The organism is Sorangium sp. So ce394 (assembly GCF_051474665.1).
Classification (GTDB): Bacteria; Myxococcota_A; Polyangia; order Polyangiales; family Polyangiaceae; genus Sorangium; species Sorangium cellulosum_D.
Genome location: NZ_CP150339.1, coordinates 5,519,461 through 5,577,131, shown reverse-complemented (window position 1 = coordinate 5,577,131; position 57,671 = coordinate 5,519,461). Strand labels below are relative to the sequence as shown.

Sequence of the window (57,671 nt, the reverse complement as noted above, 5' to 3'; positions counted from 1 at the left end):
GCTGCGCTTGCTCGTACGAGGCCGCGCACGCTTCTCCCACGCCCTGAGCGCGGGCGCGCGAGCCCGCGAGGAGCGTGACGGCTGCGACGAAGGCGACGAGGAGGCCCCGTGTCATCGCGGCGTAGGCTACACGCTTCCGTCCTTCACAGACACTCACGCTTGATCCGCCGGATGCCGTCGCCGTCCAGGTAGTAGGGGGGCTCGCAGCGCGATCGCGGCCGCGCGCTGCGCGCGGGGGCCGCGGCGCGCACCCCCGCGGCGCGCTCCGTGGCGGCCGCGCGCGCGACCGACGCGGCCTTCGCGGAGGCGCTCGCGGACGCCGCGGGTGCCGCTGCGGACGCGCTCGTGGCGGGCGCGGCTGCTGTGGCCCCTGGCGCGGCCCCAGAGGCCCCTGGCGCGGCTGCTGCGGCCCTCGGCTCGGCTCCAGAGCCCTCGGCGGCCCCAGATCCCTCGACGGCCCCAGAGCCCTCCGCGACCCCAGCGCCCTCGACGGCCCCAGAGCCCTCCGGCGCCGGCGCCGACGCGATGGCCGGCGCCGAGACCCTCGCCGGCGCCGAGGGCTCGCCCACGCCGGCGCGCTCGTCGGGCGCGGCCTCCGGCCGCGCGCCACAGCCCCTGCCGGCGACCACCGCGAGCAGGAGCGCGGCGGCCCCGAACGCCAGCGTCGAGGCGCGGACGAGCTGCGCGCTCACCCGCCGCGCCGGCCCCGCCGCCGCGATCGGCGTCGCCAGCGCGGACGCCGCAGGCCGCGCCATGTCCTCGACCGTCCTCGTCATCGTCGCGACCGTCACCGAGACCCGCGCCGCGCGCGCGCGCTGCCCCGCCGGCAGCGCCGGGCGCGTGTCGATCTCCCGCAGCGGCGCCCCCTGCACGGCGGCGGGGCTCGACGGCGCCGGAGCCGCGCTCCGCTGCGTCCAGGCCGCGCTCCGCTGCGACGTCTCGATCGCGGCGAGGCTCTTCGCCCGCGCCTCGAGCAACGTCCCCGCCGTCGCCTCGACCCACGCCCCGACCGCGCGCGGGCTCGCCGGCGAAAGCGCCTCCTCCAGCGCGGCCGCCATCTCCAGCGCGGTCGCGTAGCGCCGCTCGGGGTCCTTCTCGAGCCCGCGGAGCACCACCTCGTCGAGCGCCTTCGGCACCTCGCCGTACGCGCTCGGCGGCTGGACCACGCCCTCGAGGATCCGCCCGTAGATCTCCGCGTCGCACTCCCCGGTGAACAGCCGCCGCCCCGTGAGCACCTCCCACAGGACCACCGAGGCCGCGTAGATGTCGGCGCGCCGGTTCACGGGCGCGCCGCGGAGCTGCTCCGGCGCCATGTAGCTGAGCTTGCCCTTGAGCTGCCCGACGCGGCTCACCTGGCTCCGCACCGCCGCGCGCGCGATGCCGAAGTCGAGCACGCGCGCGATGCCGTCCTCGCCGACCAGGATGTTCTGCGGCGACACGTCACGGTGGACGATCTGGAGCGGGGCGCCATCCTCGTCGGTCGCCTCGTGCGCCGCGTGCAGGCCCGCCAGCGCGCCGGCGACGATGGCCGAGCCGACCGGCTGCGGCACCTTCTGCCCTTGCCTGCCGGCCTCGCGCAGCAGGCTCGAGAGCGACTCGCCCGCGATGTACTCCATGACCACGAAGAGCTCGTCGTCGGCCTGGACGCTGTCGAGCGTGGTGACGACGTTCGGGTGGCGGATGCGCACCGCCAGCCGCGCCTCGTCGAGCAGCATCGACGAGAACTCGGGATCCCTCGCGAACTGCGGGTGCAGGCGCTTGATCGCGACGGTGCGCGCGAAGCCGTGGGCGCCGACGAGCCGACCGAAGTGGACGGACGCCATCCCCCCGGAGGCGATCACGCCGTGGAGCGTGTATCGATCGAGGGTCCTCCGCTCGCGCTCCTGAGCCGCTTCCATCGTCGCTCTGTTTTACAACATCTCGGCAGCGTTGCTGGACGGTAACATGCGCCCGCACGGCCGGCGGACCGGCGGCGAGGGGGCGCCGGGCACCGCCGCGGATAACGCGCGGCGCTGCCCGGCGCGACGGATCCGCGCTCGGCCGAGGTGGGGTCGATGGAGGTGCAACGGAGTGCGTCCACAGTGTCAACGCACGGTTGACACGGATCGGCCCGACGGCGCGGCGGCGGGTCGGGCGCGCGGCGGCCTGCGGCTACAGGGGGACCTCGATCACGCTCTCGCAGGTGAAATCGACGCTCAGCTGCGCCGCCGCGTCCGCCTGGACCGTCGTGCACGTGTCGACGCAGAGGACGATCTGCGTCGGGCTCGCGGGCTCGTCGTAGCGCCAGGCGGCCTCGGTCGCGCAGCTCTGATCGTACGCGAGCTCCGTGGCCGCGTTCGCGCCGTCCGTGTAGACCACGCGGACCTTCTCCTTGTCGAAGCTGCTCCCGTCGGGCGGGAGCGGGATCGCCATCGTGCACGACACCGCGGCGCTGCGGATCCGCTCGATCGCCGCCTTGAACGCGGCCGTGGTCTGCGAGGGATCGCCGGTGTCGATGAGGACGGCGCCCTCCGTGCCGCCCGCGGCCGCGATCTCGTGCAGATCGTCGAGCGTATCGGGCGCGCCTTCGATGGGCGGGTTCTCGACGCCGATGACGTACGTCGGGACGTTGTCCGCGAAGGCCGCCTGGGCGTCGGCCACGACGGCGTCGATCGTGTCGGAGGCCTCGTCGCAGCCCTGCGGGTAGCCGTCCGTCACGAGCACGATCGCGTATTTCCCGGGGTTCTGCTGGCGCTGCGCCTCGATGAACGCGCTCGTGCCGCGCATCACCCACGCGGTCGGCGTGCCGCCGCGCCAGTCGCTCGAGGTCATCGGCTCGATCTGGTCGAGCGCCGCGCCGAACGCCGGCGAGGGCAGCGGCGTGAGCGGCACGTCCGGCGTCGCGTAGATCTCGGCCGAGCACTTGTCGTCCTGGGCGGGGAAGAACGCGAGCGACGCCGTGAGCCCTTCGGAGCTGGGGTCCGCGAAGAACTGCTTGGTCGCCGCGACCACGGGATCCCACTTGAGCGACTTGTCGTGCCACTTCTTGTCGCCCTTGCCCATGCTGCCCGACACGTCGAACGCGAAGGCCAGGTACACCGGCTGGAGCGACGCCGCCGCCGTCTGGGTCGCGCACGCACCGCCGCCCGCGGGGCTGCCGTTGCCCGCGCCGCTCGATCCGGGGCCGGGCTCGCCGCCGATGTCGAACGAGCCCCCTTCCCCGCCGGAGCTCCCGCCGGAGCTCGCCCCTGCGCCCTCTCCCACATCGCTCGGGCTGCTGCCGCACCCGAGCCCGACCGCAGCCACGCTCAGCACCGCCATGGCAACTGGAAGCAATTTCATACGTCGTCGGCTCCTTGCACCACCGCGTCCCGCCCTCGCGCCGCAGGCATCGAGTCACCGGGATGGCGCGTGGTCCCGGAACTCCGAAGCACGTCGGGTGCCAGGGCGCGCGAGTCTGTGCCGTCGTGAGGTGCGCTGTGCGCGAACGTCGTTATCTCGGACCGGCGCACCGTGTCACGACGTCCTTCAACGAGGCGCCGGCCGGGTCCAGCGCGACGGTGTACGGCGGGGTGAACGCGCTCCCCTGCCCCATGTCCTTCCGGGTGGTGTCCGACAGGCCGAGATAGGCATTCCCGCTCGCCACGATCTGCGCGGTCGGCTCGCCGTCGTAGAAGATGTGCGGATCCTTCACCCCGTCGAAGGTGTTGTTCTCGATCCGGAGCCGGGCCTCGAGGCCGCCCCCGATGGCGTAGTTGTTGCCGGCCGCCGAGTAGTAGTTGTTGAAGACGTGGACCTCGCCGAAGCGGACGCGCGGCATGCGCTCGATCACGCCGTCGGCCCACCAGTTGTGGTGGAACGTGACGCGGAGCCTCCCCGTGTCCTCGTCGCTGTTGTTGTCGCTGTGGCCGACCAGGTTCGAGAAGCGGTGCGCGGGATCCGGCGCGTTGCTCGTGTAGTGGAACTTGCACCACGAGACGGTCACGAGGTCGGAGCCGTGGACGACGTCGAGGTTGCCGTCCAGCGCGTCCCAGATCTCCACGTGATCCACCCAGACGTGGTGGGCGAAGTGGATCTGGATCCCGTCGTCGGCCGTCGAGCTGGCGTCGATCTTGAGGTTCTGGACGATGACGTTCTGGATCGGCGCGTCGATCGACTTCCCCCGGATCTGGAGCCGGCCCCGGAGGGTGGCGTCGGGGCCCGCGCCGATCAGCGTCTTGTTCGACGCCACGTCGATGTCCACGCCGCTGACGTCGATGTCGCCGGAGATCTGGATGATCAGCGGCTCGGGGCTCTCGGCGTACGCGACGAGCTGCTCGGTCGTTGTCGCCGTGACGGTCATCCCGCCGAGGCCGCCCGTCGTGGTGGCCACGCCGTGGCCGCTCACGCCCGCCCACCCGATCGGCGCGCTGACCGGGCAGCCGTCGACCATGCCGCCGCCGGAGCCCGCGCTCGCGCCGGGGCCCGAGCCGCCCGCGCCCTGGCCGCCGCCCCCGCCCGCACCCTCGCCGCCCGCGCCGCTGGTCGCGCCTCCCCCGCTGTCCGTGGTCCCGCTGCTGCTCGCGGTGCCGCCGCCGGTCGTGCCGCCGCTGCTCGTCGCGCCGCCGCTCGCCGTCGACGACGGCCCGCTGGTCCCGGCCCCGGACGACGTCGCGCCGGCCGCGTCGCCGTCGTCCCCCGACGCCGCGCAGCCTCCCGCGCCAGAGAGCGCGACGAGGGCCGCCGCAAAGGGGGTGAAACGATTCGACCTCTCATGCCGCATGATTGCCTCCTGAAAGCGTGAAGAAAGACCGTTGCAGCCGCCCCCGCTCGGGCCTCCTCAGGGCTCACTCGACCTCGAAGGCGCCGAGGTCGGGCGCGGCGCCGGCGTACGGGAGCGCGGGGCCCTCGGTCGAGCCCGCGTCGACGAGCTGGCTCGTCGGGGCGAGCCGCAGGAAATCGGTCGCTGCCAGGCTGCCGTCGGGGTTGCGGGGGGCCTTGGCCAGCGCGCGATCGAGGCTGAGGAAGTCGGCGTCGGTGGCGCCCTCGAACGCGTTCGAGACCGCGGTGCCGACCGGCTCGTCGCTGGATTTCCTCGCGTGCGAGATGTTGTTGATGAACGTGTGGAACCCGCCCTCGCCGAACGCGTAGTTCATGGAGCCGTTCAGCCACCCCGTGCAGTTCTTCACCGTGATGTTGCCGACGTTGTTGTTCTCGTCGAAGCCGCGGACCTTGTTGCCGAACGCGACGGAGCGCGTGATCACGTGGTCGGACGCGAGGCCGTTGCTCCCGCCCATCTTGAAGCCGTTGCCGTTGCCCATGTACGGGACCGGAGGCGGCGTGCTCATGTACCCGCCTTCCTTGTAGCCGTTGTCGAACGCCCAGCACTGGTCCAGAAGCACCGGCTTGAGCGGCTTGCCGTTGCGGTTGAACATGTCCCAGCCGTCGTCCGAGTTGTTCCAGGCGCGGCAGCCGTGGAACTCGTTCCCCTCGCCGACGTTCAGCTTCGGGGCGAAGCCGTCCGCGTCGCCGCCGTCGGGCGGGTCGAAGTTGCTGTACGAGTCGCAGTTGACGATCTTGTTGTGCGACGGCCACTCCTCCTCCGGGGTCTCCAGCTCGCCCAGCCGGCCGCCGAGCTGGAGGCCCGAGTCCCGGTTGTGGTGGAAGACGCAGCGCTCGACGACGTTGTGGTGCCCCGAGATGAAGAGGCCGTTGTCGCCGGCGTTGGCGATCTCGATCCCCTGGATATGCCAGTAGCTGCCGTGCAGCTCGACGCCGCGCGGGCTGGCCGGGTCGCCCTTCTTGTAGTACTGGTCCTTGAACTCGAGCACGGGCTCCTCGCCGGGATAGGCGAACAGGCGCTTCCTCTGCTCCGGCGTCCCGTCGTTCCCGTGAGCGATCTCCACGGTCGGGATGTAGAGGTACTCGCCCCCGCGCAGGTAGATGGTCTGGCCCGGCCGCACCAGGGTGATCGCCTTGTAGAGCGTGGTGGGCGCGTCGATGGTCCCGGGGTTGTCCTCCGCGCCGTCGGGGGCGACGTAGAGGTCGTCCTCCGAGGGCGGCGAATCCATGCCGCCTGCGCCCGCCGAGGTGCTGGCGCCGGAGGAGACGGACGTGGCCCCGCCCTGCGCTCCGGCGCTGGCCGTGGTCGAGCCGCCACCCGGTCCTGCGGTGGTGGACGCCTGGCCGCCCCCCGAGCTCACCGTGCCGGCGCCCGTGCCCCCGGTCCCGCCGGAGGATCCATCGGGCTGGCCGGCGGGATCGTCGGCGTCGCTGCAAGAGGCTGTCGATGCGAGCAGGAAACCGGCGCCGAGCGCGGCGAAGATGAAAGAACGCATTCCGATGTCTCCATGGCTAGGGGAATGCCGCTTGGCCAAGCCCGTTCCTGGTCCCTGAGAACAAGAAATTGAACCACAGAGGCACAGAGGGCACAGAGGAAAGAGAGATAGAGAGAGAAAGAAAGAGAGAGAACTTTCAGCTCTCTTCTCTTCCCTCTGTGTCCTCTGCGCCTCTGCGGTTCCTTCTCATCCCGTCAGGAACGGACCAAGGCGGCGCGGCGCCAGCCGGCACGGGGCGAGGGCGGGCGCCCTCGGGCGCTCACTGCACGGGCGCGACGTAGGCGATCAGGGTGCCCATGTTCTTGATGAAGCTCTCCACGGTGATGCCCGTCGGCGCCTCCACGGGCGGGTACCCCGCCGGCGCCTTGCTCGGCTCGTAGGGCGAGGTGTCGTTCAGGTCACCGACGTGCGTCGTGGCGTAGGTGTCTTCGAGATAAGGCTCCGCGGTGCCCGGGCCGATGGGGGGGTTGGTGATGTACGTGAGCTTGACCGGCCAGTAGCCCTCTTGGTTGAGCTCGCTGACGACCTTCTGCGCGTCCGCCTCGGTCACCGGCGTGGTCGTCATCGTGCGGCCGACGTAGAGATCGACGAGCGACACCTCGCGCAGCGAGAAGTACTTCGGCAGCTCCGCCGGCTCGTCGGTCTTCAGGGGCGAGCCCGCCGTCAGCTCCTCGGGCGATTTGGCCTTCAGCTCGTCGTAGCGCTTGCGCATGGCAACGACGTCGAGCTTGCGCGCCTGCCCGTAGTGGCCAATCGGCTTCTCGGGGTCCTTGTCGAAGTAATACTCGCCGTTGACGACGTTCGAGCCGCGCCGGTGGACGTACAGCGGAACGTCGGTCCCGATCTCGATGTACGTGGGGTGCGTGCGATCGGGGAAGAGCTCGATGAGCTCCGGCGTGAGCTTGACCTTGTCCAGCCAGTCCAGCGCCTCGGGCACGCGGGCGATGTACTTCTCGTCACCGGTCAGCTCGTAGAAATTGAGGAGCTGCTGGATGTTGTTGGCCGTCGTGTGCGTGGTCAGCGCCGTGGGCTCGTACGTGCGCGCGCCCACCGGCTCGCCCTCGAGCGTGAACTGCAGACCCCACGCGGGCTGCGGCGCGGGCTGCTGCATGGCGACGAAGTTGCCCATGGCGCGCTCGATGTTGTCGAGCAGCTCAGGCTGGCCGAGCGCCATGCGGCACATGATCAGGAACTTGATGTTCTCCCCGGCCACGTCGTCGTTGAAGGTGACGAGGCTGGTGTAGTCGGGCTTGCCCTCCTCCTTGCTCATCAGCGGGAAGCGCTGCGGCCAGCCGCCCCCGGGGTACTGGGCCGTGGTGACGAAGCCGATCGCCTTCTCGAGCGGCCCGCGGAACCGCTCGTCCTTCTTCTCGAGGTACATGCGCAGGAGGAGCTGCGAGGCCACGGCGGTGCCGGCGTCGTCGAACGTCGCGTTGCCGTAGTAGTGGTGGAACTCCTCGAGCCGCCATCCGTTCTGGCCGATGGTCTCGTACCAGTCCTTGAGCGACTCCTCGCCCGCGAAGTCGTAGATGTAGTTCCAGCCGCCGGCCTCGTGCTGGGCCTCGACCAGGGCCAGGGCCACCTGCTCGGCGGCCTTGTAGAAGAGCTCGTCGCCGGTCGCGTGGTAGGCGTCCAGGTAGGCGTGACCCATCGACGGCGTGCCGGGCGGCTGCACCCACAGCATGGTGCGGAACGCCTCCATCTCGCCCCAGCTCTGGGAGAGATCGGGGAGGTAGCTCCACACGTAACCGCCCTTGTACGCGACCTTCTCGCTCATGAAGGTGGCCGCGCGCTTCATCGCCTCGTAGTACGGCACCATCTCGGGCGGCACCTCCGGACCGGGGCCCGGGCCGGGACCGGGACCGGGCTCCGGGCCGCTGTCCTCGCCGCAGGCGGCCAGGACGACGGGCAATAGCATCGACATCGCGAACGTTCTACGTTTCATAGGCTCCTCGGTCGCACGGGCCCGCTTCGTCGGTCGCGGGGCCCGTCGATAAGACATTCATTGTGGATGGTGAACTCGAGACGCTGGCCGGCCCCTGCGCTCAGGGCATGTAGTCCTCGCGGGCCGGCGTGAACACGTCGAGCACGACGCTCGGCTCGAACGCCCAGGCCTGGTGCTCGACGCCCCCGCGGACCACGAAGCTGTCCCCGGCGCGCACCTCGAACTCCTCGTCCGCGCACGAGAACTTGAGGTGTCCGGAGATGACGTAGACCAGCTGATCGTGCGGGTGGCTGTGGCGCGCGCCAGCCCAGCCGATCTCCATGTGGTGCTCGACGAGCATCATGTTCGCGTTGTGGGCCAGGATGCGGCGCTTGAGCCCAGGCTCGGGCGTGAAGAACACGACCTCGCGGCTGCGTACGCGCATGAGGCTCGGGACATCTCTCTTTTGAAGGCTGCTCATGGTTCTTCTTCTTCCTCGATACGACTAGGCCCGCGCGCCGCCCTTGAGATCGGCCCGCGCGGCGCTCACCACCGACATGAACTCGCGCGCGCGCTCGGTGAGGACCTCGTCCTTGCCCGCGGCGAGCGCCGCGGCGTCGACGAGCTCGCCGCCGACCCCGAGCGCCACGGCGCCGGCCTCGATGAAGTCCCGGGCGGTCGTCAGGTTGACCCCGCCGGTCGGCAACATCTTCACGTCCGGCAGCGGCGCGCGCAGGGCGCGCAGGTACTTCGCGCCGCCCATCGCCGAGCACGGGAACACCTTCACCGCGTCGGCGCCGGCGTTCCACGCGGTGATCACCTCGGTCGGCGTGAGGCCCCCGGGGAAGACCGCCTTGCCGAGGTCGTGCGCCGCGCGGATGACCTCCAGGTTGAGCCCCGGGCTCACGATGAACTCGGCGCCGGCCTCGATGCACCCGCGGGCGGCGTCCGCGGTGAGCACGGTGCCCGCGCCGACGAGGACGTGGCGCCCCATGCGGGAGGCGATCTCGTGCATGACCGACAGCGCGTCGGGGACGGTCATCGTGATCTCGATGACCTCGATGCCGCCCGCGCGGAGCGCGCGAGCGGCCCGCACGGCGAGCTCTCCGCTCGGCGCGCGCACGACGGGGACGATGCCGATCTCCTCGATGCGGCGGACGACTTGCTCTCTGTTCATCGTTTGACCCTCGTCATCGTTCAATCCTCGCGCCGCCGCCGCCCATGGCCCGCCGCACCTCGGCGAGCGACGCCATCGAGGTGTCCCCCGGGGTCGACATCGCCAGCGCCCCGTGCGCCACGCCGCACTCGAGCGCCCACTGCGGGCCCTGATCGGCCAGGAGGCCGTAGATGATCCCCGAGGCGAACGAGTCGCCGCCGCCCACGCGGTCCAGGATCTCGATGTCCCGCTGGGCGACCTCGTAGAACTCGCCCTTGTAGTACAGGATGCCGCCCCAGCCGTTCACGCTCGCGGTCTTGGCCGTCCGGAGGCTCGTGGCGACGACCGAGATGTTGGGGTACGCCGCGACGACCTCGGAGATCATCCGGCGGAACCCGTTCGTGTCGAGCTGGCTGTAGCTCGTGTCCACGCCGGAGATCTCGAATCCGAGGCCGGCGACGAAGTCCTCCTCGTTCCCGAACACGCAGTCGACGTAGGGCATGAGCGCGCGGTTGACCTCGCGCGCCCTCTCCTGGCCGCCGAAGTTCTTCCACAGCGAGGGCCGGTAGTTGAGGTCGTAGGAGATCCGCACGTCGTGCTCGCGCGCGACCTCCATGGCCTCGCGCGCCACGCCGCCGGCCGCCTCGGACAGGGCGCAGAAGATGCCGCCCGTGTGGAACCAGCGCGCGCCGCGCTCGCCGAAGATTGTCTTCCACGGGAGGTCGCCCGGCTTCAGCTTGGACGCGGCGCTGTGGCCGCGGTCCGAGCAACCGGCGGCGGCCCGGGGCCCGAAGCCGCGCTCGGTGAAGTTGAGGCCGTTGCGCACCTCCCGGCCCACGCCGTCGTAATCGACCCAGCGCAGGAACGACGTGTCGACCCCGCCCTGGAGCATCAGATCCTCGATGAGCCGGCCGACCGCGTTGTCCGCGAGCGACGTGACGATGGCGGTGCGGAGCCCGAAGCAGCGCCGGAGCCCGCGCGCCACGTTGTACTCTCCCCCGCCCTCTCCGACGTCGAACGTCCGCGTCGTGTGGACGCGGCGCTCGCCCGGGTCGAGACGCAGCATCACCTCACCGAGGCTCACCTGATCCCACGCACAACCTTTTGCACTGCGAATCTGCATCTTCCCGCTCCTCAACGGCCCATCCAGCCGCCGTCGACGACCAGCACGTGGCCGTGGATGTATTTGCTCGCGTCCGCGCTCAGGAACAGCGCCGCTCCCGCGATGTCGCTGGCCTCACCCCAGCGCCCCGCAGGGATGCGCTCGAGGATCTGGCGGCTGCGCGTCTCGTCGGCCCTGAGCGCGGCCGTGTTGTCCGTCGCGATGTAGCCAGGGGCGATCGCGTTCACGTTGACGCCCTTCGCCGCCCACTCGTTCGCGAGCGCCTTGGTCAGCTGCGCGATCCCGCCCTTGGACGCCGCGTACGCCGGCACCAGGATCCCGCCCTGGAAGGCGAGCAGCGACGCGATGTTGATGATCTTGCCCGTCCCTTGCTCGAGCATCTCCTTGCCGGCGAACCGCGACAGGCGGAACGCGCACGTCAGATTGACCTCGAGCAGCAGGTCCCAGTCCTCGTCGGAGTACTCGACGGCCGGCGCCCTCCGGATGAGCCCGGCGTTGTTCACCAGGATGTCGATGCGACCGAGCTCGGCCTTCGTCCTCCGGATGAGCTCCGGGTGCGCCGCGCGATCCGACAGATCGGCGGCGATCCCGATGGCGCGCCGTCCCAGCTTCTGGACCGCCGCCATCGTCTCCTCACCCGGCCCGTCCTTGCCGTGGATGGCGACGTCGGCCCCGGCGGCCGCGAGCGCGGTCGCGATGGCGGCGCCGATGCCGCGCTCCGAGCCGGTCACGAGCGCGACCTTGCCGTCCAAGCGAAAGGGATTGTTCGTTGTCATTGTGCTGCACTGCCTCCGCCCAGCTTCGCGGCCTCGAGCCGCGGCACGAGCACGTGAATGATGGCGAGCGCGAGGAGGTACGCGGACGCGGCCATGATGAAGAGGATCGAATAGCTCCCGGTGAGCTGCAGGACGTGGCCGGCGATCTGCGCGATGAGCATGCCGCCGATGGCGCCGGCCATGCCGCCGAGCCCGACGGCCGACCCGACGGCCTGCGACGGGAACATGTCGGTGGTGAGCGTGAACAGGTTCGCCGAGAAGCCCTGGTGCGCGGCGGTGGCGAGGCCGAGCAGGAGCACGGCCACCCACAGCGAGTCGGTGCGCGTCGCGAGGAAGACGGGCGCGACGCCGAGCGCGCACACGAGCATCGCGGTCTTGCGCGCCGCGTTCGCGGTCCAGCCGCGGCGCATGAGCATCGAGGAGAACCAGCCGCCGGCGATGCTGCCCACGTCGGAGAGCAGGTAGATCGTGACGAGCGGCGGTCCGATCTGGAGCAGGTTCAGCCCGTGCTTGCGGTTGAGGAAGTCGGGGACCCAGAAGAGGTAAAGCCACCAGAACGGGTCGGTCATGAACTTGCCGATCGCGAACGCCCACGTCTGGCGGTGCGGGACGAGGGTGAGCCAGCCGATCTTGCCCGGCGACGGCGACGGCTCGCTCGTGATGTAGGCCCGCTCCGCCGGCGAGACGCGCGGGTTCTGCGCGAGGGGGGAGTAGAGGATCAGCCACGCGACGATCCAGAGCGCCCCGATCGCGCCGGTCAGCGCGAAGGCGGCGCGCCAGCCCCAGGTCACCGCGATCCACGGCACCACGAGGGGGCACACGATCGCGCCGATGTTGGTGCCGGAGTTGAACAGCCCGGTCGCGAGCGCGCGCTCCTTCTTCGGGAACCACTCGGCGATCGTCTTGAGGGCGCCCGGGAACATCCCGGCCTCGCCGATGCCGAGGGCGAACCGGGCCGCCGAGAGCCCGCCGGCGCTGCCGACGAGCGCGTGCGCCGCCGCCGCCAGGCTCCAGAACCCGACGGCGAACGAGAAGCCGCGCCGCGTCCCGATGCGGTCCATGAGGCGGCCCATCGTCAGCATCCCGATCGCGTAGGCGGCCTGGAACGACGTGACGATGTTGCCGTAATCGATGTCGTTGTAGCCGAGCTCCTTCTGGAGCGTCGTCTTGAGGACGCCCAGCACCTGGCGATCGACGTAGTTGATGGTCGCGGCGGTGAACAGGAGGGCGCAGATCACCCAGCGGTAGCGCCCGACGCCGGCGAGGGCGCCGGACGCCGCCCCGTCGCCTCCGCGCGGCTCGCCCGCCGCGTCCAGCGGCGGAGCGCTGGTCGCGACATCAGGTTTCATGACCATGTTCACCTCCCCATGTCCTTGCGAGCGGTCGGCAGCTCATGACTTGGAGTTCCTCTCTTTTTGGTTTGTTAAGAGCCATGACGATGGCTTCGGTCTCTCACGGCGCGAGCGGGCGGAGGACGCGACATCTGCGTCAGAACGCCGGGCTCGCCTTGAAGATCCACTCGACGTTCAGGCCGAAGAAGTGCTCCCACGTGCGCTTGCTGAACACGTCGTCCTGCGGATAAAGGGCCTTCGCGCCCTCGTCGCGCCGGGTCACGAGCCAGATGAAGCGGAACTGCGGGCGCTTGAAGTCGCCCTTGCCCGCCGCGTTCAGGAACGGCACGAGGCCGAAGCGCACGAGGCTCGCGCTGTGGTGGCTCGCTCCGGGGTGCGCGCCCGGCGCCGCGGGGTCGGCCGGCGGCGGGACCCTCCCGCGCCGCTGGGCCTGGTACGAGCCCTCGACGGCGATGCCTCCCCAGTCGCGGATGTAGTAGTGCGGCCGCACGACGAAGATGCCCTCGTCCAGATCGGCGAAATCGAACGGCTCGCTGGCGTTGCGGAACGAGCGCACGTACCCCGAGGCCATCAGGCCGAGCTTCCCCGTCTCGTAGTTGCCGCTCATGGTGAACATGAGCTCGTGCGCGCCGGACGCGGTGCCGTCCGGCGCGGGCTGCGTGGGGGAGCCGAACTCGCCGTGGGCCGCGAGGTCGCCCGCGTAGCGGAGGAACAGGTGCAGGTGCCCGTTGTCCACGCCGGTGAACGGGCTGATCTGCGCGCCGATGACGTACCCGGAGTCGCGCGGCAGCCGCTCGTACACGCCGGCCTCCGCCGTCTCGCGCGTGCCCGACGGCAGCTGGTGCAGCTCGCCGTAGAGGATGCCCTTGACCCCGCCCTTCTCCCCGATCGGGACGGTGTGGCTCGCCTTGAAGCTGGTGATGAGCCGCTGGCGGTCGAGGAGGTTGACGTTGGCCGTGCCGGGCTGGTTGAGCGCCGGCGCGCGCTCCACCGTCTGCAGGTAATACGGCGTGAGCGGCCGGTTGACGCCGGCGTGCGCCGCGAAGTACGTGCGCTTCGAGGGCAGGTCGTAGCGGACGCCCCCGCCCAGCGTGTTCAGCCAGTCGAGCGGCCAGAAATCGAGCAGCTCGGAGTTGTCACCGCGGTAGAGGCGCGAGCCGATCCACACGGACAGCCCCTTGACGCCGAGGTCGCGCTCCTCGACGAAGGCGTTGCGCACGGACATGTTGACGTTCCACGGCCGCGCGTTGTTGTAATGGAGGACCGGGGCGTCCACGACGAGGCGGACGGCGGCCCGCGTGGTGGCGCCGGTGGACTCCCAGTAGTCTTGCCGCTCCAGGTCCAGCTGGATGAACGTGGACTCGTCGAGGCGCGATCCTCTCAAGACGATGTCGGCGTCGCGCCCCGGCCCGAGCTCGGCGTCCGTGGCCGCGACGGCGCGGCTGACGGCGCCGAAGTAAAACCCGCTCTCCACCGGCGGCGGCGGCGTCGACGGCTCTTCTTTCTGCACGGGCTGCTGGGAGGGGGCGACGGCCGCGGCCGCGGCCCCGGGCTCGACGCTCGCCGCGTCGACGGCCGGGGCGGCCTCCTTTTCGGCCTCTCCGGCGGGCGGCGCCGTCCCCTCGGGCGCCTGGTCCGGCGTCGTCGGAGGGGGCGCCGGCTGCGCGCTCGCGACGGATGGGGCCGCGCAGAGGGCCGCGCCGAGCAGGGCACAGGCGAGGTCGCGGGCGCGCGCCCCGCCGGTCGAGCGCGCGGCGCGCCGCGGATCGCGGCGAATGTCTAGCCCAGGGTGGCGATGAGGATTGACGATGGACTTCAAGGGGGGCGCCGATCTCGTGAATGGTTGTGGACTGCGCCAGCGCGCGCAGCGGGGCTGTCATCGAGGCGAGCGAGCCCCGACAGCGCGTCCTCTGGCTCGCTCAGCGTCTGGTGCGCTCGCGGCGTCTCCAGCGTCGTCACTCGATTGCAATCGACGAGCCAAGTACGCCCAGAGTCCTCGCGGCGCCTTGAGCCGCGCGGGACGGCCGCGATCTGGCGCGCTCCCCCGGAGACGCCGTAAACCCCAGGTTGACATGTCGACAGCCGTGGTTGACGCGGTCGTCGACGGACGATGACGCGCGGATGCCTGCGGGCGCGGCGAGCGCCCGATGAGCGGATGCAATGAAGTTGCGAAGAGTCAGAGAAGTGGAGGAGCGGAGCGCGCGAGGGAGGCTGGCTCTGGTACATGCGCTACGGAGCGGCGCTCGCATACGACAGGTTGAGCGCCGCGGCCCTCGCGCCCGACGTCTTCATCTCGCGCGCGCCTTCCGGAGGCGCGGGGCGGGTCAGCAGGGCGAGCGCGCGGTAGGCGAGGAGGGCCCCGAGCAGGTAACAGAGCGCGATGATGAAGGCGGTCATCTTGGCCATATCGATGCATCCCGAAGGGTCTTCGGTGAGGACGAAGCGGTGCGGGCGCGGCGCTGCGAGGCGTCGCGGGGTCGATCGCAGCCCGCGGCGGGCAGACGCCGGCGTCGGCCGCGCGCAGCCGAGCGGCGCCGGGCCAATGGCACACCGTGCTGAACCGGTTTTGCAACGGTCGCGCCAGCGCGCGGCCGGCGTAGATCCCGAGTGGGCCGTGCCGGCGCCGCCGGGGCGCTGTCAACCCGGAGTTGACCGGGGTGACAACCGTTGTTGCGCGCCGCGCGCGGCGCCGTCGCGCGCCGCCCCCATGGATCGGGGCGCGGCGCCGCGCGGATCGGGCGTTCGCCTCGGGCGATGGCCGCCGGCCCCTCCCCGCTGCCCAGCGCGCGGGGCGCTCCGTCGCCGCCGCCCGCGCACCGGACGTCCCGCACGCGCCGGCGCAGCGCGGGTGGTCATGTCTTGCGTTGCCTGGGGCTCTGGGGTAAGGGGGCGGCAATGAGTGGTCCCGAACTCGGCCGCCTCATCGACGAGGTCGATCGCACGGTGGACGTCCAGTTCGCCGCCGTCGGCGATCTCGATGAGCTGAACCGCCTGTATGCCAGCCTGCTCGGGCGCCGCGGCTCGCTCAATGCGCTGATGAAGCAGCTGCCCGGGGCGGCGCCCGAGGAGCGCAAGGCGCTCGGCCAGCGCCTCAACGCGGTCAAGGGCCGCGTGGAGCGCGCCCGCGAGGAGGCGACCGCCCGGATCAAGCGGACCGCGCGCGATCGCGAGCTCTCCGCGTCGCCCCTCGATATCACCCTGCCCGGCCGCTGGCGCGCGCCCGGCCGGCCGCACCCCATCATGCGGACCCTCGACGAGATCGTGGATATCTTCGTCGGGCTCGGGTTCGACGTCGCCGAGGGGCCGCAGATCGAGCTCGCGCGCTACAACTTCGATCTCCTCGGGTTCCCGGCGGATCACCCGGCCATGGACATGCACGACACGTTCTACGTGGCCGGCGATCCGGGCCAGAACGTGCTCCTCCGCACGCACACGAGCCCGGTGCAGGTGCGCGAGATGCTCTCCCACCCTCCGCCGGTCATGATCGTCGCGCCGGGCGTCGTCTACAGGCGCGACGACGACGCCAGCCACAGCCCCATGTTCGTGCAGATCGAGGGGCTCGTCGTCGACCGCGACGTCTCCCTCGGCGACCTCAAGGGCCTGCTCGAGGTCTACAGCCGCCGGATGTTCGGCGAGAACACGCGGACGCGCTTCCGGCCGAGCTACTTCCCCTTCACCGAGCCCAGCGCCGAGCTCGATGTCTCCTGCCTCGTCTGTTTCGGCGCGAACCGCGCCTGTCCGCAGTGCAAGGGCACCGGCTGGCTGGAGGTGCTCGGGTGCGGCATGGTCCACCCGACGGTGCTCCGGAACGTCGGAATCGACCCGGAGCTCTACACGGGGCTGGCGTTCGGCATCGGCGTGGATCGCACGGCCAACATGAAGTTCGCCGTCGACGACATCCGCGCCTTCTACGAGAACGACGTCCGCTTCCTCGGAAGCCTCTAGGCGACTCCCCTCGCGCCGGAGCCCGACTCCCCATGTTGATATCGTACAAGTGGCTTCAAGAGATCCTCGGCGCCGATCCCGGCGTCGACGCGGTGACGTCGGCGCTCGGCCGCGGCGGGCTCGAGGTCGATCGCGTGACGCACGTCGGCGCCGCGCTGCGCCCGGTGGTCCTCGCGCGCGTCGAGGCGACGCGGCCCCACCCGAGCAAGAAGGGCCTCACGCTGGTCCGCGTGGACGCCGGCGGCGCCGGCGGCGGCGGCGAGGTGGTGTGCGGCGCGCAGAACATCCCGGCCCCCGGCGGCGGCGCGCTCGTCTGTTATGCGCCGGTGGGGGCGCAGGTCCTCGACCGCAGCGGCGCGCTCGTCACGCTGACCGAGAAGGCGGTCGCCGGCGTCTCGTCGGCCGGCATGCTCTGCGCCGAGGACGAGCTCGGCCTCGGGTCGAGCCACGAGGGCCTGCTCACCATCGAGGGCGGGCGCCCGGGGCAGTCGCTGCTCGACTGGGAGCCGCGCCTCGAGGACTGGATCATCGAGCTCAGCGTCACCCCCAACCGGCCCGACGCGCTGGGCCACCTGGGCGTGGCCCGGGACGTGGCCGCGGTGCTCGGCGTCCCCTTCCAGCCGCCGGCGGTCGCGCGGCCGCAGGCGAGCGGCGGCGGGGCGCGCGCGAGCGTCGAGGTGCGCGACAAGGAGCGTTGCCCCCGGTATGCCGGCCAGGTGATCGAGGGCGTCAGCGTCGGTCCCTCGCCGCTCTGGGCGCGGGTGCGCCTCGGCCGCCTCGGGGTCCGGCCGATCACGAACGTCGTCGACGCGACGAACCTGGTGATGCTCGAGCGGGGGCAGCCGCTCCACGCCTTCGATCTCGACGCGCTGCGGCTGCCGGTCGAGATCCGGAGGGCGCGGCAGGGCGAGGCGTTCGTCGCGCTCGACGGGCAGAAGCTGTCCCTGAACGAGGACGACCTCGTGATCGCCGACGCGGACCGCGTCGTGGCGCTCGCCGGCGTGATCGGCGGCGCGGACAGCGGCGTCACCGCGACGACGCGCCGGGTGTTCCTCGAGTCGGCCTACTTCGAGCCGCGCGGGATCCGCAGGTCGGCGCGGCGGTACGGCTTCCACACCGAGGCGTCGCATCGCTTCGAGCGCGAGGTGGACCTCTCGGGGGTGCCGCTGTCGCGCGATCGGGGGACCGCGCTCATCTGCGAGCTCGCCGGCGCCGAGGCGGCGGGCGAGCCGATCGACGCGTACGTCGCGCCCCGCGCCCCGCGCCGTCTGACGCTGCGGCTGCCGCGGTACAAGCGTATCATCGGCGCCGAGGCCCCGCCGCGGACGCGCGAGATCCTGGAGACGCTCGGGGTCTCGACCGTGGAGCAGCAGGCGGATCGGCTGCTCGTCGAGGTGCCGGCGCACCGGCCCGACATCGTGGAGGAGATCGACCTCATCGAGGAGGTCGCGCGCGTCGCCGGCTACGACCAGATCCCGAGCAGCCTCCCGCGCGTGGGCGCGGCGCCCGCGGGCGCCCGGGGCGATTACCGCCTCCGGCGCCGGGTGCGCCAGATCTGCACCGGGATCGGCCTGCACGAGGCGGTGACGTACTCGTTCCTGTCGCCGCAGGAGCTGAAGGCGTCGCGCTTCGAGGTCGAGCCGCTCCTCCGGCTGCTGAACCCGCTCTCCGAGGAGAAGTCGGTGATGCGGCCGTCGCTGGTCCCGGGGCTGCTCACGGTCGCGCAGCGCTCGCAGCGGTACAACGTGCCGCGGGTGCGGCTGTTCGAGGTGAGCCAGGTGTTCCTGCCGCGCCAGGGCGAGGCGCGCGGCGCGGGTGGCACGGTGGGTACGGACGGCGCGGGCCAGAAGGCGCGGGTCGAGCGGCCGCCGGTGGACGAGCCGACGCGGCTGACGGTCCTGCTCGCGGGGCCGCGCGACAGCTACCTCACGCGGCCCGAGGACGTCGACTTCTACGACGGCAAGGGCGTGGTCGAGGCGGTGCTGGCGGAGCTCGCGGGCAGCGTGGCGCCGGAGTTCGACCTCGAGGGCGAGCCGCCGCCGTGGGCGCACCCGCGCAAGGGAGCGCGCGTCACGCTCGACGGCCGCGCCGTGGGGTACGTGGCGGAGCTCCACCCGGACGTGCGCGACGCGCTGGAGATCACGACCGGGGCGGTGGTGGCGGAGCTCGATCTCGCGGCGGTGGCGGCGGCCTACCGCGCGCCGGCGGCCGCGAAGCCGAGCCGGTTCCCGGCGATGCGGCACGACGTGGCGCTGCTCTTGCCGCTCGACGTGCCGGCGGGCCAGGTGCTGGAGCTGCTGCGGACGACGGCCGGGGAGCGCTGCGAGAAGGTCGAGCTGTTCGACCGGTACCGCGGCGGCGAGCTCCCGCCGGGGACGCACTCGCTCGGGTTCGCGCTGTGGTTCAGGTCGCCGGAGCGGACGCTGACCGACGAGGAGGTCGATCGGTGGACGAAGGCCGCGGTGGACGCGGCGAAGGCGCGGTTCGGGGCGCAGCAGCGCTGAGGCGGGCGGGCGGCGGCCGGCGGTGAGCGGCGCGCTCGCCCGCAGGTGTCGGTTGCCGTCGCGCACCTGCCGGGCTGGCAGCAACCGTGCCTCCCGAGCGCCGGGTCCGGACATTCGAGCTCTGGACCATCGGCGTTCCCGCGGCCGCTCTCGCGCCCTGGACCCGCGCGCGCGTGGCAAGCGTTGCCCTCATGGCAAAGATTGCCATCGCCGCCGGGCAGAGGCGCGGCAAGAATTGCCATCGCGCCGGCCCCGTGCCCCGGACACGCCGAGGCGATACGCCCGACGCCGCCGCGCGTGAGTACGAGCGACGCGGCGGCTCGGCGCGCCACACGAACACGATCGCGGCCGCTCGCGGCGGAGCCAAGGCGGCATGTGGCTTGCTGCTGGCCACGTGCTGGAGGCGTCGCGCGTGGACCGCAGGGTGGTTCCTCGATATCTAGGTATCCATCGTTCGCTCGCGAGTCACGTACGGCCGGCGGCCTTGGGGACCCCGGAGCGAGCTGCCGTGCTGCTGGGAGACGAAACAGCGAGGGTACGATGTGGGCATTGATGCGGAGACGGAGCATGGAGCGGAACCGGAGCGTCATCTCGCGCCCTCCGCGGGGCGGCTGGGCGCCTCGTCACGTCGTGGCGATCGTGTTCGTGATGGCGCTGATCGCCGCCGCGGGTGCATGCCTTCAGGGCGCGGTCGCTTGCGGTGGCGGCTTTTGCCCGATCGACCTTCAATGCGTCGTGCCCGAGAGAGGCAGACCCCAGTGCGTCGTCCCCGGCTACGACCATATCTGTGGCAACGGGATTCCCGAGGACAACGAGGTTTGCGACGACGGGAACACGGACGATCTCGACGGATGCAGCGCCGACTGCATGTCCGACGAGACCTGCGGCAACGACGTCGTCGATGAGGTGCAGGGCGAGGTCTGCGACGACGGCAACAACCGGGGCAACGACGGGTGCAGCGCCGACTGCACGTCCGACGAGCGCTGCGGCAACGGCATCTTCGACGCGAGCCGCGGGGAGACCTGCGACTGCGGCTCTGACGAAATCAAGTCGACCGACCCGCTGTGCCGCGAAGGCCAAAACTCGGACTTTCGCGGGTATTGCAGGCGCGACTGCAAGTTGCACTGCGGCGACGGGGAGCTGGCGCAGGATGAAGCCTGCGATCCCGGCCTGCCGATCACGACGTCCTGCGTCAACCTGCGCTACGATTTCGGCCGTCCGGGGTGCACCAGCTCCTGCGATGACCTGTCCGTCGGTTCGTGCGGAAGCTGGAACTGGCGTCAGCACGATCTTCTTACGTCGGGGCCGCTGAACGGCGTGTGGGAGAGCGGGCCGCAGGACGTCTTTGCCGTGGGGAGCCTCGGCACGATCCTGCACTACAACGGTCAGGACTGGCGGGCCATGCCGTCGCCCACGTCTGACACGCTGAACGGCGTGTGGGGGAGCGGGCCGCAGGATGTCTTCGCCGTGGGCTATAATGCGATCCTGCACTATGACGGTCAGGAATGGCAGACCATGACCTGGCCCAAGTCAGGCCCGACCACGCTCGAGAGCGTGTGGGGGAGCGGGCCGCAGGATGTCTTCGCCGTGGGTGACAACGGCACGATCCTGCGCTACGACGGCCAAAGGTGGGAACGCATGGCCTCGCCCAACTCGGAGTTTTTTTATGACGTGTGGGGGAGCGGGCCGCAGGATGTCTTCGCCGTGGGTAGCGCCAGGACGATCCTGCACTATGATGGCGAGCGCTGGCGGCCCATGAACTCGCTTGCCCCGGAGTGGGCCACGCTAAGGGGCGTGTGGGGGAGCGGGCCGCAGGATGTCTTTGCCGCGGGTGACGGCAGCACGATCCTGCGCTACGACGGCCGGGAATGGCAGAACATGACCTTGCCTACACGGGTGGAGACGTTCCATGACGTGTGGGGGAGCGGGCCGAAGAACGTCTTTGCCGTGGGTCTTCTGGGCAATCTTCTGCACTACGACGGCGAGGGCTGGCAGCTCATGCCCTTGCCGATCGCGGTGGAACAGCTGAATGGCGTGTGGGGGAGCGGGCCGCGGGATGTCTTCGTCGTGGGCGACAGCGGCGCCATCCTGAACTACAACGGCCAGAGCTGGCAGCCCATGACGTCGCCCACCTCGGCGTCGCTGTACAGCGTGTGGGGGAGCGATCCACGGGAAGCCTTCGCCGTGGGTGCGAACGGCACGATCCTGCACTACGACGGCGAGGGCTGGCAGGCCATGATCTCGCAAGCTCCGGGAACGCTGTATGGAGTATGGGGGAGCGATCCACGGAATGTCTTTGCCGTGGGTCCGAGCGGCACGATCCTGCACTACGACGGCCAGGGCTGGCAAGCCATGCCCCTGCCCGAGCCGGCGCGATCGCTGTCTGGTGTGTGGGGGACCGGGCCGCAGGATGTTTTTGCCGTGGGCGAGGCCGGCGCCATCCTGCACTACGACGGCGATGGCTGGCAGGACATGCCCCGGCCCGAATCGTTGCCGTCGCTGCGTGGCGTGTGGGGGACCGGGCCGCGGGATGTCTTCGCCGTGGGTGAGAAGGGCATGGATGAGAAGGGCACGATCCTCCACTACGACGGCCTGGACTGGCAGCACATGGAGCCGCCCCCATCGGACGTGTTGAACAACCTGTGGGGGACCGGGCCGCGGGATGTCTATGCCGTGGGTTACAAAGGCACGATCCTTCACTACGACGGCCAGGGCTGGCAGAAAATGGACTCGACCACGCTGGTCGATCTGTACAGCGTGTGGGGGACCGGGCCGAGGAATGTCTATGCCGTGGGTGCGTTCGGCACGCTCCTGCACTACGACGGCATCTCCTGGATCAAGCTCAATTCGACGACAGACCGCCCTCTTTACGCGATATGGGGCGCTGGGAGCTCGTCCTTTGTCGTCGGCGAGGACGGCGCCATCTACCGTCACAGCCGGACGGCGCCGCCGCTGTAGCCGCCCCGCCTCGAGCCCGCGGAGCGCTCCAGCGCAGCGCGCCGCACCCCGAAACCATGCCAGGAGCGCCCTCCGCACCGCCCATCTGCGCCGACCTCGCCGCCGCGGAACGACCGCCGCGACGTGACGAGGCCGTCCCCCACCCCGCCGAGGCGCGGCTCCGGCTACTTCAACTTCTCGTCGATCTTCCCCACGGTCCGCTGGATGAGGTGCTCCTGCTCGCGCTTGCTCTGCAGCATCGCCTCCGCCGCCGCCTTCGCCTTCCGCTCCTCCTCGGTGGCCTTCGCCTCGGCCTTTCGCGCCTCGACCTCGGACTGCTGCGCCGTGTCCCGCGCCGCCCGCGCCTCGCCCGCCGCCACGCGGGCCCGCTCGGCCTCGGCCTTAGCGCGGTCCCGGGCCTCCTCCGCCTCGCGCTGCATCGCCTCGGCCCGCCTCCGCTCGGCCTCGCTCTCCTGCCGCGCCCTCTCGGCCGCGCTCCGCTCCGCCTCCTCGCTCGCGAGCGCCTTCTTCAGCGTCTCCTCGGTCCTGCGGATCGCGTCGAGCTGCGCCGTGATCACCCCGTTCTGCCGGGTCAGCTTCACGATCCCCGCCCCCGCCGCGACCACCAGGAACGACAGCACCGCGATCGTCCCGGAGACGAGCCGGCGCCTCCGGCGCCGGGTCTCGTCCGCGAGCCGGAGCACCGCCTCCAGGAACAGCCGCTCCCGCTCCGGCAGCGCGCCCCGGTACCGCTCGCGAAAGCCGCGCGCCTCCTTCGCGACGTTGCCGCGCCAGAGCGTGTCCGCGGCGCGGCCGCTCGCGTCCCACAGCCTCGCCGCCGCGCGCAGCCGGTCCAGGAACACGGCGTCTTCCTGGCTCTCGTCGAGCCAGCGCTTGAGCGTCGGCCACCGCTCGATCAGCGACTCGTGCACGAGCTCCACCGTGCTGCCCGCGCGGTCGCTCCCCTTCTCGATCGCCACGAGCCGCCCGTCGGCCAGCTGCCCCACGACCCGCTCGATCTCGCCCGCGTCCCCGGGCAGCTCGCACAGCTCGCCCAGGCTCGCCACGGCGCGCGTCCGCTCCGGCGTCACCAGCCGCTCCAGGACCGCCCGCGCGAGCTTCGCCTGGCGCTCGCTCATCCCGGCCAGCAGCGTGTCGGCGTGGCTCGCCAGCGCGCCCGCCACCCCGCCGAGCGCCTCGTAGCTCGACCGCGTCAGCAGCCGCCGCCCCCGATCGCGCATCTCCCAGAGCCTCGCCGCCGTGAACTGGAGCAGCGGCAGCGCCCCGCGCGTCGTCGAGAGCGCGTCGAGGATGCCCTCGACCATCGCCGGGTCCTCGATCTCGTGCCGAACCGCCTCGATCGGCCTCACCAGCGCCTCGCGCAGCCCCTCGCGCCCCATCGGCCGGAGGAACACGAGGCCCCGGGTCATCGCCGCCATGAAGTGCTCGTGCTCGGCCATCCGCTCGAGGAAATCCGACCGCACCGACAGGACGACCCGCAGCGGGGAGGACGCGTCGTCGGCGATGCCCTCCAGGCACGCGAGGAACGCCGCGCGCTCGTCGGCCGGGGCGCCGAGCGTGACGAGCTCCTCGAACTGATCGACGAACAGCAAGAGGCGCCGCTGCGCCCGGGCCGCCCACCCGCGCAGCGCGGCGCCGAGCAGGCCAGGCTCGGCGCGCAGCCGTGGTGCCAGGGCCGCGCGCGTCCCCGCGGCGGTGTCGAAAGCGAGCGCCTGCACGTCGGTGCTCAGGGTCACGACAGGGCTGCCGAGGAGCTCCGCGAGCGCCCCCAGCGGCTCGCGCCCCGGTCGCAGGACCAGCGCCTCCCAGCCCTCGCCGGAGCGCTTGAGCGCCGGGATCACCCCGGCCCGCACCAGCGACGACTTCCCCGCCCCCGACGCGCCCGCGATCGCGAGCAGCGGCTGGCTGCGCAGGCGCGCGACGACGCCCGCGAGGTCCTGCGCGCGGCCGAAGAAGCGGTCGGCGTCGGCCTCCTGGAAGGACGAGAGGCCGGCGAACGGGCTCTCGTCGCTGCCCAGATGGATCTCCCGGCGCCCGGGCAGGAGGGGCAAGAGCTCGACGAGGAGCTCCTCGGCGGAGGCGTACCGCTCGGCCTTGCGCTTGCGCAGGCAGCGGTCGATGATCGCGCCGAGCGCGCCGACCTCCGGGTGGCGCGCGCTGACCTCGGGCATCGGCTCGTCGAGCCGCGGCACCGCGATGAGGTCCGGCATCCTGCACGGCGCGAGGGGATGAGCGCCGAGCACGAGCTCGTACAGCATGATGCCCACGGCCCAGACGTCGCTCGACGGGTCGACCTCCCGCCCTTCCCACTGCTCGGGGGACATGTACGGCAGCGTGCCGACGGCCGCTCCCGGGTGCGTCAGGCGCACGTCGTCGACGGCGGGGCGCTCGACGACCAGGCTCGCCTCGTCGTCGCGCAGCTTGGCGATGCCGAAATCGACCACCTTGATCGCGCCCGAGGCGTCCAGCATGACGTTCTCCGGCTTGAGATCGCGATGGACGATGCCGGACGCGTGCGCGCTCGCGAGCGCGCGCACGACGGGGACCATCATCTCGACGGCCAGGCCGGGCGGGACCGGCATCGTGGACGCCCGGCTGGGGGCGTCGGCGGGCTTGCGCTGCTTCATCCACGCGCGGAAGCTCTGCCCCTCGATGTACTCGAGCACCATGTACGGGAATCCGTCGTGCTCGTTCACCTCGTGGATCGTCACGATATGCTCGTGCTTGCAGCGCGCGGTGGCCTGCGCTTCGGCGAGGAAGCGTTGGACTCCGGTGCTGCTCAGCTTCGTGAGGAGCTTGATCGCGACGAGGCGAGCGAGCCGGAGGTCGCGCGCCAGGAAGACGACGCCCATGCCTCCCCGGCCGAGCTCGCGCAGGAGCTCGTAATGGCCGATGCGGGCGCCGGCGGACGGCGGCGACTTGCCTGGCTCGCGCGACGACGGCGGGTCGACCGTCGAGCGCATCGTCTGGGTCCTGATCATCTCGCGAGCGCCCGCGACCACGGCCGGGAGCATAGTACCGTTCCGGCGCGCGGCAGCATCCCTTTCACACGACGGCGCACGACCGCGCCCCTCCCACACGGCCTCCTGGGAGCTCACCCGGCTCCGAGCGGATCAGGCCGCCGACGGCACGTCCGGGCGCCGGCTTGCTGGGCAGGAGACCACGTGCGATCGTCGCCTCTCCTCGACTTGCGCTCGACGCGTCGATCGCGATATGCGCGCAACGTGCCCGGCGAGCCCGGGCGCGCGCCGATCGGGCGCGGGAGCGCAGGTCCCACGGACGCGCCGGAGGGGAGGCGCTCGGCTTCATGATGACGACCCGCAAGCAACCCGCTCGATTCGTGCTCTCGACAGCGCAGCTCCTCTTGCCCATCGCCGTCGTGACCCTGTGCGCTGGGCCCGCGCGCGCCGAGGAGGCGCCGCCAGCGCCATGGCACGAGGGGGTCTCCGAGGAGCGAAAGCAGCGGGCGCAGGCGCTCTTCGAGGAGGCGCGCGAGCTGCACCGGCGCGCGATGCTCGCCGAGGCGCGGGCCAAGTACGAGGAGGCGCTCGCTGCCTGGGAGCAGCCCGAGCTCCGGCTCTACCTCGGGCGCTTGTTGAAGCTCATGGGCCTGCCCCTCCTGGCCCACGAGAACCTGCGCCTCGCCCTGCGCTGGGGGCCCGGCTCGCTCGACGCCGAGAAAGAGCAGGAGGCGCGCGCGGCGATGCGAGCGCTCGCCGAGCGGGAGCTCGCCGCCATCCGGATCCGCTGCGACGAGCCGGGCGCCGTCGTGCTGATGGACGGCCAGCCCTGGTTCGTCGGCCCCGGCGTCGAGCGCCGGATGGTCATGCCGGGAGAGCACGTCATCACGGCGAGAAAGAGCGGCTATTCGACCGTGGTCAAGCCCATCCTCGTCGTCGCCGGCAAAGAGGCCTCGGGACGGGTCGCCCTGAGCGCCGATACCGTCGTCAGCAGGCCGCGGTGGGCCACGTGGCTCCCGTGGGCCACGCTCGGGGCGGGCGCGGCCCTGGGCGTCGCGGGCGGCGCGCTGATGTGGCATGCCGGCGCGGAGCACAAAGACGCTCACCTGGGCCTCCGGGCCGGCTGCGTCACGACGTGCGAAGCGTTCGATCGCGACGCGTACGATCGCAGCGTCCTCGAGAACCGGCTGGGGATCGGCGCCCTCGTCGCCGGCGGCGCGACCGTGATCACGGGGACGGTCCTGCTCTTCATGAACAGGCCCGAGGCCTACCGCGCCCCGGATCGCGGCGGTGTGACGATCGAGCTCCGGCCCGCCGCGTCGCTCGAGGGTGCGATGCTGTCCGGCCGGGTGGTGTTCTGATCCGACCGAAAGGCGAGGTAGAATGCGAAGGCGGGACGAGGATGCGAGCCCAGCGGTCTCGGGCCTGTGGCGAGGCGGAGGAGCGCTCCGCCATGCGGCTGCGGCCGTGTTCGTGCTGGCTTTGTTCTGTATCGCGGGTGCGTGCCTCCAGGGCGGGATCCCGTGCGACGGCGGGGTTTGCCCGTCCGGCTACACCTGCGTCTCCGCTACGTGCGTCGCCTCGACGAGCGTCAACACCTGCGGCAACGGCGTCGTGGAGGCCGGCGAGGACTGCGACGACGGCAACCAGGTCGGCGGCGACGGCTGCGGCAGCACGTGCGTGCATTGCGGCGACGGGGAGCTGACACGGGATGAGATCTGCGACACCCAATTGCCGGTCACGATATCCTGCGTCTCGCTGAGCTACGACTTCGGCCGCCCGGGGTGCGTCAGCTCCTGCGATGACCTGTCCGTCATCCCGTGCGGAAGCTGGAACTGGCGGCGGCAGGAGCGCGTGACCTCGCGAGCGTTGCGCGCCGGTTGGAGCTGGCGGCAGGAAGCGTTTGCCGTGGGTGACGGCGGCGCGATCGTTCGCTACAACGGCCAGTCCTGGCAGACCCTGCCCTCGCCCACGTCGGAAGCGTTGTCGGGCGTGTGGGGGAGCGGGCCGCGCGATGTCTTCGCCGTGGGTTCTGAAGGCACGATCCTGCACTACGACGGTGAGGACTGGCACGCCATGCCCTCGCCCACGTCGGAAGCGTTGTCGGACGTGTGGGGGAGCGGGCCGCGCGATGTCTTCGCCGTGGGCGCTCGGGGCACGATCCTGCGCTATGACGGTCAGGGCTGGCAGGCCATGCCCTCGCCCACGTCGGAGGCGTTGTCGGGCGTGTGGGGGAGCGAGGCGCACGATGTCTTCGCCGTGGGGTCTGAAGGCACGATCCTGCGCTACGACGGTCAGGGCTGGCGGGTCATGCCCTCGCCGACGTCGGAAGCGTTGTCGGGCGTGTGGGGGAGCGAGGCGCACGACGTCTTCGCCGTGGGTGATCAGGGCACGATGCTCCGCTACGACGGTCAGGGCTGGCAGGCCGTGCCCTCGCCCACATCGAAGGCTTTGTCGGGCGTGTGGGAGAGCGCGCCGGACAATGTCTATGTCGTGGATGTCGAGGGCACGATGCTGCACTACGACGGCGAGGGCTGGCGGCGCATGACGTTGCCCACGACGTTGCCCGAGGAGGTGTCCTCGCGGCAGGTACGGTTGCATGATGTGTGGGGTAGCGGACCGCAGGACGTCTTCGCCGTGGGGAACGGAGGCACGACGCTGCACTACAACGGCCAGGACTGGCAGAACATGACCTCGCCCACGACGGCATGGATGAGCGGCGTATGGGGGAGCGGACCGCGCGATGTCTTCGTCGTGGGTGATGGAGGCACGATCCTGCGCTACGACGGCCACAGCTGGGAGGAGGAGATCCCGCCCACGAAGCCATCGTTGAACGGCGTGTGGGGGAGCGGGCCGCAGGATGTCTTCGTCGTGGGTTCTGAAGGCACGATCCTGCACTACGACGGCCAGGGCTGGGAGGATGAGAGCTGGCCTTCGAAGCCATGGTTGAACGGCGTGTGGGGGTACGGGCCGCAGGATGTCTTTGCCGTGGGTTCTGAAGGCACGATCCTGCACTACGACGGCCAGGGCTGGCAAAAAATGCCCTCGCCCGCACGGGAGGCATCGTTGAAGGGCGTGTGGGGGAGCGGGACGACGGATGTCTTCGCCGTGGGTGATCGGGGCACGATCCTGCACTACGACGGCGAGGGCTGGCAGAAAATGCCCTCGCCCGCACCGGAGGCATGGTTGACCGGGGTGTGGGGGAGCGGGCCGCAGGATGTCTTCGCCGTGGGTTCTGAAGGCACGATCCTGCACTACGACGGCCGGGGCTGGAAGGCCATGAGCTCGACCACGCTGATAACGCTGAATGGGGTGTGGGGGCGCGGGCCGCGGGATGTCTTTGCCGTGGGCCAGTTCGGCGAGCTCCTGCACTACGACGGGACCTCCTGGCTCAAGCTCGATCCCACGACGGATCGCATCTTTTTCGCGGTCTGGGGCACCGGGAAATCGTCCTTTGTCGTCGGCGAGGGCGGCGCCATCTATCGTCACATCCGGACGGTGCTGCCGCGGTAGTGGGAGGCGCTCGGCTTCATGACGACGACCCGCAAGCGACCCGCTCGATTCGCGCTCTCGACAGCGCAGCTCCTCTTGCCCATCGCCGTCGTGACCCTGTGCGCCGGGCCCGCGCGCGCCGAGGAGGCGCCGCCGGGGCCATGGCACGAGGGGGTCTCCGAGGAGCGAAAGCAGCGGGCGCGGGCGCTCTTCGAGGAGGCGCGCGAGCTGCACCGGCGCGCGATGCTCGCCGAGGCGCGGGCCAAGTACGAGGAGGCGCTCGCGGTCTGGGAGCAGCCCGAGCTCCGGCTCTACCTCGGGCGGGTGTTGAAGCTCATGGGCCTGCCCCTCCTGGCCCACGAGAACCTGCGCCTCGCCCTGCGGTGGGGGCCCGGCTCGCTCGACGCCGAGAAGGAGCAGGAGGCGCGCGCGGCGATGCGAGCGCTCGCCGAGCGGGAGCTCGCCGCCATCCGGATCCGCTGCGACGAGCCGGGCGCCGTCGTGCTGATGGACGGCCAGCCCTGGTTCATCGGCCCCGGCGCCGAGCGCCGGATGGTCATGCCGGGAGAGCACGTCATCACGGCGAAAAAGAGCGGCTATTTTACGGTCGTCAAGCCCATCCTCGTCTTCGCCGGCCAAGAGGCTTCGGGCCAGATCGCCCTGAGCGCCGACACCGTCGTCAGCAGGCCGCGGTGGGCCACGTGGCTCCCGTGGGCCACGCTCGGGGCGGGCGCGGCCCTGGGCGTCGCAGGCGGCGCGCTGATGCGGCATGCCGCCGCCGAGCAGAAAGCAACCGACGGTCGCCTCAAGGCCCGCTGCGAGCCGTCGTGCAAGCCGTTCGCGTCGGACGCGTACGACGGCTCCGACCTCGCGAGGGGGCTGGGGATCGGCGCCCTCGTCGTCGGCGGAGCGACCGTGATCACGGGGACGGTCCTGCTCTTCGTGAACGGGCCCGAGGCCTACCGCACCCCGGATCGCGGCGGGGTGAAGCTCGAGCTCCGGCCCGCCGCGTCGCCCGATGCTGCGGCGCTGTCGGCGCGCCTCGTGTTCTGATCCGTCCGGGGACCGGACCGCTCCCTCACGGGCTCCGCTTCCCCTCTCGCGTGGAGATGCCGTATTGCTTGAGCTTGAACGTGAAGGTGCGGACGGGCATCCCGAGGAGCGCCGCCGCCCGCTTCTGGACCCCGTCCGCGGCGTCGAGCGCCTGGCGCATGCGCGTGCACTCGATCTCTCGGAGCTCCTCGGCGATGGGCTTGAAGCGGGAGGGCCCCGCCGCGGGCGGCGCCGACGGATCCGCCGCGGGCCGCGGCGGGAGCTCGATCCCGGCGATGCGCTCGGGCAGGCCCCAGGGCTCGATCACCGGGCCGTCCGCCGTGGCGGCGGCGTACTCCATCGCGTTCTTGAGCTCGCGCACGTTGCCGGGGAACGGGTGCGCGAAGAGCGCGGCGAGCGCGGCCTCCGAGAGATCGAGCGCGGGCCGACCGGCCCGGGCGCACGCCTCGGCGAGGAACAGGCGGGCCAGGATCGGCAGCTCGCGCCGCCGGTGCCGGAGCGGGGGCAGCTCGACGACGGCGGCGCTCAGGCGGAAGAGCAGATCTTGACGGAACCGGCCGGCGCGGACCTCCTCCTCGAGGTCGCGGTTGGTGGCGGCGACGATGCGGATGTCCACCTCGCGATCACGCACGTCGCCGAGGCGCGTGATCCGCTTCGCCTCGAGCGCGCGGAGCAGCTTGGCCTGCGCGCCGAGGGGCAGCTCGCCGATCTCGTCGAGGAAGACGGTGCCGCCGTGCGCCCGCTCCAGCAGGCCGGGCTTGGGCGCCCGCGCCTCCGAGAAGGCGCCCTTCTCGTAGCCGAAGAGCTCGCTCTCCACCAGCGTCTCCGGGAGCGCGGCGCAGTTGAGCGTGATCATCGGCTTCTGGGCCCGCGCCGACCAGTGGTGCACGGCGGCCGCGGCGTTCTCCTTGCCCGCCCCCGTCTCGCCGAGGACGAGCACCGGCAGATCGCTCGCCGCGAGGCGCCGGATCAGCTCGAACAGCCGGATCATGGCCGAATCGGCCACCACGACGGTGCGCTCGCCGATGACGTGCCGGACGGCGGCCTCCGAGGCGGAGGCGATCGCCCCCGGGGCGGCGATCGACGCGGCGGTCCGCGCGCCGGCGAGGAGCGTCTCGGTGTCGCCGCCGTCGAACGGGTAGCAGGCCAGGCCGGCGCGCGCCTCGGGGGAGAGCGGCGCGATCGCCTCGAGCACCTGGAGCGCCGCGGCGCGCGCCGCCTCGCCGCCGAGCTCGGGGAACCCGATGGCGAGCTGAGAGGCGCCGTCCCAGGCGACGATGTCCACGAGCCGGAGCGCCGAGAGCGCCCGCTGCTCCAGCGTCGTGCGCATCTGCACGGACCCGAGGGACACCACCGCCAGGCCGAACGGCCGCGCCGAGTCGGCGGCGCGCTCGATCTCCTCCTCGACGCGCCGGCGCAGCCGGCCCATCTCGATGAGGGCGCTGCCCCGCGACGGCGACTCGCGCCGGAGGATCAGCGTGGTGTCGCCCATGGTGATGACGTCGCCGGAGCCGAGCGCGCGCGAGCCCTCGATGCGCTCGCCGTTGACGAGCGTGCCATTGTGGCTGCCGAGATCGGCGATCCGGATCTCGCCCCGGGAAAAGACGAGCTCGGCGTGCCGCCGGGACACCGCGGCGGTGTCGAGCCGCACGTCGGCGTCGTCGCTGCGCCCCACGACGAGCACGCCGTCGTCCGGCAGGGCGCGCCGGTACGACGAGGAAGCGCCGATGACGAGGAGGTAGGAGTAGATTCCCCGGCTGTCCGGGGACTGCCGCAGATCGAAGGTCTGCGTCGTCAACGGCGAGCTCGCGAGGCCGCTCATCAGCCCGAAGCTATACCCGAAGCGCTCGCGCATGCAAGGCGCGAGCCTCCCTCGGCGACGCCGGCAACAGCGCTTTCGGCGGCTCGAGCGTCGATGGGGTGAACGGGGCGTCTCCGAGGGATTCGCCCTCCCGCGCCGGAACCTTCGGCGCCAGCGCCTGTCAAGAGCGCTGGTCAAGGAGGCACTCGTCATGGCTGAAGCGTTCCACATGGGCGGCTGGGGGATGTATCCGACGTTGGTCTTCGGTCTCCTGCTCCTCGCCGCGTCCGTCCGTTATGCGGTCTCGCCCGAGCGGCGGTTCGTGCCGCTCCAGATCAGCCTCGGTATCCTCACGCTGGTGTCCGGCGGCCTCGGGTTCGTCAGCGGCACCATCAAATCGCTCACCCTCATGGGCGCGGTGCCGCCCGACGCGCGCTGGCTGTGGATCGTCGGCCTCGGCGAGTCGCTCAACAACATCGCGCTGGCGCTCGCGCTCCTCATCCTCTCGTCCCTCGCCGCGACCGTCGGCGCTTATCGCATCTCGCAGACGAGCCCCGCCCGCTGACGCCCGCGCCCCCGCGCTCGCGCCGCGGCCGGGCGCGCGGCGGCACGGCTACGTGCGCTGGGCGGCGGCGAGGGTGACGCGCCGCTCGATCCCGAGGAACAGGAGCGGGAGCGCGAGCGTGAAGGCGATCGAGAGCGCGGCGACGGCGGGCATGCCGTCGAGGCGCCGATCCGGCAGCTCGTGGAGCATCCTCGCCGACCAGAACGCCGCGATGGCGGACGCCATGTGCTGCACGGCCGACTGCATCGAGGTGAAGCGCGCGCGCTCGGCCGGGCGCGGCACCTTGGACGTCAGCGTGCTGTGAGAGACGTTGCGGAACGTCATGCCGAGCATGAAGACGATGAAGATGACGAGCACGGGCAGCCCCGGCACGTACGAGAAGAAGCCGGCGTAGAGGACGCCCACGAGCACCGCCGCGCCCACCGAGCCCGTCTGGAACGCGCCGAAGCGGTCGACGAGCGGCCCCACCGCGCGCATCGCGAAGAAGCTGACCAGGCCCCCCACGAAGTAGAGCAGCCCGAGCCGCTCGCGCGGGTACCCGAGGTTGTACTGCACGTACGCGGAGATGTTGGGGATCACGAGGAACGACGCCATCGTCACGGTCGCCGTCGTCGCGTACGAGAGCATCACGATCGGCCGGCCGAGGAGGGCGCGGAGCTCGCTCAGGGCGCCGCCCGACGGCGGCTCGCCGGCGAGGTGATCGCGCATCGAGGGCAAGAGGAAGACCGCGAGCCCGGCGACGAGCAACCCGAGCGCGGCGACGGCGAAGAACGGCAGCGGGAAGCCGCCGCGCCGGGCGAGCTCGAGCCCGGCCGGGATGCCGAACACCGAGGCGACCGAGAACGAGCCCATCACGACGCCCATCGCCTTGCCGCGGCGCTCGGGCGGGATGACGTCCGCGACGATGGAGAACGCGACCGAGGTCGCGGGCCCGCCGAACGCCCCGGCGAGCACGCGCGCCGCCATGAGGCTCGGCAGCCCGGTCGCGAAGCCGCCGGCCGCGGTGCCGACGACGAGGCCGAGCATCGCCACCGCGAGCGCGCTGCGCCGGTCGAACCGGTCGAGGAAGAACGCGCCGGCGAGGCCCGACAGCGCGGCCGACGCGGTGTAGCTGCCGCCGATGAGGCCGATGTCGGACATCGGGATGCCCAGGGCGACCGCGAAGTCCGGCCCGAGCGGCATCACCATCACGAAGTCGAGGATGTTGATGAACTGGACCGCAGCGACGAGGAAGATGATGCTCCGCTCGGAGCGAGGTGTGGACACGAGGATCGACTGTAACCCTTGGCGAGGCGCTCGGACGAGGAGAATACGGATCCAGCACGTTGCGCGCGGGCGGCTCGATGGTCGCTCGATGGTTGCTGGCGTTGCTGGCGTTGCTGGCCACGCAACGCCGCGTTGCGCGCGCGCACCGTTGTCCGTCCGCGGGCGGCACCTTACGATGGCTGCCATGGATCGCCGCACTGCCCTCGGGGCCCTCGCCGCCGCGCCCGTCGCGGCCGCGTGCGCCCGCACCGAGCCCTCGCCCAGCCGCACCGATGAAGCCGCGCTCGCCGCGGAGGACGTGGTCCGCGGCGTCGCGCCGCTCGGCTCGCCCTGGGAGACGCTCGACCCGTTCCTGTTCTGCGTCCACCACGACGACGCGTACCCGGCCGGCAACGAGCGGATGGGGCCGGCCGCCTCGCTCGCGGGCCGCGCCATCGGCCGCGATTTCGCGGGCAAGGACGGCTGGCGCATGTACCACGGCGCGGTGGTCCCCGGCTTCCCGCAGCACCCGCACCGCGGCTTCGAGACCGTGACGATCGTGCGGCGCGGGCTCGTCGATCATTCGGACTCGCTCGGCGCGGCCGCGCGCTACGGCCGCGGCGACGTCCAGTGGCTCACGGCGGGGAGCGGCATCGTGCACGCGGAGATGTTCCCGCTCGTCGAGGAGGGCGGGCCCAATCCACTCGAGCTCTTCCAGATCTGGCTCAACCTCCCGCGCGCCGACAAGCTCGCCGACCCGCACTTCGTGATGATGTGGGGCGACACGATCCCGAAGCAGCTCGCGCGCGACGCCGCCGGCAGGGCGACCGAGATCACCGTGGTCGCCGGCCGCTTCGGCGAGCTCCGCCCGCCGGCCCCGCCGCCGAAATCGTGGGCGGCGCGCGCGGACGCCGACGTCGCGATCTGGACGCTCAAGATGGCGCCGGGCGCGCGGTTCGCGCTGCCGGCCGCCTCTCCGGGGACGAACCGCGCCCTCTACTTCTTCCGCGGCGCCGAGCTGCGCGTCGGCCCCCGCCGCGTCCCCGGGGGCCAGCGGATCACGCTCCGCGACGGCGCCGCCGCGCTCCTCGAGAACGGCCCCGACGAGGCCGAGATCCTGCTCCTCCAGGGCCGGCCCATCGGCGAGCCCGTCGCGCAACACGGCCCCTTCGTGATGACCTCGATGGCCGAGGTCCAGCAGGCCTTCCTCGACTACCGGCGGACCGGCTTCGGGGGGTGGCCGTGGCCGAGCGACGATCCGGTCCACGGGCGCGCGGAAGGCCGGTTCGCGCGGTACCCCGACGGGCGCGTCGACAAGGCAGGATGATCCGCGCCGGGGCGAGCCCGGCGCTTCCGCGCGAACGCCGGCCCTCGGCGATGCTGGACAGGCGCCTGCGCCAGCGAGGCGGCCGACCGACATCCCAGGATCGCGCGGCGAGCAGCGCCACGACGGCGCCGCAGACGAGGGCGCGAATGCGGCGACGACAGCCGTGTTCGCGCCGACGGGCACACCGCGTGCATCGCCGCGCGCGATGCCGTTCCGGATTGCCACCTTCAATGCAGGGCTCGCCGTCGGGGTGCTGCCGTACGCGACGGAGCGCGTGCCGCGCGTGGTCGAGGCGCTCGCCGCGCTCGACGTGGACCTCCTGTTCGTGCAGGAGTTCTGGCTCGACGCGCACTGGGATCTGCTCCGCCGAGCGCTGGAGTCGCGCCTGCCGCACGCGCTCCGGCCGGAGCCCGCGCACCCGGCCCCGCGCGCGGCGTGCGGCGCCTCCCAGGTGAGGCCGCTCGTCGCGTGCGCTGAGGCGAAATGCAGCGGGCTGACGGACGAGGCGCTCGCGCGCTGCGTCGTGCAGAGCTGCGCGCCCACCGCGCTCGCCCTCCCCACCCCGTGCCTCAACTGCATCGCGAGCCGCCCTGTCGGCACGATCCACGAGATCGTCGACCGGTGCGTCGGGGACCCGGCGACGCCCGCGGCGCCGGCCGCGGGCTCGTCGTCGCGCTTCGGCGGGCTCATCGCGTACGGCGGCTCGTTCGGCACGGGGCTGCTCGCGGCCGCGCCGCTCGACGATCGCGACCTCCTCGTGTTCGAGTCGACCGTGAACGCCCGCGGCGCGCTGTACGCGCGCGTCGCGGCGGCCGAGCTCGGCGCGCTGCACGTGTTCGCGGCGCACCTGTCGCCGGGCGGCCCGGAGCAGCCGCCCCAGCTCGAGCGGCTGCTCGACTGGGTCGACGCGAAGGCGGGCGGCGCGCCGGCGCTGCTCCTCGGCGATCTCAACACCACGCCCGGCTCGTCGCTGTTCCGCCGCCTGGAGCGCGCCGGGTTCCGCGACGCCGACGTACCCGATCGCCGCGCGACCTTCTCGCACGACGGGCTCGGCACGGGCGACGTCGAGGACTCGGGCTGGCGGCTCGATCACGTGCTCGTGCGCGGCCTCGACGCGGGCCTCCGCGCGGACCGCATCCTGGACGCGCCCATCACGATCCAGGCCGCGGGGCGCGCCGTCCGGACGACGCTGTCGGATCATTTCGGCGTCCTGGCCACGATCGAAGGCGCCGGCGCGGAGCGGGCCGCCCGCTGACGCCGCGCCTCAGGGCCTCTCCGGGCACCTGCCCGCCTGGGGCGCCGCCTCGAGCTCGAGCTCGCGGACGCGGCCGGGCGCGCCGGGATCGAGCTCGAGCTTCATCACCATGTTCCCGCCGCGCTCGCACACGAGGCGGAAGGAGTGCTCCTGCTCCCCGTCGGACTCGATCGATCCGCCGAGCTTGCACCGCCCGTGCGCCGCGCGCAGCTCGGAGAGCTCTCGCTGGACGGCGCCCTCGTCGACGGCGTGCGAGAACACCTGCTGGAAGGGAGCCGCCTTCTGGCCGGAGGCGAGCGCGACGACCTGCTCCGCGCTGCGCTTCATCGCCTCGGTGGGCGGCGCGACGGCGCTGAAACGAAAGGCGCTGATCTTCGATGTCCCGGCGTCGAGGGTGAGCTTGGCCGCCATGCGCCCTCGCTCGCAGGCCATCGCGAACCGCGCCTCGCGCGCCCCCTTGGACGAGATCAGCGCGCCGGGCTTGCAGGCGCCGTGGTCCTTCCGCAGGCGCTCGACGATCTCCTCGAACGCGCCCGGCGAGACGTGCTCGACGAAGCCCTTCGTGAAGAGCTCTTCGTAACGCGCCCGCTCGAAGCGGTCGTACAGGGCGACGGACGCCTGGAAGGCCGACTCCAGGCGAGGGCTCGGGCGCTCCTTCCGGGGCGCGGTGACGCCGGCGCGCCGGAGCGCCGCGCGCACCTCGCCGAGCAGCGCCTCGCGGTCCGTGTCGACGAGGCTCGAGAGCAGCACGAGCCCCACGCCGGCGCGCGGATAGAGCTCCACCCAGGCGGAATATCCGTCGACCGCCCCGCTGTGCAGGACGACCTCTTCGTCCTCGCAGCTCTCGAGAGCGCGCCAGGCGAGCCCGAGCGCGCTCGCCCTCGCGTCGACCGCGTAGCGGCCCTCGGGACGCGCCGGGTCGACCGAGAGGTGCGCGGGCCGCGCCGCGGTGTGGGCCTCGCGGATCGAGCTCCGCCGGAGGGGGCCCGCCTCCGCGCCGCTGCGCGGCGGATAGGCCGAGAGCTGGAAGGCGGCGTAACGTGCCATGTCGCGCACGGACGCATAGAGCCCGCCGGCCGCCTCGGACGCGCCGAACCGCCAGTGGGGCTCCGGCTTCAGCTTGCCGTGCTTCTTCACGTGCCCTGTCGCGAGGCGCCCCGGGGGGACGGCGCCCTCGTCCCAGACCGAGGACGTCATGCCGAGCGGCGCGAGGATCGTCTCGCTCACGTAATCGCGGTAGCGGCGCCCGGAGACGCGCTCGACGACGAGCCCGAGGAGGGAGAACCCGAAGTTCGAATAGACCTCCTTCGTCCCGGGGACGTACTCCAGGGCCGTGCCGGGCACCGCCGCGCGGACCTCTGCCGCGGTGACCTCGCGCGTCGAATCCGAGTAATCGAACCGACCGAGCCGCGGCAGCCCCGAAGCATGGGTGAGCAGGTGCCGCAGCGTGATCCGCGGCGAGTCGGCGGTCGGATAGACGACCTCCGCGAGCTCCGGGAGGTAGCGCGACGCGGGGTCGTCCAGCGCGAGCTTGCCCTCGTCGCGGAGCTTCAGGATCGCGGCCGCGGTGAAGGTCTTCGTGATCGAGCCGACGCGGTAGACGGTATCGGCGTCCGGCGCCGCCCCGGTCGCCGGATCGATCGCGCCGAAGCCCCGGGAGACCGCGAGCTCGCCGCCCTCGACGATGCCGATGGCGAACCCCGGCAGCTTCTGTCGATCGAGCTCGGCGCCGAGGTGGGCCTCGATCTGCGGCACGATCGCGAGGAGCTTCGTCCGGCGCCCGGGGTCGTCGACCCACGCGGGCGGGTCCTCGGCGACGAGGATCGGCGCGTCGGCCGGCGCGGGCGGCGCGGGCGATGGCGCGGCCGCCGCCGCCGCGCGGGGGGCCGGCCGCGGCGCCGGGGCCGCGGGCGCGACGGGCCGCTCGCCCGCGGCGCAGCGGGTCAGCGTGAGGAGCAGCGACAGGAGGGCGGCGCGGCGCATGGGCGATGCGCGAGGCTACCAGGACCGGGTGGCCGGGGTCATCGCTCGGCGCGGGCGCGCCGGGGGACGCGCGCGCCCGTCACCCGGCGCGGGCGGCGGGCGGCGGCTCGGGCGGCTCGCTCCAGCAATCGTTCGCGCCGGCCCGGTGCTGCGCGCGGTACTCCGACGGGCTGACGCCCTCGGATCGCCGGAACTGCTCGGCGAAGCGCGACGCCGAGTCGTAACCGCAGGCCGTCGCGACCTCCAGCACGCCGTGGCGCCCCGAGCGCAGGAGCGTCTTGGCCAGCTCGAGGCGCTCCTTCCACAGGAGGGCCCGGAACGAGACCCCCTTCGCGCCGAGCCGGCGGCGCAGCGTCGCGTTGCTCACCCCGAGCGCGCGCGCCACGTCCTGCGCCGCCCAGGGGCGCGCCGGATCGCGGCGCACCAGCGTCCGGACCGCGAGCGTCGGATCGAGCGCCAGCGTCGACGCGGCGGCGCGCCCCTCCTCGAGCTGCTCCCGGTGCTGCAAGAGCAGGGTCAGGACGAGGTCCTCCAGCCGGTGCTCGAGGAGCAGCGCGTGCGCGCCGGGCAGGAGGAGCGTGCTCACGAGGTGGATCATCGCCTGGATCGACGGCAGCGCGGAGCGCAGGAGGTGCGGCCGATCCGCCTCGAAGCCGCCGAGCCCCCGCTGGACGCAGAGCGTGGGGTAGCGGCGCTGGAGCCGCGCGTCGACCTCGCTCAGGAGCTCGACGGTGAACGCGCGGTAGACGCCGCGCTCGGGGTCGGGCTCGTTCACGAGCTCGAGGGGGATGCCCTGCGGCACGAGCAGGATCTGCCCTTCCCGGGCCACGAGGCGCGCGTTGCCGTCCGGGCCGTCGAGGAAGATCCGCTTCGTGCCGTCGAGGATGAGCACGATGAGCGGCCGGGAGAGCCGCTGGATCGAGACCCGATCGCGCGCGCGGGAGAAGACCCCGATCCACCGGGCCAGGCCGGCGCCGTTCGCGCCGCCCGCCGCGGACGCGCGCTCCAGGCGGGCCAGGGCCTCCCGGAGCGCGCTCCAGGCCTGGGCGTGATCGGAGGGCTCGAGCAGTCGTGTGAGCTGGGTCGTCATCGTCGCTCCTGATCCTGGACCGTGGCTCGCTCGCCGCGGGACGCCCGCCAGACCGGCCGGGGGGCAGAGCGTAACCGCGGAGGTACGCGGGCCAAAGCGCTCTTCCGCCGGATCATCGGACGTCGAGCAGGACGACCTCGTCATCGTTGAAGAGCGGGACCAGCAGGCGATTCCTCGATCGGTCCCAGCCGAGGTCGGCCGGGCTCGGGAGGCCCTCGGCGAGGGTGGAGACGCGCGGCGCCGCGCCCCCGGCCGGGTCGATCGCGAAGACCGCGCCCGCGTCCCAGCTCGACACGAGGACCCGGCCGTCGTCGAGGCGCACGAGGCCGTCCAGCGAGCCCGCCGGCAGCGCGAGCTCGCGCCGCCTCTCGCCCGAGGCGTCGTACACGTCCACCCGCGCCGCGCCGAGGTAGGCGACCCAGATCTCGCCGTCCGCGCACGCGACGCCGTTCGGGTGCGGCAGCGCGGGGTCGGCGACGATGCGCGACACCTGCCCGCTCGGCGCGATCACGACGAGCGCGTCCGTGCCGACGCCGGTGATGGCGCCGCCCTCGAGGGTCACGCCCGTGTCGGACACCACGATCGCGCCGTCGGGCATGACCGCGATGTCGTTGAGCAGGCCGGCGCCGGGCACCTCGATGTCCTGGATCGGCGCGCCGTCGCCCGCGTCGAAGACGCGGACCGCATCGATGTCGGCCACGTAGAGCTTTCCGCCCGCGATGGCCATGCCCTTGGGGGCGCTCAGGGTGACGCCCTCCGAGGCGCCGTCGATCCACGTGAGGTCGAGGACCTCGCCGTCCGGAGAGACGCGCGAGATGAAGCCTCGATCGTCCTTGTCGACGGGCGAGCCGACGATGTTCGAGACCAGGTACACGTCGCGCTCCTCGTCGTGAAGCACGGACTCGGGCGTGGTGAAGCCGCCGACGCTGCGGCGCTCCGGCGCGCCCGGCGCCGCGTCTTCGGCGCACGCCTGGAGGACGACGGCGGACAGGGAGACGAGGACTGCAGCGAGGCGCTTCGGGTGCGATTTCATGGGGGCTCTCTCGGTTGAACACGGCCGGCGACGCGCCGGGTGTGCGCCTACCGTGCTCCCGGTCGCCGCGCGGCGCGCGCCCGCGGCGCTCATTGACGCGCCCGAAACGCTCACGGCGACGCCGGGCCGTCCGGCCCCGCGAGAAGAAGAGTCCTCTCCTCGGCGTCCTGGCGCCTCATCTCCATGTCTGAGCAGCGGTCTCGGGCTCCGTGAGACGAGCATGCCAATCGTCCTCGGCTCACGTCCAATGGGCGCGCTCGGAGTACAGCTTGAACATCGCGCGCCGCGAGGGCCGGATCTCCACGAGGGCGACGAACGTCTTGGTCGAGAACGATAGAGCCCGCCTGTCCGCCAGGGCCACGTCACAACGCGACGACGCCAAACGCGACGAGTGCGACGAGCGCGACGAGTACGACGAGTACGACGAGTACGACGAGTACGACGAGTGCGACGCTAGGACCTCGTTTGACCAGTGTTGCGCTCCAGACAATCATGCGCTAAATGTGGCGGCCAGCACGTGGTACACTGAATGCGGTCCGAGCCACACAACGACACGCCGAACGACACGCCGCTGGAGGAGCAGGTAGCCGCGCTGCGGAGGCGCGTCGCAGAGCTGGAGGAGGAGCTGGCCGAGGCGCGGCGTCCGCGCGAGAACACACCTGCCGAGGAGCAGCACGGGCTCCTGGCCAAGTTCTTTTCGGTGGACGGCTCCGGCCACGCCGCGCTCCTCGACGCGATCCCGGCGATGGTGTTCTTCAAGGATCGCGACCACCGCTACCTCGCCGTCAACAAGGCCTACGCCGATCACTATCGCCTCTCGGCCGACAAGATCATCGGGAAGCGCGACGAGGAAATCTTCGTCCCGGAGGTCGCGCAGAGCTACCGCGAGAACGACGAGATCATCATGTCGGACGGGGTGCCGCGGCTGAACGTGGAGCTCCGGTGGAAGCTCGAGGACGGGAGCGACGGCTGGACGCTGGAGAACAACGTCCCCTTCCGCGACGACAGCGGCCGCGTGATCGGGATGGTCGGGGTCGTGGTCGACATGACCGCACGAAAGAGGACGGAAGAGTCGCTGCGGCAGATCGAGTCCGACCTCCTCGCCAGCCAGTCGCGGCTCCTCGAGACGATAGCCGCCCTCTCGACGCCGGTGCTGCCGATCGACGATGGCGTCCTCGTCCTGCCGCTCGTCGGCCACCTCGACCGTTCTCGGTGCCGGAAGCTCATGACGGCGATGCTGCACGGCGTGGAGCGCCATGACGCCGAGTTCGTGATCCTCGATCTCACCGGCGTCCCGCTCATCGACGGCGACGTCGCGAATCACATCCTGCGCGCGGTGCAGGCCGTGGTTCTGCTCGGCGCGCAGTGCGTCCTCGTGGGCATGTCCGCGCGCACCGCCGGCTCGCTCGTGAACACCGGCGAGTCGCTCGACGAGCTCGTCCTCCTGCGGGATCTCCGGGCCGGCGTGCGCTACGCGATGGCCCGGCGCAAGGCGCTCGCCCGCGTCGATCCGATGATGCTCCCGTAGGCGGCCCGAGCACGCGACGCGCGCCGCGCCCCTCACCCGCTCACGGCCGGCGGCCTGCGCCTGCCGCGGCGCTCAACGCCTCTCCTCGCACCTCCACCCATCGTGCGCGACCCGGGGCGCGCGCCCGCGAGCGCCAGATCTCACTTGACGGTCTGCCGCCGGGCTGGTGACATCGCTTCAGGATCGTCCTCACGAAGGTCGTTTGGAAGGTCGGTTGATCGCCTGCAGAACAGGCGCGGACCAGAGCTCGTCTTCGGGGCCCAATCGCCTCTCGTCTGGGCTCGCTCTGCCTCGAAAGAACGTCACGATGGGAGGCACGGAGGCCTTCACGAGGATGCTTGTCGACCCGAAGCTGCGCGCGCCGTCGCGCCAGTGCGGACAGGCGCCCCCCCGCTGGCTCGCGCTCGGGCGCGCGCTCCCGGGTCGGGCTCGCCTCGCGCTCGCGGCGGCGAGCTTCCTCTCGATGATCGCGCTCTACGCCTGGCTCCCGGATCGCGACGGGGCGAGCGCCGCCGTCGTCCCCACCCTCGCGAGCATCGGGCGCGCCACGGCCGACGCGCTCGCCGCCAGGGAGTTCTGGGTCGACGTCCAGCACAGCTTCCTGCGCGTCACGGCCGGGTTCGCCGCCGCCGCGCTCCTCGCCGTCCCCCTCGGCGTGCTCGCCGGCGCGTTCCGGTCGATCGCCGCGCTGCTCGAGCCGCCGGCCGAGTTTCTCCGCTACGTCCCGGTCCCGGCGCTCATCCCGCTCGTCATGATCGCGGCGGGCATCGGCGAGGGCGCGAAGGTCCTCCTCGTGTTCCTGGGGACCTTCTTTCAGCTGCTGCTCATGACCGCGGACGAGGTGCGGCGGGTCCCGGCGCACCTGCTCCACGTCAGCCAGAGCCTCGGCGCGAACCGGCGCGAGATCGTCTGGCGCGTCCTCGCCCCGGCCGCCCTCCCGGGGATCTGGAGCGCGCTGCGCATGTGCAACGGCTGGGCGTGGAGCTACGTCGTCGTCGCGGAGCTCGTGGCGGCGACCGAGGGCCTCGGCTTTCGCATCCTGCGCTTCTACCGCTTCATCCAGACGCCGAGCATCTACGCATACCTCCTGGTGCTGGGGTTCCTCGGCCTCGGGCTCGACTGGGTGTTCCGCGCGGCCTCTCGCCGCCTCTTCCGCTGGACGAGAGGCGCCGGGGCATGAAGCTGTCGCTGCGCGGCGTCAGCAAGACGTACTCCGGCCGCCGCGGCGAGACGGACGCCCTCGTGCCGCTCGACATGGCCGTCCGCGAGGGCGAGTTCATCAGCCTCGTGGGCCCCTCCGGGTGCGGCAAATCGACGCTCTTGCACATCGTCGCCGGCCTCGAGCCGGCGACCTCCGGCGCCGTCGAGCTCGACGGCGAGCGCGTCCTCGGCCCCGGCGCCGAGATCGGCCTCATGTTCCAGCAGCAGACGCTGTTCCCCTGGCTCAGCGTCCGCGAGAACGTCCGCTTCCCGCTGACGCTCGCGCACCACCGCGACCGCGCGGCCGGGGGCGACCGCGGCAGGGAGGCGGCGCGGGTCGAGAGCCTGCTGCGCCTCGTCGGGCTCTGGGACTTCCGCGACAGCTACCCCGCGGAGCTGAGCGGCGGCATGCAGCAGCGCGCCGCCCTCGCGCGGGCGCTCGTCGGCAAGCCCGAGGTGCTGCTGATGGACGAGCCGTTCGGCGCGCTCGACGCGCAAACGCGCGAGCAGATGCAGGAGCTCGTGCTCCACCTCATCCAGCACCACCGCATTACCACGCTGTTCGTCACGCACGACGTGGACGAGGCCCTGCTCCTGTCCGATCGCGTCGCCGTCTTCTCGGAGCGGCCGGGGCGCGTCCTCGCCACCCTCGACGTGACGTTCGCGCGGGCGGCGCGCTCGTCGGCGCTCAAGCTCGACGAGGCGTTCCTGCACCAGAAGCGCGAGATCCTGGCGCTGCTGCGCGGGCGCGATCGGTTCGAGACGCAGCGCGATCGCCTGCTGTTCGGGCTCACCAACACGCAATCGAACTCGGGAGAAGGGGGACCATGAAACGAAGGACCGTCTTGCAAGAGCTCGGGGCGGCGCTCGCCTGCCTCGTCCTGTCCGTGGGCTGCTCGAACAAGGACGCGGCGCCGAGCGCGCCGGGCGCCGCCGCGGGCCCTAGCGCGGGCGCCGGGGCCGCCGCGCCGCCGGCCGCGGCGCCCGTGAAGCTCACCGTCGGTCACGACCTGTGGATCGGCTACTCGGGCGTCTTCCTCGCGAACGAGCTCGAGCTGTTCAAGAAGGCCGGGCTGACCGTGGAGCTCAAGCCGTTCTCGAACCCCGGGGACACGCTCGCGGCGCTGGCCGCGGGGCAGCTCGACGTCGGCCTCACCACCCTGCAGAACCTGGCGGTCTTGCACGGCAACAGCGAGTCGGACGTCGTGGCCATCGCCCTGGTCGACAGCTCGAACGGCGCGGACGCCGTGGTGGCGAAGGAGAGCATCAAGACCATGGCCGATCTCAAGGGCAAGACGGTCGCCCTCACGCTCGGCGAGGTCAACCACATGCTGTTCCTCTTCGGCCTCGAGAAGAGCGGTGTCAGTCCGGGCGACGTCAAGATCACGAGCATGAGCGCCGACGACGCGGGCGCCGCGTTCGTCGCCGGGAAGGTCGACGCCGCGGTCACCTGGGAGCCGTGGATCACCAAGGCCACCAAGAACGGAGGCCACGTGATCTTCTCGAGCGCCAGCATGCCCGACACGATCACGAACTCGGTGGCCGTGCAGCGGTCGAAGCTCGCCTCCGGGGGCGACGCCTACACGCGCCTGCTCGGCGCCATCGATCAGGGGGTCAAGACGCTGCGCAGCGAGCCGGACAAGGCCCATCCCATCATCGGCAAGTACTTGAACGCATCGCCCGAGGACGTGAAGGGCATGCTGAGCGGCGACAAGATCTACGACCTGGCCGACAACAAGCAGCTCTTCGGCGCAGCGGACAAGGCCGGCCCCGCCTATGCCTCGGTGAAGTCGGTTGTCGACTTCACCGTCCAGTCGAAGCTCGTCAAGAAGGCGCCGGCGCCCGAAGCGCTGCTCGACCCGAGGTTCGTCCGATGACCCGCGACGACGAGCTCATGGGGCGGGCGCTGGAGCTCGCGCGCGGCGCGCAGCGCGCCGGCGAGCCGCCGTTCGGCGCGCTGGTGGTCGCCCCGGACGGCACGATCGTGGCCGAGGCGACCGACGAGGTGAACGGCCAGCGCGACTTCACGTACCACGCCGAGGTGGGCGCCGTCCGCCGCGCCTGCGCGGCCGTCGGGCCCGACTTGCAAGGATACACCCTCTACACGACGGTGGAGCCGTGCCCGATGTGCTTCACCGCGGCCTGGCTCGCCCGGATCAGCCGCGTCGTCTTCGGCTGCACGATGGCGGAGGTCACGGCGGCGACCGGCGGCGCGCAGCGCGAGCTCACCGTCCCGGCCCGGTGGATGAACGAGCATTCCGGCGCTCCCGTCGACCTCCTGGGCGGCGTCCGCGACGCGGAGTGCCTCGCGCTGTTCGGCCGAGCGTAGCGCGCGGGACGGACGGGCTCGCCGCCGGAGCCCGGGCGCGGGTGACCGCGGCTGACGAAGGACTGCTGCTGAGGAAGCAGACGCGCTGAACCGCTGCTCGGATCCGAGCAGCACGCGGGGCGAGCGCGCCGGAGGGGCGCCGAAAATCTCGGTCGGACAAGGGCGATGCGCGGCGCCGGCCTCGGGGCACGCGCGTTGCAGCGAGCGGCGCGCCAACACGGCCATCGACCTTTCACCGGCGACCTCGGCGCGCCCCTTTCCTTCTCGGGAGTCTTCATGACCGACCGTATTGCTCGTCTCAAGGCCTCGCCCTCCGTGGCGGTCAAGGAAAAGCTCGATTACCCCGTCATCGACACGGACATCCACACCAACGATTACTCGCCGGCGCTCGAGGATTTCGTCGCCACGTACGGCGGCGCCAAGCTCGTGGACGATCTGCGCAAGGCGCTGAGCTCGCGCCGCCGCAACGCCGAGAACAGCAGCGGAAAGGACTGGTACACCCAGACGCCCGAGGAGCGGCAGCATTACCGCACGGTCCGGTCTCCGTGGTGGGCGCGGGTGACGCGCAACACGCTGGACGTGGCCACGTACCACCTCCCGTCGCTGCTCGCCGAGCGGCTGGAGGAGCAGGGCTCCGACTACTCGGTGCTGTTCCCGAACAACACCCTCGCGCCGCTCGCCGTGAAGGACCGGGCCGCGCGGCAGGCGCTGACGCGCGCGATCAACCACTACCACGCCGATCTGTTTCGCAAGTACAGCGACCGCCTCACCCCGGTGGCCGGCATCCCGCTGAACACGCCCGAGGAGGGCATCGAAGAGCTGGAGTTCGCCGTCAAGAAGCTCGGCCTCAAGGCGATCAACATCTCCGGCGGCGTCCGCCGCCCGATCAAGGCGATCGCGGAGAAGTACCCGCCGGACCAGCACCCGGAGATCGCGAAGTACGCGACCTACATCGACTTTTACGGCATCGACAGCGAGTACGACTACGATCCTTTCTGGGCGAAGGTGGTCGAGCTCGGCGTGCCCGTGCTCACCCACTATGGCAGCCAGGGCTGGACCGGGCGCTCGTCGACCAGCAACTACATGAACAACCACATCGGCCACTTCGCCGACGGCTCGGAGGCGTTCGCCAAGGCGCTGTTCTTCGGCGGCGTCACCCGCCGCTTCCCGGGGCTGCGCATCGGCATGCTCGAGGGCGGGGCGGACTGGGGCGCGCGCGTCTACATCCACCTCGTCGATCGGTTCCAGAAGCGCGGGCCCGAGGGCCTCAAGCACTACGACCCGGCGGCGACCGACCGCGCGCTCCTCACCGAGCTGTTCCGGCGCTACGGCGCGGATCTCGTGAAGGGGCGCTCCATCGAGGGCGAGCAGCTGATCGCCGACACGCTCGGGGTCGGGTACACGAGCGACGCGCGCCAGCCCGCGCCGGAGCACCGCAACGACTTCGCGGCCGCGGGCATCGAGAAGATCGAGGACATCCGCGATCGCTGGGTGAACAACTTCTTCTTCGGGTCCGAGTCGGACGACCGCACCATCGCGGCCGCGTTCAACGACAAGGCGAACCCGCTCGGCGCGAAGATCAACGCCATCTACTCCTCGGACGTCGGCCACTGGGACGTCCCCGACCTCACCGAGGCGCTCGCCGAGAGCTGGAACCTCGTGGAAGAGGGCGTCATCAGCGCCGAGGACTTCAAGGCGTACGTCTTCGAGAACCCGTACAAGCTCTACACCGAGGCCAACGCGAGCTTCTTCAAGGGCACGCGGGTCGAGGAGAAGCTCAAGCAGAGGGCGCAGGCGAAGGGCGACGAGCGGCGCGGCCCGCAGCCGGGCGCGCGGAACGAGGGCTCACCCGGCAAAGCGATCGAAATAAGCGCGTAGCCCCCCCGCGTCGAGGCCCGCCCCCAGCGCGAACATCAGCGCCAGCCGCGCCTTGGGCCCCGAGAGCGCGCCCGCGGCGATCACCCCGAGGCCCTGCAGCCGCCGCCCGCCGCCGGGCGCGCCGTACGTCGGCGTGACCCGGCCGCCGGGGCAGCGCGAGCTCAGCACCACCGGGATGCCGGCCTGCACCAGCGCCCCGATCGCCCCTTCCCAGCTCCCGCAGACGTTCCCCGCGCCCGAGCCCTCGATCACGACCCCGCGCGCCCGGGCGTCGAGGAGCGCGCGCAGGAGGAGGTCGTCCATCCCCGACGCCATCTTGACGAGGTAGACCCGCGGCTCGGGCGAGGCGAGCGGGAGCTGCGGCGTCCTCGCCGGGCGCGCGAAGACGCGGACGCCCTCGCCGTCGACCGCGCCGAGCGGCCCCGCGCCCGGCGAGGCGAAGGTGCCGAGCGCGGTCGTATGGGTCTTCATCACCCACCGGGCGGCGTGGATCTCGTCGTTCATCGCGACGAGCACCCCGAGCCCCCGCGCCGCCGGCGCGATCGCGACCCGCGCGGCCGAGACCAGGTTGCGCGGGCCGTCGGCGCCCGCCGTGCTCGCGTCGCGCATCGCGCCGGTGAGCACCACCGGGGTGTCGCCGTCGAGCAGCAGATCCAGCCCGAACGCGGTCTCCTCCAGCGTGTCGGTGCCGTGGGTGACGACGACGCCTGCCACCTCGGGATCGGCCTGCAGAGCGCGCGCGGCGCGCGCGACCTCCGCGATCCTGTCCGGGCCGAGGTTCCAGCTGCTCTCGAGGCAGAGCTCGGTGACCGCGATCTCGGCGACGCGCCCGAGCGCCGGCACGCCGGCGACGAGCTCCTCCGCGCGGACGGCGGGCACGGCGGCGCCCGTCTGCGGATCGACGCGGCTGGCGATGGTGCCGCCGGTGGTGACGAGGTGGAGTCGAGGCATGGGGTGGCTCCTTGGCAATGTCATCGTCGAATTGAACCTGGAAAACTGTGGGGAGAAGGCGGAGAATGGGTCTGACCCGTGCCGAAGCCTTCCCCTCTCCGATCGGTCGACCCTGCCGAGGCGCGCGCTGCTTCCGAGGAGCTCTCGTTTCACGAGGCGAGCCTCATGCCCGGATCGCCGTCCGAGAGGGCGAGCCGAGATCTGGCGAGCGCCGTGGGACCGGCGGCCATCATCGTCATCTCGTTCTATATCGCGGCACAGCTCATCAGCCAGATCGCGAGCCTCAAGATCGGCGTCGTCTTCTCGCTGGCCGTCGATATGGGGACCTTCATCTATCCCCTCACCTTCACCTTGCGGGATATGGTCCACAAGACCATCGGCAAGCGCGGCGCCCAGACGCTGATTTTTTGCGCCGGCGGGGCCAATCTCCTGATGGCCCTCTATCTCCTCTGGGCCGCGCGAGTGCCGTCCGACCCGTCCTGGGGTCTCGGCGAGCAGTACTCGGCCATCCTGAGCCCGGTGTGGCGAATCGTGCTCGCGAGCATCGTTGCGGAGATCGTGAGCGAGCTGCTGGACACCGAGATCTTCCATCGGGTGCGCGAGGCCTATCTGAGAAGGTCCGGACCCAGGCGCCAGTGGCTCGCGGTCCTCGCGAGCAACTCCGTCAGCGTTCCGGTCGACAACCTGGTGTTTTGCTTCGGCGCCTTCGCCTTCGTACTGCCGTTCGACGTGATCTGGCAGATCTTCGCCATCAATCTCGCGACAAAATTCGCCATGACCCTGATAAGCCTGCCGGGCATCTATCTCGTACCCGACAAGAAGGGCAGCGACGTCCCGGAGCGGCAGGCTTAGGCCGCGCTCCGGGGCCGCCCTGAGCCCGCCTTTCCGATTACCGCAGGTGCGCGAGCGGCAGCCCCGCGACGGGCGCGCGGAACGTGAGGAGCCGCGGCATGGCCAGCGACCCCATGTAGCACGTGCGGAGATCGGGCCCGCCGAACGTGATGCTCGTGGGCAGCTGCACGGTGTCCCCGGCGCAGGCGCCGAGATCCATCGGCTCGATGGTGCCGCTCTTCTGCTTGAGGGTCATCGCCTCCAGGACCTCGGGGCGCGGGTCCTCGAAGACGGTCTGGTGGCTGCCGTCCGGGAAGATCACCGAGAGGCCGTTGCGGCAGACCGCCGCCACCCAGATGTTGCCCTCGGCGTCGAAGGCGAAGCCGTCCATGTACCCGCCGATGCCGAGGTTGTCGGGGCCGAACTGCTCGGGATCGCCGAGGCTGCCGTCGTCCCGCACCGGGAAGCGGAGCAGACGGCCGGGGATGGTCTCGACGGCGTAAAGGAACTTCTCGTCGGCGTCGAGGCGCACCTCGTTCGTCATGCTGAGGTTGTCGGCCACGATGCGCGGGCCCTTCTCGTCGACGAGCACGATGTACCCGTCGCGGATGTTGCCCGCGACGGCGAGCCACCACGGGAGCTGCCGTGTCAAGACGGAGATCCAGAGGCGGTCGCGCGAGTCGACGAAGCAGAAGTTCACGGCGCCGAGCGGCAGGCCGTCGATGGAGTCGAGGAGGACCTCGGACCGGCCGTCGCGGTGGAGCTTGTAGACCTTGCCGCCGGACAGGGCGGCGACGATGAGGTTGCCCTGCCGGTCCATCGCCATTCCATTCGGCTCGCCCACGTCCGGGCCGAGGGTCGCCTGCCTGCCGTCGGGATCGATGCGCGTCGCGATGCCGCGGGCGTCCGAGGTCCAGAGCGTGCCGTCCGCCTCGGCGATGACGCACTCCGGCCGGACCAGCCCCTGCCCAACGTGCTCGATCCGGGCCGGATCGAGGGTGAAGCCCCGCACAGATGACATGAATCGACCTCCCGGCGCGGCACCCCGCCGCGCGCTCGACGCGGGCGAGCATACCACCCCCATCCCGTCCACGAGGGGGTATCGGGAGCCGCCGCGTCCCCCGGCCGGCCAGGCCGAACGAGCGCGACGCGCGAGGGCGAGGGCCTTCGTGGCCGGCGCGGCGGTCAATCCTCGGCATGACGTCGAGATTGCGAGCGCGTTTCATCCGTGGAACACGGGTGTCGCACCGGAATCCGGATTGAACCCCGTTGTCACGTTCATGTAAGATCCATTTCTACATGGGAAGTCGTCTTCAATCGTGGAGCACGCTGGCGGTAGCGCTCAGCCTCGGGGTTGCCCTCGCTGCGTGCTCGGCGCAAGGCCCAGGCACCGAGACGTCCGCAGCGTCTGGCGGCGGCGGGGGCACCACGACGGGTGGAGGCGACAGCTCCAGCTCGGGCGACGACTTCAACCCCACGGGCCCGGGTGTCGGAGGCGGCGGGGGCAGCGTCCCGCTCGGGTTCACGGTCGAGCCGAGCGACCTCCAGACGATCGCCGTCGCGGCGGGGCAGACACCGCCTTCCGTGAGCTACACGGCGATGCGGATGGACGCGCCCATCAACGTCGGATGGTCGGTCGACCGCGGCGAGCTCGGGGCCATCGGCGCGGGTCCCGCGAGCATGGCGACGTTCACCCCCAGGGGGACCATGGGCGGCCTCGTCACCGTGCGGGCCGGCTTGAACGGCGAGACGGTCGAGCGCAACGTCTTGATCCAGCTGACCGCCGCGCAGAACGGCGCGGACGCGGCCGTTCCGGCCCAGGCGCAGCAGATCGCCACGGATCCGACGCAGCTCACGCTCGGCGGCGGCGTCGGCGGGGTCGGCGGCGAGGGCCTCGGCGTGGCGGTCACGAGCACGGCCACCCTCGACGCCCTGCAGCACCCGGCCAGCGACGGCGGGGCGGAGCAGCTCGAGCTCCTCTACCCGTACGACGGCACGGTATGGCCTCGAGGCCTGCTCGCGCCGCTCCTGATGTGGCAGTGGGCGCCCGGAGACGCCGACGCGATCCAGATCGAGCTCAGGACCACGAGCGGCTCGTTCTCGTGGAAAGGGACGTTCGGGCGGCCCGAGATCCTGTCCACCACCGGCCGGCCGTTCATCCGGCACCCGATCCCCCAGGACGTCTGGACCATGGCCACCGACAGCGCCGGAGGGCCGACGCCCGACGGCTCGCCGGACCGGCTCACCGTGAGCCTCACCGTCGCGCGCGAGGGACGGGCGTACGGGCCGATCTCCCAGACCTGGACCGTCGCCCCGGCCCGGCTGTCGGGGATCATCTACTACAACTCGTACGGCACCCGCCTGGCGGAGAACTACGACGGGGCCGTGGGCGGCAATGGCCGGTTCGGCGGGGCCGTGCTGTCGATCCGGGCGGGAGACACCGCGCCCCAGCTCGTCGCCGGGGGGAACGGCGGCAACAGCCAGTGCCGGGTCTGTCACTCCGTCTCGGCCAACGGATCACGGCTCCTGGTCCAGAACGGGCTCGACTCCTACGGCCTGAGCGCGGCCTACGATCTGACCCCCGCGGGCGCCACCGAGCACGCCCTCTCGACTGCCGCGCCCTTCGCTGCGATCTCTCCGGACGGGTCGATCGCGCTCACCCAGGCGGGCGAGCTCCTCTCGCTGCCGAGCTCCACGCGGCGCCCGACCTCCGGGCTCGACGAGGTGGCCTACGAGCTCGGGACGCCGGCGTTCTCGCCGGACGGCACACACGTCGTGTTCAACGCGATGTCCGGCCCTGGCGCGAACCCCCGCAGGAAGCTCTTCGTGATGAAGTTCGACGCAACGACAGGCGACTTCACCGATCCCGAGGTCATCGTCGACGACACCGGCGAGCCCGCGGGCACGCGCCCGGGGTGGCCAGCGTTCCTCCCCGACAGCAAGTCGGTCGTGTTCCACCACCAAACCGACCCGGGCAACGAGGGCGACAGCTTCGGCGATCTGAGGACGCGCCGGGGCGCCAAGGCCCATCTCGCCTGGGCGAGCATCGATGGATCCGGCACGGCCGTCCCCCTCGATCTGCTGAACGGACGGGACGGCCCGGGCTCGGTCTACCTGCCGAGCCTGAGCGCGCCGATCGTGATGACCTGCACCGCAGACGAGACTTCGGTGGGCGACATCGACAGCCGCCACAAGGACGACATCAACATGAACTACGAGCCGACGGTCAACCCCGTCGCGTCGGGCGGCTACGCCTGGGTCGTGTTCACCAGCCGCCGCCTGTACGGGAACGCGGCGACGATCCCGCCGTTCTGCAGCGATCCCCGGGGGGTGGACCTGGTCGAGAACATCACGACCAAGAAGCTCTGGGTCGCCGCCATCGACCTGGACGCGACGCCCGGCACCGACCCGAGCCACCCCGCGTTCTACCTGCCCGCGCAGGAGCTGCTCGCGGGCAACGCGCGCGGGTTCTGGGTGCTCGATCCGTGCCGATCCGAGGGCGCGCCGTGCGATACGGGCGATCAATGCTGCGGCGGGTACTGCCAGCCCGGCGCCGACGGCGAGCTCGTCTGCTCGAACGCCCCGCCGGACGGACAGTGCTCGCAACCTCAGGAGCGGTGCGAGACGGCCGCCGACTGCTGCGATCCGACCAACCGCTGCGTCAACGGGTTCTGCGCGGTGGAGGGGCCCCTCTAGCGCCGGTCACGTTCATCGATCGAGAGGATCGAGCCGCCAGGACGCCACGGCCGATCTGAAAATGAAAGTGAATTTCATTTGCGTCTCGGAGGACCCGTGCTATCTCGGACGCACCGTCGAGCGCGGCTCGCCGGGACGCGCTCTCCGCCGCCGGTCGTGCCTCCGCTCCTGCTCGTGGGCTCGTGGGCTCGCGCTCAGCCGGGACGAGGATTCGATGACCCCTGCCATCGCCCCTGAAGATCTCCTCTCCACCGACGCCTACGACCTCGTGCGCGCGAGGTACCGCGGCCGCATCATCGAGCTGAAGCGCCGGCGCCGCGTGACCGTTGGCCTCCACGTCTCGGTCCTGTTCGAGTCGCGCGAGACGGTCCTCTACCACATCCAGGAGATCCTCTGGCTCGATCGCCCCGTGAGGCCCGAGCGCGTCAGGGAGGAGATCGCGGAAAACGACCGCCTCGTCCCGAGGGCCGGCGAGCTCACCGCCACGCTCATGATCCATGGCGGGCCCCCGCTCGCGGGTCAGGCCCTGATCGCGGGCCTCGCCGCGGGGCAGGCCGTGGTGATGCTGATGCTCGGCGAGCGGAAGGTCGCCGCCGAGCTGCTCTCCCCCGTGGACGACCCCTGTTGCCCCGTGCAATACCTGCGGTTCCCGCTCGACCACGCCGCCGTCCGCGCGCTGCGCGAGCGGCGCGTGGATGTCCACCTGGGCGTCCACCACGCGGGCGGGCTCGAGACCGTCGCGCTTTCGCGCGAGACGGTGGACGAACTCGCCCTGGGCCTCGGCGCGGACAGCGCGCCGGCCGCCCGCGCTCCGATGCTGTCGTCTGTCGCCGATTGTCCGTGAAAGGAATGGATATGACCGTGCTGGTGGGCAAGAAAGCCCCTGACTTCTCCTGCGCCGCCGTCCTGCCGGACGGCTCGATCTCCGACGCGTTCCGCTTCTCGAAGGCCGTCGAGTCGAAATATGGGCTCCTCGTCTTCTATCCCCTCGACTTCACCTTCGTCTGCCCCTCGGAGCTGATCGCGCTCGATCACCGGATCGAGGCGTTCCGCGAGCGCAACGTCGAGGTCATCGGGGTCTCGATAGACTCTGCATTCACGCACCACGCATGGCGCGAGACCCCGGTGGAGCGGGGCGGCATCGGGCCGGTCCGCTTCACCCTGGCGGCCGACGTGAAGCACGAGATCTGCCGCGCCTACGGCGTCGAGAACCAGGACGGCGTGGCCCTTCGCGCGGCGTTCCTCGTCGACCGGGACGGCGTCGTGCGCTCCGCGATCGTCAATGATCTGCCGCTCGGGCGCAACATGGACGAGCTGCTCCGGCTGGTCGATGCGCTCCAGTTCCACGAGCAGCACGGCGAGGTCTGCCCGGCGGGATGGCGGAAGGGCGAGCGCGGCATGACGGCCTCGACCACCGGTGTGGCCGCCTATCTCTCCGAGCACGCAGGCCAGCTCTGACCGACAGCGAGGCGCGCCGCGGTCCACACGACGCGCGCGCGCCTCGCCGACCCGCCGCTCGAGCTCGTCGTGCGCCCACCTCAGCGCGCCGCGACGATCATTCCATCGAGCCACGCTCTTTTTCCACGACATGTTCTCCGATCGTGCGAATCGGAGGTTCCAAACAAATCCTGGCAATTCGCAGACTCGATTCGGAACGGGCCACATTCCGTGATGGTTCGGGGCGCTCCCGCCCGTCCAACCACTTTTTCCACCTCACGACGCGCAAAGGCCCTTTTCGTCCTGCTCGGGTGTGCCATGAATCTGCGCGTCGATGCCGCTCGTCTTCCTGCCCGACGATCTCCGCTTCTTCCTCTGGGACGACTCGGCCCCTGAGGGTCTAGCGGCCCGGTCGCTCGGCGAGACGACCCCGGCGGAGGCGGTGGTGGTCACCGAGGCGGGGCGCGCCGTGAGGAAGACCGGAGAGGCCGCGCCGCTCCTCGACGGCGTGTCCGCCCTCGCCAGCATGGCCCAGGACGATCTCGGGCGAGCGCCGCCGTCGGTCGCGGCGTGGAGCCTGGCGAGCAAGCTCGCGCTCGACCTCGTGGTGCGCGAGCGGGTCGTGCCCCGCGTCGCGCCCGCCAGCGCCGCCGGCGAGCGCGCCGAGGCCCGCTGGGCGGCGTCGCTCGCCGCCCCGGAGGACGCCGCGCGCGTCGCGGCGCTCGCCCGCGCCATGCCGCCCGCCGCGCACGCGGTGCCGGCGGGCGCGCAGGCTGCCGCCGCTCCCGATGGCCGCGGAGGCCGCGGGCGCCCCCGCGCGGGCGCCGCCCCGGAGGTGTGGTCCGCGGAGGCCCTGCTGCGCGCGTTCCTCGACGCCGTGGCGGACGCGCTCGCGCGCGGCAGCGCGACGAACCGCCCCAAGGCGCCGCCGCGGCCGGCGCACGCGCCCTGGGAGCACCGGCTGGTCCTCGCCCTGACGGGCCCGCAGGCCGCCTTCGCCACCGAGGGGCTCGCCGAGCGCGCGCTCGTCGCCGACCTCGACGCCTGGGCCCGGCCCGCGCTCGGGGCCTGCGACGCGCTGCGCGCCTGCTTCCGGCTGGAGCTGCCCGAGGGCGACCGCGGCTTCGCGCTCCGCTTCCTGCTGCAGGCGACCGACGATCCGAGCCTGCTCGTGCCCGCCGCCGACGTGTGGAAGGCCCGGGGGCGCACGCTGAAGGCGCTCGGGCGCGCGTTCTCCGACCCGCAGGAGGCGCTCCTCGCCGCCCTCGGCGCCGCCGCGCGGCTGTTCGCGCCGATCGCGCGCGCCCTCGGCGAGGCGCGGCCGGAGCAGGTGGCGCTCGAGCCCGCGGAGGCGTGGGCCTTCCTCGCGCAGGCCGCCCCGGCGCTCGGCGAGGCCGGGTTCGGCGTGATCGTGCCGGGCGATCTCCTCGCCTCGGGGCAGCGCCGCCTGCGCCTCCGCCTGCGCGTCGGCGGGGCGGGCCGCACGGCCGGCGTGGTCGCGGGCGGCGCCGGGCTCGGCCTCGACGAGGCGCTCGACTTCGCGTGGGAGGCGGCGCTCGGCGACGAGCCGCTCTCGGCCCGCGAGCTCGCCGCGCTCGCGCGGCAGAAGTCGCCGCTCGTCCGGCACCGCGGGGCCTGGGTCGTCGTGGTGCCCGAGGAGCTCGCCGAGATCCAGCGGCGCCTCGAGGCCGGCGGCGGGCGACTGCCGGCGCGCGAGGCGCTGGAGGTCGCGCTCGCGGGCGAGGCCGAGCTCGACGGCCTCTCGGTCCCCGTCGTCGCCGAGGGGGCGCTCGCGCAGGCGATCGCGCGGCTGCGGTCGGGCGCGGAGCGCGCCGCCGCGCCGCCCGCGGGGTTCGCCGGGGCGCTGCGCCCGTACCAGGCGCGCGGCGTCGCGTGGCTGCAGACGATGGCGAGCCTCGGCCTGGGCGCCTGCCTGGCCGACGACATGGGCCTCGGCAAGACGGTCCAGCTGCTCGCGTTCCTCTCGGGCCGGCGCGCGGCGGCGCCGGAGGACGCGCGGCCGGCGCTGCTCGTCGCGCCGACGTCGGTGGTCGGCAACTGGGAGCGGGAGGCGGCGCGCTTCGCCCCTGCCCTGCCCCTCGTGCGGCACTACGGCGAGGGGCGGGCCCGCTCCGCCGAGGAGCTCGCGGCGCGGGCGGCGAGCGCGCGGGGCGACGGCAGCCCGGGCGGCGCGCTCGTCGTGACCACCTACGGCCTCCTCCGCCGCGACGCCGCGGCGCTCGCCGGCGTGGACTGGGCGGCGGTCGTGCTGGACGAGGCGCAGAACATCAAGAACGCCGCCTCGCGCACGGCCCGCGCCGCGCGCGCGCTCCGCGCCCCGCACCGCGTCGCGCTGACCGGCACGCCCGTCGAGAACCGCCTCGCCGAGCTCTGGTCGATCCTCGAGTTCGCGAACCCCGGCCTGCTCGGCCCGCTCGAGGCGTTCCGGCGCGCCTACGCGGTGCCGATCGAGCGCTACGGCAACCGCGAGGCCGCCGAGCGGCTCCGGCGCATCGTCGGACCGTTCTTGCTGCGTCGCGTTAAGACGGATCCGACCGTGGTTCCGGACCTCCCGCCGAAGATCGAGGCGCCGGTCTTCTGCGCGCTCACGCGCGAGCAGGTGACCCTCTACCAGGCGGCGCTCGACGAGGCGATGCGCCGCATCGAGGAGGCGGAGGGCATCGCCCGCCGCGGGCTCGTGCTCGCGCTCCTGACGATGCTCAAGCAGATCTGCAACCACCCGGCGCAGTACCTCGGGGAGGCGGGGCCGCTCGCGCGCCGGTCGGGCAAGCTCGCGCGCCTCACGGAGATGCTCGAGGAGGCGCTCGCGGAAGGCGATCGCGCGCTCGTGTTCACGCAGTTCCGCGAGATGGGCGATCGGCTGGTCCGGCACCTCGCGACGTCGCTCGACACCGAGGTCCTCTTCCTGCACGGCGGCACGCCGCGGCTCGCGCGCGACGAGATGGTGCGGCGGTTCCAGGACGATCCGCGGGGGCCGCGCGTGTTCGTCCTCTCGGTCAAGGCCGGCGGCGCGGGGCTCAACCTGACGGCGGCGAGCCACGTGTTCCACTTCGATCGCTGGTGGAACCCCGCGGTCGAGGACCAGGCGTCGGGCCGCGCGCACCGGATCGGGCAGCGGAGCGCGGTGCAGGTGCACAAGCTCGTCTGCGCGGGCACCGTGGAGGAGAAGGTCGACCGGATGCTGGAGCAGAAGCGCGACCTGGCGGCGCGGGTCGTGGGCGAGGGCGAGGCGTGGATCACCGAGCTCGACGACGCGTCGCTGCGCGAGCTGTTCGCGCTGTCGCGGGACGCGGTGGCGCTCGCGGGCGAGCTGGACGACCGCGACGAGCCGGAGCCGGACGGCGAGCGGCCGGAGGGGGGCGAGCCGGGGGAGCGGCTTGCGCAGGGCCGGCGGCGGGGCTCCGCGCGAGCTGGGGCGCGCCGGGGGGCGCGCGGCCGGGGCGAGGCGCGGACATGAGCGCGCCGCGCTGGGCGCAGATCCGCCGCGAGGCCGGGCCGAAGCCGCCGCCGCCGGCGCGGGGCATCCGGATGAAGCGGGCCGGCGCGACCTGGTGGGGCAAGCGCTGGGTGGAGGCGCTCGAGCGGATGTCGCCGGACGACGCGGCCCGCCTCGGGCGCGGGCGCACGTACGCGCGCGCCGGGCGGACGCACGACCTCGAGGTGAAGCCGGGCCTTGTGACGGCGCGCGTGACCGGCTCGCAGCCGAAGCCGTACAAGGTGATCCTCACGCTCGCGCGGCTCGACGACGCCACGTGGGCGAAGGCGATCGCGGCCATGGCGGCGCGGGCGAAGTTCGCGGCGGACCTCCTCGCGGGCCGGATGCCGGAGGAGATCGACGAGGCGTTCCGGAGCGCCGGGGCGAGCCTGTTCCCGGAGCGGCCCGAGGACCTCACCACGGCCTGCTCGTGCCCCGACTGGGCGAACCCCTGCAAGCACGTCGCCGCGACGCACTACGTGCTCGG

Annotated in this window: 42 protein-coding genes (2 of these 42 only partly in view); 21 read left to right on the top strand and 21 right to left on the bottom strand. The window is 72.1% G+C overall.

Translation table 11 applies throughout. The features are described 5' to 3' along the window. From WMF33_RS20420 to WMF33_RS20360, 13 genes are all read right to left on the bottom strand, one after another. A protein-coding gene (locus tag WMF33_RS20420) for a hypothetical protein (RefSeq protein ID WP_437338709.1) crosses the window boundary here: on the bottom strand, positions 1-115 show its beginning. The gene continues 707 nt to the left of window position 1, outside the view; only the first 115 of its 822 coding nucleotides appear in the window; it begins with the start codon at positions 113-115; the stop codon falls past the left edge of the window. Positions 116-143: 28 nt separating this feature from the next. Continuing rightward, a complete protein-coding gene (locus WMF33_RS20415; RefSeq protein ID WP_437338708.1) occupies positions 144-1,898 on the bottom strand; it encodes a serine/threonine-protein kinase in 1,755 nt (584 codons plus the stop codon). Positions 1,899-2,151: 253 nt separating this feature from the next. Then, positions 2,152-3,321 carry a vWA domain-containing protein gene (locus WMF33_RS20410; RefSeq protein ID WP_437338707.1) on the bottom strand — a complete coding sequence of 390 codons (1,170 nt, stop codon included), beginning with the start codon at positions 3,319-3,321 and terminating at the stop codon, positions 2,152-2,154. Between the two features lie 151 nt (positions 3,322-3,472). Continuing rightward, entirely contained in the window at positions 3,473-4,741 is a 1,269-nt protein-coding gene (locus WMF33_RS20405; RefSeq protein WP_437338706.1) for a pectate lyase family protein, read from the bottom strand. A 64-nt stretch (positions 4,742-4,805) separates the two neighbouring features. Beyond that, on the bottom strand, positions 4,806-6,296 hold the full coding sequence (locus WMF33_RS20400) for a right-handed parallel beta-helix repeat-containing protein (protein WP_437338705.1): 1,491 nt from the start codon (positions 6,294-6,296) through the stop codon (positions 4,806-4,808). 259 nt (positions 6,297-6,555) lie between these two features. Then, on the bottom strand, positions 6,556-8,241 hold the full coding sequence (locus tag WMF33_RS20395; protein ID WP_437338704.1) for a pectate lyase: 1,686 nt from the start codon (positions 8,239-8,241) through the stop codon (positions 6,556-6,558). 100 nt (positions 8,242-8,341) lie between these two features. Further along, positions 8,342-8,701 (bottom strand): cupin domain-containing protein, encoded by a 360-nt coding sequence (locus tag WMF33_RS20390; protein ID WP_129575856.1) that lies wholly within the window; start codon positions 8,699-8,701, stop codon positions 8,342-8,344. A gap of 24 nt (positions 8,702-8,725) precedes the next feature. Beyond that, the gene (locus WMF33_RS20385; RefSeq protein WP_061626422.1) at positions 8,726-9,397 is read right to left on the bottom strand and encodes a bifunctional 4-hydroxy-2-oxoglutarate aldolase/2-dehydro-3-deoxy-phosphogluconate aldolase; all 672 of its coding nucleotides are present in this window, start codon (positions 9,395-9,397) and stop codon (positions 8,726-8,728) included. Between the two features lie 13 nt (positions 9,398-9,410). After that, positions 9,411-10,499 carry a PfkB family carbohydrate kinase gene (locus WMF33_RS20380; RefSeq protein WP_437338703.1) on the bottom strand — a complete coding sequence of 363 codons (1,089 nt, stop codon included), beginning with the start codon at positions 10,497-10,499 and terminating at the stop codon, positions 9,411-9,413. Positions 10,500-10,510: 11 nt separating this feature from the next. Further along, positions 10,511-11,275 carry a 2-dehydro-3-deoxy-D-gluconate 5-dehydrogenase KduD gene (gene kduD / locus WMF33_RS20375; protein WP_437338702.1) on the bottom strand — a complete coding sequence of 255 codons (765 nt, stop codon included), beginning with the start codon at positions 11,273-11,275 and terminating at the stop codon, positions 10,511-10,513. Continuing rightward, a complete protein-coding gene (locus WMF33_RS20370; protein ID WP_437338701.1) occupies positions 11,272-12,630 on the bottom strand; it encodes an MFS transporter in 1,359 nt (452 codons plus the stop codon). The genes kduD and WMF33_RS20370 overlap by 4 nt, the downstream gene beginning before the upstream one ends. A 133-nt stretch (positions 12,631-12,763) precedes the next feature. After that, the gene (locus tag WMF33_RS20365; protein WP_437338700.1) at positions 12,764-14,446 is read right to left on the bottom strand and encodes a carbohydrate porin; all 1,683 of its coding nucleotides are present in this window, start codon (positions 14,444-14,446) and stop codon (positions 12,764-12,766) included. 410 nt (positions 14,447-14,856) lie between these two features. Next, the gene (locus WMF33_RS20360) at positions 14,857-15,033 is read right to left on the bottom strand and encodes a hypothetical protein (RefSeq protein ID WP_437338699.1); all 177 of its coding nucleotides are present in this window, start codon (positions 15,031-15,033) and stop codon (positions 14,857-14,859) included. 489 nt (positions 15,034-15,522) lie between these two features. On the opposite strand from WMF33_RS20360, the gene pheS reads away from it, so the two are divergent. The 3 genes from pheS (at position 15,523) to WMF33_RS20345 (ending at position 22,034) form a co-directional block, all read left to right on the top strand. After that, a complete protein-coding gene (gene pheS, locus WMF33_RS20355) occupies positions 15,523-16,572 on the top strand; it encodes a phenylalanine--tRNA ligase subunit alpha (RefSeq protein ID WP_437338698.1) in 1,050 nt (349 codons plus the stop codon). Positions 16,573-16,604: 32 nt separating this feature from the next. Beyond that, on the top strand, positions 16,605-19,076 hold the full coding sequence (gene pheT / locus WMF33_RS20350; protein WP_437338697.1) for a phenylalanine--tRNA ligase subunit beta: 2,472 nt from the start codon (positions 16,605-16,607) through the stop codon (positions 19,074-19,076). A 630-nt stretch (positions 19,077-19,706) separates the two neighbouring features. Further along, on the top strand, positions 19,707-22,034 hold the full coding sequence (locus WMF33_RS20345; RefSeq protein WP_437338696.1) for a glucosyltransferase-I: 2,328 nt from the start codon (positions 19,707-19,709) through the stop codon (positions 22,032-22,034). 164 nt (positions 22,035-22,198) lie between these two features. On the opposite strand, the gene WMF33_RS20340 is transcribed toward WMF33_RS20345, so the two are convergent. Beyond that, on the bottom strand, positions 22,199-25,048 hold the full coding sequence (locus WMF33_RS20340) for an nSTAND1 domain-containing NTPase (protein ID WP_437338695.1): 2,850 nt from the start codon (positions 25,046-25,048) through the stop codon (positions 22,199-22,201). A 293-nt stretch (positions 25,049-25,341) separates the two neighbouring features. On the opposite strand from WMF33_RS20340, the gene WMF33_RS20335 reads away from it, so the two are divergent. From WMF33_RS20335 to WMF33_RS20325, 3 genes are all read left to right on the top strand, one after another. Then, positions 25,342-26,355: a hypothetical protein gene (locus tag WMF33_RS20335; RefSeq protein ID WP_437338694.1), complete on the top strand. Its 1,014-nt coding sequence runs from the start codon at positions 25,342-25,344 to the stop codon at positions 26,353-26,355. 106 nt (positions 26,356-26,461) lie between these two features. After that, positions 26,462-28,507: a DUF4215 domain-containing protein gene (locus WMF33_RS20330; RefSeq protein WP_437338693.1), complete on the top strand. Its 2,046-nt coding sequence runs from the start codon at positions 26,462-26,464 to the stop codon at positions 28,505-28,507. Between the two features lie 18 nt (positions 28,508-28,525). Further along, positions 28,526-29,539: a hypothetical protein gene (locus WMF33_RS20325; protein ID WP_437338692.1), complete on the top strand. Its 1,014-nt coding sequence runs from the start codon at positions 28,526-28,528 to the stop codon at positions 29,537-29,539. Between the two features lie 25 nt (positions 29,540-29,564). On the opposite strand, the gene WMF33_RS20320 is transcribed toward WMF33_RS20325, so the two are convergent. Further along, positions 29,565-31,394 (bottom strand): sigma 54-interacting transcriptional regulator, encoded by a 1,830-nt coding sequence (locus WMF33_RS20320; protein ID WP_437338691.1) that lies wholly within the window; start codon positions 31,392-31,394, stop codon positions 29,565-29,567. A 157-nt stretch (positions 31,395-31,551) separates the two neighbouring features. Here WMF33_RS20320 and WMF33_RS20315 point away from each other — a divergent pair, with 157 nt between their 5' ends. After that, positions 31,552-31,905 (top strand): hypothetical protein, encoded by a 354-nt coding sequence (locus WMF33_RS20315; protein WP_437338690.1) that lies wholly within the window; start codon positions 31,552-31,554, stop codon positions 31,903-31,905. Positions 31,906-31,953: 48 nt separating this feature from the next. Here WMF33_RS20315 and WMF33_RS20310 read toward each other — a convergent pair whose 3' ends face one another. Then, entirely contained in the window at positions 31,954-33,171 is a 1,218-nt protein-coding gene (locus WMF33_RS20310) for an MFS transporter (RefSeq protein ID WP_437338689.1), read from the bottom strand. Between the two features lie 175 nt (positions 33,172-33,346). On the opposite strand from WMF33_RS20310, the gene WMF33_RS20305 reads away from it, so the two are divergent. Both WMF33_RS20305 and WMF33_RS20300 read left to right on the top strand, forming a co-directional pair. Further along, positions 33,347-34,477 carry a pirin family protein gene (locus WMF33_RS20305; RefSeq protein ID WP_437338688.1) on the top strand — a complete coding sequence of 377 codons (1,131 nt, stop codon included), beginning with the start codon at positions 33,347-33,349 and terminating at the stop codon, positions 34,475-34,477. A gap of 205 nt (positions 34,478-34,682) precedes the next feature. Continuing rightward, a complete protein-coding gene (locus WMF33_RS20300) occupies positions 34,683-35,732 on the top strand; it encodes an endonuclease/exonuclease/phosphatase family protein (protein WP_437338687.1) in 1,050 nt (349 codons plus the stop codon). Positions 35,733-35,741: 9 nt separating this feature from the next. Here the strand turns inward: WMF33_RS20300 and WMF33_RS20295 are convergent, their stop codons facing one another. The 3 genes from WMF33_RS20295 to WMF33_RS20285 form a co-directional block, all read right to left on the bottom strand. Then, the gene (locus tag WMF33_RS20295; protein WP_437338686.1) at positions 35,742-37,715 is read right to left on the bottom strand and encodes a serine hydrolase domain-containing protein; all 1,974 of its coding nucleotides are present in this window, start codon (positions 37,713-37,715) and stop codon (positions 35,742-35,744) included. A 79-nt stretch (positions 37,716-37,794) separates the two neighbouring features. Continuing rightward, complete coding sequence (locus tag WMF33_RS20290; RefSeq protein WP_437338685.1) at positions 37,795-38,805, bottom strand: helix-turn-helix transcriptional regulator; 1,011 nt, start codon at positions 38,803-38,805, stop codon at positions 37,795-37,797. A 112-nt stretch (positions 38,806-38,917) separates the two neighbouring features. Continuing rightward, positions 38,918-39,838, bottom strand: coding sequence for an SMP-30/gluconolactonase/LRE family protein (locus WMF33_RS20285; RefSeq protein ID WP_437338684.1), 921 nt, complete (start codon positions 39,836-39,838; stop codon positions 38,918-38,920). Between the two features lie 529 nt (positions 39,839-40,367). On the opposite strand from WMF33_RS20285, the gene WMF33_RS20280 reads away from it, so the two are divergent. The 6 genes from WMF33_RS20280 to WMF33_RS20255 all read left to right on the top strand — a co-directional run bounded on the left by WMF33_RS20280 (position 40,368) and on the right by WMF33_RS20255 (position 46,773). Continuing rightward, positions 40,368-41,366 carry a PAS domain-containing protein gene (locus WMF33_RS20280; RefSeq protein WP_437338683.1) on the top strand — a complete coding sequence of 333 codons (999 nt, stop codon included), beginning with the start codon at positions 40,368-40,370 and terminating at the stop codon, positions 41,364-41,366. A 307-nt stretch (positions 41,367-41,673) separates the two neighbouring features. Further along, a complete protein-coding gene (locus tag WMF33_RS20275) occupies positions 41,674-42,546 on the top strand; it encodes an ABC transporter permease (protein ID WP_437338682.1) in 873 nt (290 codons plus the stop codon). Continuing rightward, a complete protein-coding gene (locus tag WMF33_RS20270; RefSeq protein WP_437338681.1) occupies positions 42,543-43,397 on the top strand; it encodes an ABC transporter ATP-binding protein in 855 nt (284 codons plus the stop codon). The genes WMF33_RS20275 and WMF33_RS20270 overlap by 4 nt, the downstream gene beginning before the upstream one ends. Continuing rightward, positions 43,394-44,443, top strand: coding sequence for an ABC transporter substrate-binding protein (locus WMF33_RS20265; protein WP_437338680.1), 1,050 nt, complete (start codon positions 43,394-43,396; stop codon positions 44,441-44,443). Before WMF33_RS20270 ends, WMF33_RS20265 begins: the two co-directional genes overlap by 4 nt. Continuing rightward, a complete protein-coding gene (locus tag WMF33_RS20260; RefSeq protein ID WP_437338679.1) occupies positions 44,440-44,895 on the top strand; it encodes a nucleoside deaminase in 456 nt (151 codons plus the stop codon). Before WMF33_RS20265 ends, WMF33_RS20260 begins: the two co-directional genes overlap by 4 nt. Before the next feature lie 276 nt (positions 44,896-45,171). Beyond that, positions 45,172-46,773: an amidohydrolase family protein gene (locus tag WMF33_RS20255; protein ID WP_437339501.1), complete on the top strand. Its 1,602-nt coding sequence runs from the start codon at positions 45,172-45,174 to the stop codon at positions 46,771-46,773. On the opposite strand, the gene WMF33_RS20250 is transcribed toward WMF33_RS20255, so the two are convergent. Further along, on the bottom strand, positions 46,741-47,724 hold the full coding sequence (locus WMF33_RS20250) for an asparaginase (protein WP_437338678.1): 984 nt from the start codon (positions 47,722-47,724) through the stop codon (positions 46,741-46,743). The two genes, WMF33_RS20255 and WMF33_RS20250, sit on opposite strands and share 33 nt — an antisense overlap. A gap of 78 nt (positions 47,725-47,802) precedes the next feature. Here WMF33_RS20250 and WMF33_RS20245 point away from each other — a divergent pair, with 78 nt between their 5' ends. After that, complete coding sequence (locus WMF33_RS20245; protein WP_437338677.1) at positions 47,803-48,576, top strand: queuosine precursor transporter; 774 nt, start codon at positions 47,803-47,805, stop codon at positions 48,574-48,576. Positions 48,577-48,613: 37 nt separating this feature from the next. On the opposite strand, the gene WMF33_RS20240 is transcribed toward WMF33_RS20245, so the two are convergent. Next, on the bottom strand, positions 48,614-49,576 hold the full coding sequence (locus WMF33_RS20240; protein WP_437338676.1) for an SMP-30/gluconolactonase/LRE family protein: 963 nt from the start codon (positions 49,574-49,576) through the stop codon (positions 48,614-48,616). A gap of 278 nt (positions 49,577-49,854) precedes the next feature. Between WMF33_RS20240 and WMF33_RS20235 the strand changes: the two genes are divergently transcribed. From WMF33_RS20235 to WMF33_RS20215, 5 genes are all read left to right on the top strand, one after another. After that, positions 49,855-52,251 carry a hypothetical protein gene (locus WMF33_RS20235; RefSeq protein WP_437338675.1) on the top strand — a complete coding sequence of 799 codons (2,397 nt, stop codon included), beginning with the start codon at positions 49,855-49,857 and terminating at the stop codon, positions 52,249-52,251. Positions 52,252-52,465: 214 nt separating this feature from the next. Further along, positions 52,466-53,095: a DUF3501 family protein gene (locus tag WMF33_RS20230; RefSeq protein WP_437338674.1), complete on the top strand. Its 630-nt coding sequence runs from the start codon at positions 52,466-52,468 to the stop codon at positions 53,093-53,095. 11 nt (positions 53,096-53,106) lie between these two features. Next, positions 53,107-53,709, top strand: coding sequence for a peroxiredoxin (locus tag WMF33_RS20225; RefSeq protein ID WP_437338673.1), 603 nt, complete (start codon positions 53,107-53,109; stop codon positions 53,707-53,709). Between the two features lie 313 nt (positions 53,710-54,022). After that, a complete protein-coding gene (locus WMF33_RS20220; RefSeq protein WP_437338672.1) occupies positions 54,023-57,166 on the top strand; it encodes a DEAD/DEAH box helicase in 3,144 nt (1,047 codons plus the stop codon). Beyond that, positions 57,163-57,671, top strand: the 5' portion of a protein-coding gene (locus WMF33_RS20215) for an SWIM zinc finger family protein (protein ID WP_437338671.1). It continues 433 nt past the right edge of the window; only the first 509 of its 942 coding nucleotides appear in the window; its start codon is at positions 57,163-57,165; its stop codon lies off the right edge, out of view. Before WMF33_RS20220 ends, WMF33_RS20215 begins: the two co-directional genes overlap by 4 nt.

What these genes read in the sequence shown, in the direction of transcription:
- kduD (WP_437338702.1), bottom strand. Translation starts at nt 11,275, where the DNA reads ATGACAACGAACAATCCCTTTCGCTTGGACGGCAAGGTCGCGCTCGTG.
- WMF33_RS20315 (WP_437338690.1), top strand. Translation starts at nt 31,552, where the DNA reads ATGGCTGAAGCGTTCCACATGGGCGGCTGGGGGATGTATCCGACGTTG.
- WMF33_RS20235 (WP_437338675.1), top strand. Translation starts at nt 49,855, where the DNA reads ATGGGAAGTCGTCTTCAATCGTGGAGCACGCTGGCGGTAGCGCTCAGC.
- WMF33_RS20415 (WP_437338708.1), bottom strand. Translation starts at nt 1,898, where the DNA reads ATGGAAGCGGCTCAGGAGCGCGAGCGGAGGACCCTCGATCGATACACG.
- WMF33_RS20255 (WP_437339501.1), top strand. Translation starts at nt 45,172, where the DNA reads ATGACCGACCGTATTGCTCGTCTCAAGGCCTCGCCCTCCGTGGCGGTC.
- WMF33_RS20280 (WP_437338683.1), top strand. Translation starts at nt 40,368, where the DNA reads ATGCGGTCCGAGCCACACAACGACACGCCGAACGACACGCCGCTGGAG.
- WMF33_RS20300 (WP_437338687.1), top strand. Translation starts at nt 34,683, where the DNA reads ATGCCGTTCCGGATTGCCACCTTCAATGCAGGGCTCGCCGTCGGGGTG.
- WMF33_RS20260 (WP_437338679.1), top strand. Translation starts at nt 44,440, where the DNA reads ATGACCCGCGACGACGAGCTCATGGGGCGGGCGCTGGAGCTCGCGCGC.
- WMF33_RS20305 (WP_437338688.1), top strand. Translation starts at nt 33,347, where the DNA reads ATGGCTGCCATGGATCGCCGCACTGCCCTCGGGGCCCTCGCCGCCGCG.
- WMF33_RS20285 (WP_437338684.1), bottom strand. Translation starts at nt 39,838, where the DNA reads ATGAAATCGCACCCGAAGCGCCTCGCTGCAGTCCTCGTCTCCCTGTCC.
- WMF33_RS20370 (WP_437338701.1), bottom strand. Translation starts at nt 12,630, where the DNA reads ATGGTCATGAAACCTGATGTCGCGACCAGCGCTCCGCCGCTGGACGCG.
- WMF33_RS20270 (WP_437338681.1), top strand. Translation starts at nt 42,543, where the DNA reads ATGAAGCTGTCGCTGCGCGGCGTCAGCAAGACGTACTCCGGCCGCCGC.
- WMF33_RS20250 (WP_437338678.1), bottom strand. Translation starts at nt 47,724, where the DNA reads ATGCCTCGACTCCACCTCGTCACCACCGGCGGCACCATCGCCAGCCGC.
- WMF33_RS20385 (WP_061626422.1), bottom strand. Translation starts at nt 9,397, where the DNA reads ATGAACAGAGAGCAAGTCGTCCGCCGCATCGAGGAGATCGGCATCGTC.
- WMF33_RS20405 (WP_437338706.1), bottom strand. Translation starts at nt 4,741, where the DNA reads ATGCGGCATGAGAGGTCGAATCGTTTCACCCCCTTTGCGGCGGCCCTC.
- WMF33_RS20230 (WP_437338674.1), top strand. Translation starts at nt 52,466, where the DNA reads ATGACCCCTGCCATCGCCCCTGAAGATCTCCTCTCCACCGACGCCTAC.
- pheS (WP_437338698.1), top strand. Translation starts at nt 15,523, where the DNA reads ATGAGTGGTCCCGAACTCGGCCGCCTCATCGACGAGGTCGATCGCACG.
- WMF33_RS20290 (WP_437338685.1), bottom strand. Translation starts at nt 38,805, where the DNA reads ATGACGACCCAGCTCACACGACTGCTCGAGCCCTCCGATCACGCCCAG.
- WMF33_RS20320 (WP_437338691.1), bottom strand. Translation starts at nt 31,394, where the DNA reads ATGCGCGAGCGCTTCGGGTATAGCTTCGGGCTGATGAGCGGCCTCGCG.
- WMF33_RS20295 (WP_437338686.1), bottom strand. Translation starts at nt 37,715, where the DNA reads ATGCGCCGCGCCGCCCTCCTGTCGCTGCTCCTCACGCTGACCCGCTGC.
- WMF33_RS20335 (WP_437338694.1), top strand. Translation starts at nt 25,342, where the DNA reads ATGATGACGACCCGCAAGCAACCCGCTCGATTCGTGCTCTCGACAGCG.
- WMF33_RS20275 (WP_437338682.1), top strand. Translation starts at nt 41,674, where the DNA reads ATGGGAGGCACGGAGGCCTTCACGAGGATGCTTGTCGACCCGAAGCTG.
- WMF33_RS20220 (WP_437338672.1), top strand. Translation starts at nt 54,023, where the DNA reads ATGCCGCTCGTCTTCCTGCCCGACGATCTCCGCTTCTTCCTCTGGGAC.
- WMF33_RS20265 (WP_437338680.1), top strand. Translation starts at nt 43,394, where the DNA reads ATGAAACGAAGGACCGTCTTGCAAGAGCTCGGGGCGGCGCTCGCCTGC.
- WMF33_RS20390 (WP_129575856.1), bottom strand. Translation starts at nt 8,701, where the DNA reads ATGAGCAGCCTTCAAAAGAGAGATGTCCCGAGCCTCATGCGCGTACGC.
- WMF33_RS20225 (WP_437338673.1), top strand. Translation starts at nt 53,107, where the DNA reads ATGACCGTGCTGGTGGGCAAGAAAGCCCCTGACTTCTCCTGCGCCGCC.
- pheT (WP_437338697.1), top strand. Translation starts at nt 16,605, where the DNA reads ATGTTGATATCGTACAAGTGGCTTCAAGAGATCCTCGGCGCCGATCCC.
- WMF33_RS20380 (WP_437338703.1), bottom strand. Translation starts at nt 10,499, where the DNA reads ATGCAGATTCGCAGTGCAAAAGGTTGTGCGTGGGATCAGGTGAGCCTC.
- WMF33_RS20325 (WP_437338692.1), top strand. Translation starts at nt 28,526, where the DNA reads ATGACGACGACCCGCAAGCGACCCGCTCGATTCGCGCTCTCGACAGCG.
- WMF33_RS20240 (WP_437338676.1), bottom strand. Translation starts at nt 49,576, where the DNA reads ATGTCATCTGTGCGGGGCTTCACCCTCGATCCGGCCCGGATCGAGCAC.
- WMF33_RS20400 (WP_437338705.1), bottom strand. Translation starts at nt 6,296, where the DNA reads ATGCGTTCTTTCATCTTCGCCGCGCTCGGCGCCGGTTTCCTGCTCGCA.
- WMF33_RS20340 (WP_437338695.1), bottom strand. Translation starts at nt 25,048, where the DNA reads ATGCTCCCGGCCGTGGTCGCGGGCGCTCGCGAGATGATCAGGACCCAG.
- WMF33_RS20360 (WP_437338699.1), bottom strand. Translation starts at nt 15,033, where the DNA reads ATGGCCAAGATGACCGCCTTCATCATCGCGCTCTGTTACCTGCTCGGG.
- WMF33_RS20410 (WP_437338707.1), bottom strand. Translation starts at nt 3,321, where the DNA reads ATGAAATTGCTTCCAGTTGCCATGGCGGTGCTGAGCGTGGCTGCGGTC.
- WMF33_RS20395 (WP_437338704.1), bottom strand. Translation starts at nt 8,241, where the DNA reads ATGAAACGTAGAACGTTCGCGATGTCGATGCTATTGCCCGTCGTCCTG.